The sequence below is a fragment of the Parasphingopyxis sp. genome (assembly GCF_028279465.1).
In the GTDB taxonomy this organism is placed as follows: Bacteria; Pseudomonadota; Alphaproteobacteria; order Sphingomonadales; family Sphingomonadaceae; genus Parasphingopyxis.
Window position 1 is genome coordinate 54,727 of the sequence record NZ_JANQNS010000017.1, and the last position, 54,406, is coordinate 109,132.

The 54,406-nt window shown below is 63.3% G+C and carries 60 protein-coding genes (1 of these 60 cut by a window edge); 24 read left to right on the forward strand and 36 right to left on the reverse strand.

Annotated features, from left to right (window positions below):
- The 4 genes from Q0974_RS13955 to dinB form a co-directional block, all read right to left on the reverse strand.
- Positions 1–1,209, reverse strand: the 5' portion of a protein-coding gene (locus tag Q0974_RS13955; protein ID WP_299328859.1) for an NAD(P)/FAD-dependent oxidoreductase. 333 nt of this gene lie to the left of the window's left edge; only the first 1,209 of its 1,542 coding nucleotides appear in the window; its start codon is at positions 1,207–1,209; its stop codon lies off the left edge, out of view.
- 90 nt (positions 1,210–1,299) lie between these two features.
- Positions 1,300–1,680 (reverse strand): hypothetical protein, encoded by a 381-nt coding sequence (locus Q0974_RS13960; RefSeq protein WP_299328861.1) that lies wholly within the window; start codon positions 1,678–1,680, stop codon positions 1,300–1,302.
- Positions 1,681–1,762: 82 nt separating this feature from the next.
- Entirely contained in the window at positions 1,763–2,626 is an 864-nt protein-coding gene (locus tag Q0974_RS13965) for a MipA/OmpV family protein (protein WP_299328864.1), read from the reverse strand.
- 100 nt (positions 2,627–2,726) lie between these two features.
- Entirely contained in the window at positions 2,727–3,845 is a 1,119-nt protein-coding gene (dinB, locus tag Q0974_RS13970) for a DNA polymerase IV (protein WP_299328867.1), read from the reverse strand.
- Between the two features lie 74 nt (positions 3,846–3,919).
- Here dinB and Q0974_RS13975 point away from each other — a divergent pair, with 74 nt between their 5' ends.
- The 3 genes from Q0974_RS13975 to Q0974_RS13985 all read left to right on the forward strand — a co-directional run bounded on the left by Q0974_RS13975 (position 3,920) and on the right by Q0974_RS13985 (position 7,033).
- Entirely contained in the window at positions 3,920–4,801 is an 882-nt protein-coding gene (locus Q0974_RS13975; RefSeq protein WP_299328870.1) for an AraC family transcriptional regulator, read from the forward strand.
- Between the two features lie 105 nt (positions 4,802–4,906).
- Positions 4,907–5,872 (forward strand): alpha/beta hydrolase, encoded by a 966-nt coding sequence (locus tag Q0974_RS13980; RefSeq protein WP_299328873.1) that lies wholly within the window; start codon positions 4,907–4,909, stop codon positions 5,870–5,872.
- A 48-nt stretch (positions 5,873–5,920) separates the two neighbouring features.
- Positions 5,921–7,033, forward strand: a complete 1,113-nt coding sequence (locus Q0974_RS13985; RefSeq protein ID WP_299328876.1) for an aldo/keto reductase — start codon at positions 5,921–5,923, stop codon at positions 7,031–7,033.
- 6 nt (positions 7,034–7,039) lie between these two features.
- Here Q0974_RS13985 and Q0974_RS13990 read toward each other — a convergent pair whose 3' ends face one another.
- The 5 genes from Q0974_RS13990 to Q0974_RS14010 form a co-directional block, all read right to left on the reverse strand.
- Positions 7,040–8,161 carry a serine hydrolase gene (locus tag Q0974_RS13990; RefSeq protein ID WP_299328878.1) on the reverse strand — a complete coding sequence of 374 codons (1,122 nt, stop codon included), beginning with the start codon at positions 8,159–8,161 and terminating at the stop codon, positions 7,040–7,042.
- Between the two features lie 7 nt (positions 8,162–8,168).
- On the reverse strand, positions 8,169–8,561 hold the full coding sequence (locus Q0974_RS13995) for a DUF2141 domain-containing protein (protein WP_299328881.1): 393 nt from the start codon (positions 8,559–8,561) through the stop codon (positions 8,169–8,171).
- Entirely contained in the window at positions 8,527–9,318 is a 792-nt protein-coding gene (locus Q0974_RS14000; RefSeq protein WP_299328883.1) for a sterol desaturase family protein, read from the reverse strand. Before Q0974_RS14000 ends, Q0974_RS13995 begins: the two co-directional genes overlap by 35 nt.
- 106 nt (positions 9,319–9,424) lie before the next feature.
- Positions 9,425–10,285, reverse strand: a complete 861-nt coding sequence (locus Q0974_RS14005) for an alpha/beta fold hydrolase (protein WP_299328886.1) — start codon at positions 10,283–10,285, stop codon at positions 9,425–9,427.
- 141 nt (positions 10,286–10,426) lie between these two features.
- A complete protein-coding gene (locus tag Q0974_RS14010) occupies positions 10,427–12,022 on the reverse strand; it encodes a hypothetical protein (protein ID WP_299328889.1) in 1,596 nt (531 codons plus the stop codon).
- Between the two features lie 279 nt (positions 12,023–12,301).
- On the opposite strand from Q0974_RS14010, the gene crtY reads away from it, so the two are divergent.
- The 4 genes from crtY to Q0974_RS14030 are packed head-to-tail and all read left to right on the forward strand — an operon-like array spanning position 12,302 to position 16,380.
- Positions 12,302–13,516, forward strand: a complete 1,215-nt coding sequence (gene crtY, locus Q0974_RS14015) for a lycopene beta-cyclase CrtY (RefSeq protein WP_299328892.1) — start codon at positions 12,302–12,304, stop codon at positions 13,514–13,516.
- Positions 13,513–14,994, forward strand: a complete 1,482-nt coding sequence (locus tag Q0974_RS14020; RefSeq protein ID WP_299328895.1) for a phytoene desaturase — start codon at positions 13,513–13,515, stop codon at positions 14,992–14,994. Before crtY ends, Q0974_RS14020 begins: the two co-directional genes overlap by 4 nt.
- Complete coding sequence (locus tag Q0974_RS14025; protein ID WP_299328898.1) at positions 14,991–15,896, forward strand: phytoene/squalene synthase family protein; 906 nt, start codon at positions 14,991–14,993, stop codon at positions 15,894–15,896. Before Q0974_RS14020 ends, Q0974_RS14025 begins: the two co-directional genes overlap by 4 nt.
- A 4-nt stretch (positions 15,897–15,900) precedes the next feature.
- Positions 15,901–16,380 carry a hypothetical protein gene (locus tag Q0974_RS14030; protein WP_299328901.1) on the forward strand — a complete coding sequence of 160 codons (480 nt, stop codon included), beginning with the start codon at positions 15,901–15,903 and terminating at the stop codon, positions 16,378–16,380.
- Positions 16,381–16,382: 2 nt separating this feature from the next.
- On the opposite strand, the gene Q0974_RS14035 is transcribed toward Q0974_RS14030, so the two are convergent.
- The gene (locus tag Q0974_RS14035; RefSeq protein WP_299328905.1) at positions 16,383–16,916 is read right to left on the reverse strand and encodes a sterol desaturase family protein; all 534 of its coding nucleotides are present in this window, start codon (positions 16,914–16,916) and stop codon (positions 16,383–16,385) included.
- Between the two features lie 242 nt (positions 16,917–17,158).
- Here Q0974_RS14035 and sucC point away from each other — a divergent pair, with 242 nt between their 5' ends.
- From sucC to Q0974_RS14055, 4 genes are all read left to right on the forward strand, one after another.
- Positions 17,159–18,352, forward strand: a complete 1,194-nt coding sequence (gene sucC / locus Q0974_RS14040; RefSeq protein WP_299328907.1) for an ADP-forming succinate--CoA ligase subunit beta — start codon at positions 17,159–17,161, stop codon at positions 18,350–18,352.
- Between the two features lie 195 nt (positions 18,353–18,547).
- Entirely contained in the window at positions 18,548–19,294 is a 747-nt protein-coding gene (locus tag Q0974_RS14045; protein WP_299328910.1) for an electron transfer flavoprotein subunit beta/FixA family protein, read from the forward strand.
- The gene (locus Q0974_RS14050; RefSeq protein WP_299328913.1) at positions 19,294–20,223 is read left to right on the forward strand and encodes an electron transfer flavoprotein subunit alpha/FixB family protein; all 930 of its coding nucleotides are present in this window, start codon (positions 19,294–19,296) and stop codon (positions 20,221–20,223) included. Before Q0974_RS14045 ends, Q0974_RS14050 begins: the two co-directional genes overlap by 1 nt.
- Positions 20,224–20,271: 48 nt before the next feature.
- Positions 20,272–21,189, forward strand: coding sequence for an energy transducer TonB (locus tag Q0974_RS14055; protein ID WP_299328915.1), 918 nt, complete (start codon positions 20,272–20,274; stop codon positions 21,187–21,189).
- 11 nt (positions 21,190–21,200) lie between these two features.
- Here the strand turns inward: Q0974_RS14055 and Q0974_RS14060 are convergent, their stop codons facing one another.
- The 6 genes from Q0974_RS14060 to Q0974_RS14085 all read right to left on the reverse strand — a co-directional run bounded on the left by Q0974_RS14060 (position 21,201) and on the right by Q0974_RS14085 (position 26,841).
- Positions 21,201–22,178 carry an oxidoreductase gene (locus Q0974_RS14060; protein WP_299328917.1) on the reverse strand — a complete coding sequence of 326 codons (978 nt, stop codon included), beginning with the start codon at positions 22,176–22,178 and terminating at the stop codon, positions 21,201–21,203.
- A 317-nt stretch (positions 22,179–22,495) separates the two neighbouring features.
- A complete protein-coding gene (locus Q0974_RS14065) occupies positions 22,496–23,053 on the reverse strand; it encodes a CarD family transcriptional regulator (RefSeq protein ID WP_299328920.1) in 558 nt (185 codons plus the stop codon).
- A 256-nt stretch (positions 23,054–23,309) separates the two neighbouring features.
- On the reverse strand, positions 23,310–23,531 hold the full coding sequence (locus tag Q0974_RS14070) for an amphi-Trp domain-containing protein (protein ID WP_299328922.1): 222 nt from the start codon (positions 23,529–23,531) through the stop codon (positions 23,310–23,312).
- 88 nt (positions 23,532–23,619) lie between these two features.
- Complete coding sequence (gene fdxA, locus Q0974_RS14075) at positions 23,620–23,958, reverse strand: ferredoxin FdxA (RefSeq protein WP_299328925.1); 339 nt, start codon at positions 23,956–23,958, stop codon at positions 23,620–23,622.
- A 58-nt stretch (positions 23,959–24,016) separates the two neighbouring features.
- Positions 24,017–24,301, reverse strand: coding sequence for a S4 domain-containing protein (locus Q0974_RS14080; protein ID WP_299328928.1), 285 nt, complete (start codon positions 24,299–24,301; stop codon positions 24,017–24,019).
- The gene (locus Q0974_RS14085) at positions 24,298–26,841 is read right to left on the reverse strand and encodes a helicase-related protein (protein ID WP_299328930.1); all 2,544 of its coding nucleotides are present in this window, start codon (positions 26,839–26,841) and stop codon (positions 24,298–24,300) included. Before Q0974_RS14085 ends, Q0974_RS14080 begins: the two co-directional genes overlap by 4 nt.
- 202 nt (positions 26,842–27,043) lie before the next feature.
- On the opposite strand from Q0974_RS14085, the gene Q0974_RS14090 reads away from it, so the two are divergent.
- Entirely contained in the window at positions 27,044–28,618 is a 1,575-nt protein-coding gene (locus Q0974_RS14090; protein WP_299328932.1) for a M23 family metallopeptidase, read from the forward strand.
- Positions 28,619–28,836: 218 nt separating this feature from the next.
- On the opposite strand, the gene Q0974_RS14095 is transcribed toward Q0974_RS14090, so the two are convergent.
- From Q0974_RS14095 to Q0974_RS14115, 5 genes are all read right to left on the reverse strand, one after another.
- Entirely contained in the window at positions 28,837–30,450 is a 1,614-nt protein-coding gene (locus Q0974_RS14095; protein ID WP_299329018.1) for a DUF87 domain-containing protein, read from the reverse strand.
- Between the two features lie 155 nt (positions 30,451–30,605).
- Entirely contained in the window at positions 30,606–31,388 is a 783-nt protein-coding gene (locus Q0974_RS14100; protein ID WP_299328934.1) for a TIGR02186 family protein, read from the reverse strand.
- On the reverse strand, positions 31,385–32,299 hold the full coding sequence (locus Q0974_RS14105) for a sulfite exporter TauE/SafE family protein (RefSeq protein ID WP_299328937.1): 915 nt from the start codon (positions 32,297–32,299) through the stop codon (positions 31,385–31,387). The genes Q0974_RS14100 and Q0974_RS14105 overlap by 4 nt, the downstream gene beginning before the upstream one ends.
- 76 nt (positions 32,300–32,375) lie before the next feature.
- The gene (locus tag Q0974_RS14110; RefSeq protein WP_299328941.1) at positions 32,376–33,080 is read right to left on the reverse strand and encodes a hypothetical protein; all 705 of its coding nucleotides are present in this window, start codon (positions 33,078–33,080) and stop codon (positions 32,376–32,378) included.
- Positions 33,081–33,427: 347 nt separating this feature from the next.
- Positions 33,428–34,822: a glycosyl transferase family protein gene (locus Q0974_RS14115; protein ID WP_299328944.1), complete on the reverse strand. Its 1,395-nt coding sequence runs from the start codon at positions 34,820–34,822 to the stop codon at positions 33,428–33,430.
- A gap of 132 nt (positions 34,823–34,954) precedes the next feature.
- On the opposite strand from Q0974_RS14115, the gene nhaA reads away from it, so the two are divergent.
- Positions 34,955–36,262, forward strand: coding sequence for a Na+/H+ antiporter NhaA (nhaA, locus tag Q0974_RS14120; RefSeq protein ID WP_299328947.1), 1,308 nt, complete (start codon positions 34,955–34,957; stop codon positions 36,260–36,262).
- A gap of 64 nt (positions 36,263–36,326) precedes the next feature.
- On the forward strand, positions 36,327–37,046 hold the full coding sequence (locus tag Q0974_RS14125) for a head GIN domain-containing protein (RefSeq protein WP_299328949.1): 720 nt from the start codon (positions 36,327–36,329) through the stop codon (positions 37,044–37,046).
- 10 nt (positions 37,047–37,056) lie between these two features.
- On the opposite strand, the gene Q0974_RS14130 is transcribed toward Q0974_RS14125, so the two are convergent.
- The 7 genes from Q0974_RS14130 to Q0974_RS14160 form a co-directional block, all read right to left on the reverse strand.
- Entirely contained in the window at positions 37,057–37,374 is a 318-nt protein-coding gene (locus Q0974_RS14130; protein WP_299328952.1) for a phosphoribosyl-ATP diphosphatase, read from the reverse strand.
- A gap of 31 nt (positions 37,375–37,405) precedes the next feature.
- Positions 37,406–37,597, reverse strand: a complete 192-nt coding sequence (locus Q0974_RS14135; protein WP_299328954.1) for a hypothetical protein — start codon at positions 37,595–37,597, stop codon at positions 37,406–37,408.
- A gap of 123 nt (positions 37,598–37,720) precedes the next feature.
- Complete coding sequence (gene hisF, locus Q0974_RS14140; protein ID WP_299328957.1) at positions 37,721–38,497, reverse strand: imidazole glycerol phosphate synthase subunit HisF; 777 nt, start codon at positions 38,495–38,497, stop codon at positions 37,721–37,723.
- On the reverse strand, positions 38,494–39,225 hold the full coding sequence (gene hisA / locus Q0974_RS14145) for a 1-(5-phosphoribosyl)-5-[(5-phosphoribosylamino)methylideneamino]imidazole-4-carboxamide isomerase (protein WP_299328960.1): 732 nt from the start codon (positions 39,223–39,225) through the stop codon (positions 38,494–38,496). The genes hisF and hisA overlap by 4 nt, the downstream gene beginning before the upstream one ends.
- Complete coding sequence (gene hisH, locus Q0974_RS14150; RefSeq protein ID WP_299328963.1) at positions 39,222–39,842, reverse strand: imidazole glycerol phosphate synthase subunit HisH; 621 nt, start codon at positions 39,840–39,842, stop codon at positions 39,222–39,224. The genes hisA and hisH overlap by 4 nt, the downstream gene beginning before the upstream one ends.
- Entirely contained in the window at positions 39,842–40,432 is a 591-nt protein-coding gene (gene hisB, locus Q0974_RS14155; protein ID WP_299328966.1) for an imidazoleglycerol-phosphate dehydratase HisB, read from the reverse strand. The genes hisH and hisB overlap by 1 nt, the downstream gene beginning before the upstream one ends.
- 62 nt (positions 40,433–40,494) lie before the next feature.
- Positions 40,495–41,301, reverse strand: coding sequence for an amidohydrolase family protein (locus Q0974_RS14160; protein WP_299328968.1), 807 nt, complete (start codon positions 41,299–41,301; stop codon positions 40,495–40,497).
- Positions 41,302–41,409: 108 nt separating this feature from the next.
- On the opposite strand from Q0974_RS14160, the gene Q0974_RS14165 reads away from it, so the two are divergent.
- The 3 genes from Q0974_RS14165 (at position 41,410) to Q0974_RS14175 (ending at position 43,704) form a co-directional block, all read left to right on the forward strand.
- Positions 41,410–41,892, forward strand: coding sequence for a ClpXP protease specificity-enhancing factor SspB (locus Q0974_RS14165; RefSeq protein WP_299328969.1), 483 nt, complete (start codon positions 41,410–41,412; stop codon positions 41,890–41,892).
- A 50-nt stretch (positions 41,893–41,942) separates the two neighbouring features.
- Positions 41,943–43,337 carry a class II fumarate hydratase gene (gene fumC / locus Q0974_RS14170; RefSeq protein ID WP_299328971.1) on the forward strand — a complete coding sequence of 465 codons (1,395 nt, stop codon included), beginning with the start codon at positions 41,943–41,945 and terminating at the stop codon, positions 43,335–43,337.
- Positions 43,338–43,407: 70 nt separating this feature from the next.
- Entirely contained in the window at positions 43,408–43,704 is a 297-nt protein-coding gene (locus Q0974_RS14175; RefSeq protein WP_299328973.1) for a hypothetical protein, read from the forward strand.
- Between the two features lie 30 nt (positions 43,705–43,734).
- Here the strand turns inward: Q0974_RS14175 and Q0974_RS14180 are convergent, their stop codons facing one another.
- Positions 43,735–44,289: a DUF2585 domain-containing protein gene (locus Q0974_RS14180; protein ID WP_299329021.1), complete on the reverse strand. Its 555-nt coding sequence runs from the start codon at positions 44,287–44,289 to the stop codon at positions 43,735–43,737.
- 48 nt (positions 44,290–44,337) lie between these two features.
- Between Q0974_RS14180 and gmk the strand changes: the two genes are divergently transcribed.
- From gmk to Q0974_RS14195, 3 genes are all read left to right on the forward strand, one after another.
- The gene (gene gmk / locus Q0974_RS14185; RefSeq protein WP_299328976.1) at positions 44,338–44,970 is read left to right on the forward strand and encodes a guanylate kinase; all 633 of its coding nucleotides are present in this window, start codon (positions 44,338–44,340) and stop codon (positions 44,968–44,970) included.
- A 68-nt stretch (positions 44,971–45,038) separates the two neighbouring features.
- Positions 45,039–45,623, forward strand: coding sequence for a hypothetical protein (locus Q0974_RS14190; RefSeq protein ID WP_299328979.1), 585 nt, complete (start codon positions 45,039–45,041; stop codon positions 45,621–45,623).
- Between the two features lie 60 nt (positions 45,624–45,683).
- A complete protein-coding gene (locus tag Q0974_RS14195) occupies positions 45,684–46,424 on the forward strand; it encodes a sulfite exporter TauE/SafE family protein (RefSeq protein ID WP_299328981.1) in 741 nt (246 codons plus the stop codon).
- A gap of 15 nt (positions 46,425–46,439) precedes the next feature.
- On the opposite strand, the gene Q0974_RS14200 is transcribed toward Q0974_RS14195, so the two are convergent.
- From Q0974_RS14200 to Q0974_RS14220, 5 genes are all read right to left on the reverse strand, one after another.
- Positions 46,440–47,651 carry a cupin domain-containing protein gene (locus tag Q0974_RS14200; protein WP_299328984.1) on the reverse strand — a complete coding sequence of 404 codons (1,212 nt, stop codon included), beginning with the start codon at positions 47,649–47,651 and terminating at the stop codon, positions 46,440–46,442.
- Between the two features lie 105 nt (positions 47,652–47,756).
- Positions 47,757–48,503, reverse strand: coding sequence for a hypothetical protein (locus Q0974_RS14205; protein WP_299328987.1), 747 nt, complete (start codon positions 48,501–48,503; stop codon positions 47,757–47,759).
- Between the two features lie 154 nt (positions 48,504–48,657).
- Positions 48,658–48,918, reverse strand: a complete 261-nt coding sequence (locus Q0974_RS14210; protein WP_299328990.1) for a hypothetical protein — start codon at positions 48,916–48,918, stop codon at positions 48,658–48,660.
- A gap of 90 nt (positions 48,919–49,008) precedes the next feature.
- The gene (locus Q0974_RS14215) at positions 49,009–49,653 is read right to left on the reverse strand and encodes a hypothetical protein (RefSeq protein ID WP_299328993.1); all 645 of its coding nucleotides are present in this window, start codon (positions 49,651–49,653) and stop codon (positions 49,009–49,011) included.
- 166 nt (positions 49,654–49,819) lie between these two features.
- The gene (locus tag Q0974_RS14220; RefSeq protein WP_299328996.1) at positions 49,820–50,386 is read right to left on the reverse strand and encodes a rhodanese-like domain-containing protein; all 567 of its coding nucleotides are present in this window, start codon (positions 50,384–50,386) and stop codon (positions 49,820–49,822) included.
- Positions 50,387–50,477: 91 nt separating this feature from the next.
- Between Q0974_RS14220 and Q0974_RS14225 the strand changes: the two genes are divergently transcribed.
- The 4 genes from Q0974_RS14225 to Q0974_RS14240 all read left to right on the forward strand — a co-directional run bounded on the left by Q0974_RS14225 (position 50,478) and on the right by Q0974_RS14240 (position 53,009).
- Entirely contained in the window at positions 50,478–50,927 is a 450-nt protein-coding gene (locus Q0974_RS14225) for a cupin domain-containing protein (protein ID WP_299328999.1), read from the forward strand.
- Between the two features lie 527 nt (positions 50,928–51,454).
- Positions 51,455–51,598, forward strand: a complete 144-nt coding sequence (locus Q0974_RS14230) for a DUF2256 domain-containing protein (RefSeq protein ID WP_299329002.1) — start codon at positions 51,455–51,457, stop codon at positions 51,596–51,598.
- Entirely contained in the window at positions 51,595–52,029 is a 435-nt protein-coding gene (locus tag Q0974_RS14235; RefSeq protein WP_299329004.1) for a DUF3429 domain-containing protein, read from the forward strand. Before Q0974_RS14230 ends, Q0974_RS14235 begins: the two co-directional genes overlap by 4 nt.
- Positions 52,026–53,009, forward strand: coding sequence for an FAD-dependent oxidoreductase (locus Q0974_RS14240; RefSeq protein ID WP_299329007.1), 984 nt, complete (start codon positions 52,026–52,028; stop codon positions 53,007–53,009). The genes Q0974_RS14235 and Q0974_RS14240 overlap by 4 nt, the downstream gene beginning before the upstream one ends.
- A 6-nt stretch (positions 53,010–53,015) precedes the next feature.
- Here the strand turns inward: Q0974_RS14240 and Q0974_RS14245 are convergent, their stop codons facing one another.
- Both Q0974_RS14245 and Q0974_RS14250 read right to left on the reverse strand, forming a co-directional pair.
- Positions 53,016–53,633, reverse strand: a complete 618-nt coding sequence (locus tag Q0974_RS14245) for an SgcJ/EcaC family oxidoreductase (protein ID WP_299329010.1) — start codon at positions 53,631–53,633, stop codon at positions 53,016–53,018.
- A 12-nt stretch (positions 53,634–53,645) separates the two neighbouring features.
- Positions 53,646–54,071: a CHRD domain-containing protein gene (locus tag Q0974_RS14250; RefSeq protein WP_299329013.1), complete on the reverse strand. Its 426-nt coding sequence runs from the start codon at positions 54,069–54,071 to the stop codon at positions 53,646–53,648.
- Positions 54,072–54,406 lie beyond the last annotated feature (335 nt).

The following is a 54,406-nucleotide window of genomic DNA, read 5'->3' on the forward strand; positions in this document are numbered from 1 at the left end:
ACTCGCCCGGAAATAGCCGAAGATCCAGACCATGTTGGGCACGCCGGTGAACATCATGCCGCGATAGGTGATCGTTTCGGGCCAGCTCACCGGCGCGCCATCGACGGAGAAGGGGATATCGCCGAGCACCGAGAGGTTGAAGCCTGTTGCGGTGACGATAACATCCGCCTCGATTTCCTCGCCCGAATTCAGCCGCACGCCTTTCTCGGTAAAGCGCTCGATCGTATCGGTGACGATGCTGGCCTTGCCGCTCGCGATCCCTTGGAAAAGGTCGCCATCCGGCACGAAGGCCAGCCGTTGTTGCCAGGGCCGGTATTTGGGGGTGAAATGCGTCTCGATGTCGAAATCTTCGCCCAGAAACTCGCGGACGCCGCCGAGCAGCTCTTCCTTTACGACCTCGGGCTCGGTCTTGCAGCGGCTGGTCGTCTGGAGCTGATCGAACAGGATCTTCTTGCGCACGATCGGGTGGATGATCTCCTCGTCGATCTCGATCTCCCGCAGCGTGTCGGCCAGCTCATTGACGTTGGGTGCGGGCCAGAAATAGGTGGGCGAGCGCTGGAGCAAGGTGACATGTTCGACCTCCCCGGCAATCGCCGGGACGAGCGTTGCCGCCGTCGCGCCCGAGCCGATGACGAGCACGCGCTTGTCCTTGAGTTTGGCGTCTTCGGGCCAGAGCTGCGGATGGATGATCTCGCCGCCGAAATCGTCCATGCCTTCCCATTCGGGCGTGTAGGGATTTTCGTGGCTGTAATAGCCCTGGCACATCCAGAGGAAGTTGGCGGTGAAGCGTTTCTTCTCGCCGCTCGCATTCTCCGTCGCTTCGACCGTCCAGAGATTGTCGGCGCGCGAGAAATGGGCGGCTGTGATCGTGTGGCCGTAGCGGATATGTTTGTCGATTCCGTTCTCCTCGATCACCTCGCCCATATATTTGAGGATCTCCCCGGCGCTCGCGATCGGGGCGGACGTCCAGGGCTTGAAGCGATAGCCGAAGGTATAGAGGTCGCTGTCCGAGCGGATGCCGGGATAGGTGTGGGTGACCCAGGTGCCGCCGAACGTGTCCTTCTTTTCGAGGATAAGAAAGCTCTTGTTCGGGCACTGGTCTTTCAGATGCCAAGCCGCGCCAATGCCCGAAATTCCGGCGCCGACGACCAGCACATCGACATGGGTGGCCGCGTCTGAAATCTCGCTGTTCTGGCCAAGCATATCCATTTCCACTCTCCCGCTATGCTGCACTTTTTGTGCGCAGCATGAAACGCCGCATTGATTTGAGTCAAATGCCGGTTGGTGGTCAGGGAGCGACTATTGTGCCGAACGGGCGCCGAAACCGGCGAGGATGTAGAAAACGGCTGCGCCGATCAGCATCGCGCTTCCGATAAAGGGGCCGACCGCAGCATAGATCAGAGCAGCATCGACGATCAGCAACAGCGCGCATCCGAACAGCAGCAGCCTGAGCGACGCAATACCGGCCCATGCGGCAGCGAGCAGCGCTACGGCAATCGCAATCCAGTGAACGGAGGGAAAAAGCCAGATCGTCGGGATAGCCCGGGCGAAGAAGGACTGGTCCCCGAGCGCATCCGCCCATGCCGTTATCTCTGCATGGCCGAGAAAGTGCAGGGCCGCAGTCGCTGCCAGAACAAGGCTGCCTAAGGCTGTGAGTATAACCGGTTTTGCTCTGCTCATCGCGCCCGCTCCCACCAGAGGCAAAGCCCTTACCGCCCCAGTGCCGTCGCCGCCAGCCCAATCATGGGCCGCACCGGGCAGGCTAGAAGGTGTAGCTGATGCCCAGCCCGCCGAAAAACTGGTCGGCATCGCCGCGGATCGAGGTCACGGGGCTGTCCGCGGCTTCGCCCAACATGCGGGCATAGCTGGCGATGGCGAACAGGCCCCAGCCGCCGTCGAACGGATTGCCGGACAGGTCATAGGCGATATTGGCCGACACGCCGATATCCTGAAAACCCGACGAGGCGGCAAATTGCGGCAGGCCGCTCGCGGCGCTGCCCGCTGCGTCGATGCTGAAATAGGTGTCGTGATAATCGTCATCCGCCCAGTTCGCCGATACGCCGATATTGACGAAGGCCGCGCCGACGACTCGGCGATAGGCGATGGACGGGCTGATCACCGTGCCGCCATGCCCGCCGGCAACGTCGAAGGTGATGTCGGTCTGGAGTGTGATCGCATCGGTGCGGTCGAAGATGCCGGAGATCGCGACGCCTGCCGTGCCGCCCAGCTCGAACGCGATGTCGACATCGCCGAGCGCCTCGACCGGATCGTCATTGATGCCGCCATTACGATCGAAGCGGGCACGGGCGACCGGGCCGAGGATCAGATTGACGTCGCCGGGGCGGGATTCGCGGATCAGGTCGACGGTTAGCCCCGGCCCGCGCGTCGCGAAATCGAAGCCGCTGACCCGACCGCGCAGGCTGGGGAGCGGCAAGACCCGATAATTGTCCGAGCCCTGATAGGTCGGGCCGACCGCAGCTATCACGCCGACGGTGACGAAATCGGCGCGGGGCGGACCTTCGCCCGTGCCTGGCGGCCGCCCACCTTCGCCGGGCTGAGCCAGCGCGGTGCCGCTCCAGGCGAGGCCGATCATGGGCAGGATGAAAGATGCGGGAACCGAACGCATACTGGGCTCCTTGGTTTGGCTGAACTCGAGCTTTCGCAGGATCAACACATATCGCGCCGCCATTGTCCGGCAACATGGCCGAAAGTGTAGCCTGCAACCGCTAAATATCGAGCCCGAGCTGCGCGGGTTGATCCTGTTCGTCGACCGTGTCGCCCGTTTCCCCGAAGCCCGACATGGTGAGCCCGAGCAGACGCACGCCACGTGGGTCAGGGATCAGCGTGTCGAGCAGCTCTGTGCCAATGGCGAGCAGCTCGTTGCGGCTAGCGACCGGATGGTCGAGCGAGCGGGCGCGGGTCGGGGTTTCGAAATCGGCGTAGCGCAGCTTCAGCGTGACCGTCCGGCCGTAGCTTTCCGACTTTTCCGCGCGCTGCCAGACCGTATCGGCGATCTCTTCAAGTTTGGCGACCATCGCGTCGCGATCGTGCAAATCCTCGCCATAGGTGCGTTCGGCGCCGAGGGATTTACGGATGCGGTTGGGCTTGACCTGCCGGTCGTCGATGCCGCGCGCGGCGCGGTAATAGTAATTCGCGCTCTTGCCGAAATGGGCCTGGAGGAATTCTTGGGATTGCGCGCGCAGGTCTGCACCCGTTTCGATGCCGAGCCGCTGCATCCTTTCCGCCGTCTTTGGGCCGACACCATGGAACCGCCGCACGGGGAGGCGGGCGACGAATTTCGGCCCCTGTCTCGGCGTCACCACGCAAATGCCATCGGGCTTGTTCTGATCCGAGGCGATCTTGGCGAGGAATTTATTGTAGGAAACGCCGGCCGAACAGGTGAGGCCTGTTGCATCCTTCACCCGCGTGCGGATTTCCTCGGCGATGGCGGTCGCCGTCGGCAGCTTGCGATAGGCGGTGACGTCGAGATAGGCCTCGTCGAGCGAGAGCGGCTCGACGAGTTCGGTGTAGCTCTTGAAGATACCCCGAATCTGGTTGGAGACGGCGCGATAGATATCGAAGCGCGCGCGCACGAAGATCAGGTCCGGGCAGCGCCGCTTGGCGGTGACCGAAGGCATGGCCGAGCGCACGCCGAACTTGCGCGCCTCATAGGATGCCGCCGCGACGACGCCGCGTCCGCTCGATCCGCCGACCGCGACCGGCTTGCCGCGTAACTCCGGATTATCGCGCTGTTCGACCGACGCGTAAAAGGCATCCATATCGATATGGATGATCTTGCGCGGCGGCGCATCGGCAGGCGCTGTATCGGGCTGCGTTTCGGTCACAGTGCCATTATGCCGCCGATCCGCGAGCACGTCAGCCGATTTAAATCCACCGGCCGCCGCCCCATAAAGGGTGCATGCCGCGCCGCTATCAGGACATTTATCCCTCCGAACCGCTCGTCCGTAGCGAAGATATCGTCCGCCCACGCGCCGCCGACCTGTTGACGCTCGAATTTTTCGAAGCGCCGGCCGCCCGGATGCCGGCCGAAGTGTACGACCAGCATCATATTTTGATCAATCTTAGGAACGAGCCGCAGAGGCTCGAAAATTGGCGGGATGGCGAGCATCGCGATTTCACCTATCGGCGCAACGAGATCGTCGTGACTCCGGCCGGCGTCGAAAGCGGCTGGCTCTGGCATGTCACGTCCAAGGTCATCGTTATTACCATCCTGCCGAACGAACTCGAACGGTTCGCCGAGCGCGAGCTCGGTATGTTGCTGACGGATCGCCAGCTCAAAGACCTGCCGCAATTCGAAGACGCCGACATCACGGCGGCCGCCGAGCTGTTGCTCGACGCCCTGCAGTCGCGCGAATTGGGTTCGGAGGTGATGTATGAATCGCTGGCCCGCGTGTTCACGGTCAAGCTGCTGCAAAGATATGGCGAGGAAGCGGCCGAGGATATCGCTTTTTCCAAAGCCTTTACGGCGCGGCATTATAAGCGTGTGCTCGATTTCATCGCCGACAATTACGGCCGTTCGATTACGATAGAGGATATGGCGCGCGAGGCTGGCCTCAGCGAATCGCATTTCTCGCGGCTCTTCAAGCGCACGATCGGCGACAGTCCCTATCAGTTCCTGATGCGCTACCGGGTCGAGCGCGCCGAAGAGATGGTGGCGGACACGGCGCGGCCGCTCAGCGAAATTGCGCTCGCCTGCGGTTTTTCGGACCAGGCCCATTTCACGCGCCTGTTCAAGCAATTCACCGGCGAAACGCCGAGCCAGCGCCGCAAACGCATCTAGCCGCCGGATCGAGCAGGAATCTTCAAAAATCGCGCAGGGCCCGACAAGCCGCGCACGGACCTGTCTCCTATTTCATCTCCATCAGATCGAAACAGGAGACGCCCGATGAAGAATGTTCTACTCGCCGCCGCTGCCGCCACGACCGCGCTGGTCGCGGCCACTCCCGCCGAGGCCGCGACTTCGGTTCGCGTGATGTTCGAGAGCGGTGGAGAGCGCCTTGTCGGCGATCTCTATCTGCCGGACGATTATGAAGCCGGCGACCGGCTCCCGGCGGTCATCGTGACCGGCGCCTGGACGACGGTGAAGGAGCAGATGCCGCGCCACTATGCGATCGAGATGGCGGACAGGGGCTATGCCGCGCTCGCTTTCGACTTTCGCAACTGGGGCCAGTCCGAAGGCGATCGCCGCTATCTCGAAAGCCCCGAACTTAAGACCGAGGATATTCTCGCCGCCGCCGAATTCCTGACGACGCGTGCCGAAATCGATCCGGCTCGCATCGGTGGGCTCGGCATCTGCGCCAGTGCGGGCTATATGGCTGGCGCCGCCGCGCGTTCGCCCTATATCCGCTCGCTCGCGCTCGTCGCGCCGTGGCTGCACGACCGGGCGCTCGTCGATACGGTCTATGGCGGCGCAGAGGGCGTGAATATGCGGATCAGCCAAAGTCGTGCCGCGGACCAAACCTATCAGCTGTCCGGAAGTCTCAGCCTTGTGCCGGCCGCGGGTGCAGCGGGCAGCGATGCGATTATGCAGGGCGCGCCCTATTATGTCGATCCGGACGCCGGCGCGATCCCCGAATATGACAACCATTTCAATCTCGCGTCCTGGGAACCGTGGCTGACGTTCGATGCGATCGCGATCGCCGACGAATTGGACGAGACGCCGGTGCAGATCGTCCATTCCGAGGCCGCCGCGATCCCCGATGGTGCGCATCGCTTCTTTGATCGGCTCGCCGGTCCCAAGGCCGAGCTTTGGCTCGACGATGTCACCCAGTTCGATTTCTACGATCAGGAGGGTGCGGTGACGCAGGCCAGCGACGCCGTGGCGGACCATTTCGCCGTTACGCTGCGTTAGTTTCGCAGACATCCCCTCCCCGAAATTCAGGATCACAGGAGAATAACAATGGACTATTACACGCTCGGAAATAGCGGCCTCAAAGTCAGTCGCCTCGCGCTCGGCACGATGACCTTCGGCGACGATTGGGGCTGGGGCGCAGACGATGCCGCTTCGCGCCAGATCTTTGACGCCTATGTCGAGGCCGGCGGCAATTTCTTCGACACTGCCGATCTCTATACCGAGGGCAATTCGGAACGGATGCTCGGCCAATATATCAAGGATGCCGGCATCCGCGATCGCGCCGTGATAGCCACGAAATTCAGCTATAATGCTGAATCCGGCAATCCGAATGCCGGCGGCAATGGCCGCAAGAATATCATGCGCGCGGTGGAAGGTTCGCTCGAGCGGCTCGGCACCGACTATATCGATCTTTACATCCTCCACACATGGGATCGCGTAACCCCGGCCGAAGAGGTGATGCGGACGCTCGACGATCTCGTGCGGCAGGGCAAAGTGCGCCATGTCGGGCTGTCCGACGTGCCGGCCTGGTATGCGGCCCGGGCGCAAACGGTCGCCGAGATGCGCGGTTATGAGTCGCTGTCGGCGCTGCAGCTCGAATACAGTCTCGTGGAACGCAATATCGAGGACGAGTTCGTCGATTTCGGCACGCGGCACGGCGCGGGCATCATGGTCTGGAGCCCGCTGGCCTCGGGGCTGCTCTCGGGCAAATATAAGCCGAGCCAGGGCGAGAAGCCCGAAGGCGAGGGCCGCCTTGCGGTAACGGCCGGCTCCGGCAATCCGGCGTTCGAGAAGTTTACCGAGCGCAACTGGAAAATCGTTTCCGAACTGGAGGCGGTCGCTGGCGAGCTCGACCGCTCAATGGCGCAAGTCGCGGTCAACTGGGTCGCGAACCGGCCGGGCGTCGCCAGCGTGCTGGTCGGCGCGACGAAGCTTTCGCAGATCGAGGATAATCTCGGCGCTCTCGACTTCGAGATCCCGGCGGAGTTGCGCCGGCGGCTCGATCAGGTCAGCGTTCGCGATCCGCACTTCCCCTACAGCTTCTTCATTCCCGAGATGCAGGGCATGCTGCAGGGCGGCACAGCGGTGGGCGACAAGCCGCCCCATTATCTGCCGGACCGGACCTTTTCGGCGCAGGGCGCTGGCGTGACCGGCGACTGATCCGGCCTAAGGTGCGATGGCGGGGCTCGCCGTGCAGGGCGGACGGGCCTCGCAATCCGCCAGCAGGGCGGGGAGGATATGCGTGTCGATCAGATCCGCCGTCAGATCGTGCATATCGCGGTCGTTATAGTTGGTGGCGAGGATCGTAACGACGGCGTCGAGTTCCGGGAAGAGCGCGACCTTGTTGCCGCCATTGCCGGACATCATCAGGGCTGAATAATCGCGCTCGGCGTCCGGGGCCTGGAAATTGGCGAACCACCAGAGATAGCCATAGGATTGATCCGGCGTCGCGCGAACGTGCGGGCGAAAGAGGCCGTGGACCCAGTATCGCGAGATTAGTTGGGTGCCGTCATGCATTCCGCCGTCGAGCACGAGCCGGCCGAGCGCGGTGAAATCCCGGACCCGCAGGCTGAGCTGCCCGCCGGTCTGTACGGCGCCTTCAGGTGCACGCCGCCATTCGGGGTCGTCGATGTCGAGCGGGTCGAACAGGCGGCGCTGAACATAGTCTTCGAACGGCTCGCCGACGGCCCGCTCGACGACGCGGCCAAGGAGAAAGACGCCGGCCGTGCAATAGGAGAAGCGGCCTTGTCCGCTCTCTTCGTGGCGGCGGTATTCGGTATCGCCCGGAATATCGAGCGCGAAGCGGGTCCAGTCCCGCGTGTCGTACATGCGCTCCTCATTACCCGGGCTCGCCATCGTCCAGTCGTTGCAATCGAGCGCGGAGGACATGCTCAGCGCGTCATGGAGCGTGATCGCACGTTTTTCGGGGCCGTCATGCGCGATGGGCTCGCGATCCGCGAAGAAGGAGAGCAAAGGCAGGTCGACGCCTGCAATCGCGCCATCGTCGATAGCCATGCCGAGCGCGAGCGCGGTGATCGACTTGCCGGCCGAGCGCGCGTCGATCCGGGATTCCGGTCCGCTGCGCCGATAATAATCCGCGAACAGGATTTCGCCGCCCCGCTCGACCATGATCCCCTCGATCCGGCGATAGTCCCGGTTCTCGATCGCCGCGACCATCGCATCGAGGCCGAGCCGGTCGATTTGGGGAGGTACAGTATCGGCCCAGGCGGGCGCGGATACGAAAAGTGCCGCGCACAGGGCGGCGGTGCGGATCAGCAGCAATCTCATGCGTGCCTTAGAGGAAGTAGCGCATCCGGATGCTCTGGACATCGCCACGCGGGCTCAGCCGGAAACGCGCCGAAGAGAAGCGCGGCGGGCCGAAGGAGAAACGCGGGTTCCGGGAAAAGCCGATGCCCTCGCGCGGGATTCCGGCGAAGCGATCGAGCCGCGAATTGCCATTCTCGTCATGCAGGATGGCGATCGCATAATCGCCCGAGGGCAGGTTGGCGAAGCGCACCGAGCGCGTCTCGGCAACGCGGAAGCTTTCGCGGGTCGCTGCCGGGTCATTCTCGCAATCCGGGAAATGATCGGCATCGCGCGTCACGCAGATGTGGAGCAGGCCGTCATCCGACCGCAAATCCTCCACATTGACTTCAAGCTGGCCGCTCGGGCTGACCCCGCCGAGCATGAGGAAAGCTGCCGCTGCCGCGCCGGCCTTCGCCGTCGAAGCTGCCCAGCCCCGTGTCCGTCCGGCAGAGCCGGTCCCAGAACCGGAAATATAACCCATAATTACACCTATAGTCTGCATGATGCCGCTGATGATGGCTCGCGGTGATGAGCCAGCGACCTGCTACCCCTTTGACTATGAACCTAGGGAAAATCTCCCAACCCATGTGATTTGTCACCCCCATTATCGTCATAATGGCCAAAACAACAGCCAAAGCGACGATATGGATGGGGATCACGAAAATCATGAGCGGAACGAAGATGGCAAGCGTCGCCGCTTCGATCGGATGGAAGCTCATCGCCGCCCAGGCCGTGGGTGGGCGGCTGGCATGGTGAACGGCATGCGCGAGGCGGAAAATGCGCGGCCGGTGCATCCAGCGATGCGTCCAGTAAAACCATGTGTCCTGGGCGAACAGATAGAGGAAAATCGATACCGGCACATACCAGAGCGGATAGGCCGTTATGTCGCTATAGATCAGCGTCCAGCCATGTGTGTTCCAGCCCCAGGCGACGATGCCTGCCGGTACGCCATAGATCGCCGCGCTGAGCAGCGACCAGTAGATTTCCTTGCCGATCTGCGGGCGCAGCGCGCTATATAATCCGGGCCGCACCCGGCCGGTCAGCCAGGCGAAAAAGCCGCTCGCCGCCAGATAGCGCAGGCCTACGATCAGCGTCATGGCGAGCGCGGAGAGCAAGATGGCGGTGAAGCTGCCGGTCATGCGCGCCTGCATAGCGAGACCAACCGCCAGCGTCACCCGGAATAGCGCGATTCGCCTTTTGTGCAAGCGCAACAAGGGGCCACAGAAGATGGTGGCCAGCCAGAGTCTAGGTGGGGCCGCTGGCTGCGCCCAGAAATTCCATCACGAGCGCGTTAAAAGCTTCCGGGCATTCCCGCATTGGCCAATGGCCGCTTTGCAAAACCTCTAGACGCGCGTTCGGCATGATCCGAGCGGCGCGGCGCACGTCCGCCAGCGGCACCAGCGCATCCTGCGCGCCATGGATGAAGAGCGCCGGCGGCTTGGCTTCCGCAAGCCGATCGGTCAGCACTGTGCGTAGCCGTCTCGGTCCGATCTCGGCGCGCTGGAAAGCGGAAAACGCCTCGGCGGTATGTCCGCTGTGCAGGGTTTCCATCACTTCCTCGACTATCCCGTCGCTCACCCGGTCGGGATCGGCAAAAATCGCCGCCACCGCCTTTCGGGTCAGATGGCGGGATCGGCGCAGGATCGCATAGCTGATCGCGTTCACCGGAAGCTGGAGCATCAGATAGCTCAGGAAGTGATAGGGCGTATGTTCTTGCACTCCATAGGTGCCGACGGGAATGAGGCGGCGGACGCGATCCGGCGTGTCCAGCGCGCTGAGCAAAGCGACGCCGCCGCCCATGGAAATGCCGACCATATCCGCGCGGTCGATATCGAGCGTATCCATAAACGCAATTAGCCAGCCGTGCAGGTCCGCAATGCGATATGGCTGTTTGAAACCTGCACTGTCGCCATAGCCGGGCCAGTCGGGCGCAATCACCGTGTGTTGGGTCGCAAGGGCGGGAAAAAGGCATCGCCAGGACAAGGAAGCGCGATCGAGACCGCCGCCATGGAGCAGCAGCACCGGCACCGTGCCAGGCATTTCGCTATACAGGTAGGACACTTGCCGCTGCGCAATCATCGTCTTTCGAGGGGCGGGCAAGCGCATTGCGGGTGCGGTCCTCACTACATATGCGCCGACACTATGGCCGACTGACCGGCTCCCGCGAATATATGGACAGCAACCAGATGCAAACCGGCCGCCCCGCGCGCAGATGCGCGGGGCGGCCGGCGAACGGCTCGGGTCGCTCTAGCCGCTCAATTTCGCGAAGCTGTCCGCGATGATGCGCAGCTGCTTTTCGGCCATCTCGGCGCCGGCCTTGCCGCCTTCTTCGGACAATCCGTCGATCTTTTCGGCAATGGCTTCGAGATCATCGAACCTTTCGGCCTGGATCTCCGCGGCCACGGCCTGCATCGCTCCGCCGAAGATGCTCGTGCCGACCGTCTCGGTCGCAATCGCCTCGAAGCGCGCCGATGCGATCGATTCCCGGTCGAAATCGATATCCTCGCGCAGCCGCAGCGTATCGATCAGCCGTTCCGACAGATGCGGGCGGATGATGTCGAAATACCAGGCGGCGGACTGGCATTGCGGGGCGATCTTGCCGAGCGCGTCGCGGGCATAGATGCCGAACCAGTAGATCAGCTCCGGCCGGAATTTGTGCAGCGTCAATGTATGTTCGAACTGCGAGGGAATGAGCAACGTGATCAGCTGTCCGGCGCGGCGCATCCGGGCTTGTTCGTCCTTCGGCGCGAGCCAGACGGCGACATTGCGGAAAAAGGCCAGAATATCGGCATATTCGACCCCGTCTTCGGCGCGTAGCCCGAACAGGTTGACGTTGAACCAGTGGTGCCAAGTCGCATCGACGACGACCCGGCCCGCGCCGTCGGTCGACGGATCATGTCCGTCCCAGGCGCCGATCAGCCCGAATTCGCGCGGATCGGTGATCTGGTTCCCGCCGAACTTGGTCCGACCGACGACATTACGGCCGCGCGCGACGATCTCGACATCGACATCGCCGGGATATTCGTCGGCAAAGGCCGCATTCGGGATGATGCAATCGCCTTCATGCGCATGATCGGGGAACACCTTGATCACGCCGCGCGGACCGCAGAGCAGCGGATGCGGATATTTGACGCGGTTCCAGGGCCGCCAGAAATGCCACTGCCAGCGATAGCGATAATTGGGATAGACGGGCTGCGGCGTCGCATCGCTCTGCGTGCCGCTATTGACGTTCCCGCCGGGCACCGGGGCCTGCACCGTATCGTTGCGGGTGAGGTTCGCATTGTCCGGCGCGACTTCCATGTTCGCGGGCGGCGCGGGGTTCTGGAACCACCATTTGCGCATGGAACGCACGCGCTTGATCCCGCCGCACAGCCCAAGGCCGAGATCCTCATGATCGCCCATGGCGAGCACGCCGCCGCCGCGGTCCATGAACTCTTCGATTACGCCGACTTCGCCCGGTTGGAGATAGGGCGCGGCCGTGCTCACGCCGAACAGCCAGAGCTCGTCGAAATCGTCGAGCGATCCGGCGGTGAACTCGAAATCGTCATAGCCGGGCGTCACGCCGCTGCTGCCGAAGCGCTGCGCTTTCGTAAATTCGAAACGCGCATAGTCGGGATGGTCGGGATGGTTCTCGTCGAACGCGTCGGCGATCATGATGCCGAGTCCGAAACCGCTGGTTTCGTCATAGCCCGCGCCATCGGTGACGATGAGGATCTTCACCCGGGCCGGGCCCCAGCGCAGATGGCGCAGCGCCGGCCGCTCCAGCGGATGGCGAAATTCGATCGGCAGCCGGGGCAGTTCGATCGGGTCGTTAGGGTTGGGGATGAAATTACGTTCTAGCATGGTCCTTCTCCAATGATCAGATTTGAACACAGCGAACCCATGCGTGCCGCGCACCCGTGCACACGCTTATCGTTGATATTGCGATACTGTCGTTGATCGAGCGTTGGCCTGACGACTCGATGTGCTCCTTATGCCGATTCGGCGCGGCCAGGGATTGGACGAATTCGTCACTAATTTCGCGGCAACCATGATTGCAAAGCCGGTTTTCACGATCCGTCCACGGCCCTGTCCGCAGTAACAGGCTGTTCGCCGCGCAGGAGTTGGGTTAGAGCGCGCGGCATGGGTCACGCGGCGGCCGGGTCCGGCCATAATCTTGACTGCGACATCGCGATTCTCGGCGGCGGACTGGCCGGCGGGCTGATCGCGCTGGCGCTGCATCGCGCCCGGCCGGATATCCGCGTGCGCCTGATCGAGGCGGACGATGTGCTGGGCGGCAACCATGTCTGGTCCTTTTTCGAAGGCGATGTCGATGCCGAGGGCATGGCGCTGATCGAACCGCTGATCACCCATTGCTGGGACGATTATGAAGTGCGCTTTCCCGCGCACAGCCGCACGCTCTCCATGGCCTATCATTCGATCCGGTCCAGCCAGTTCGATACCATGCTGCGCGAGACGCTGCCCGCCGAAGCGATCCGGACGGGCGAGAAGGTCGCATCGGCGACGCACGATCATGTGGTGCTCGAGGGTGGCAAGGAAATCGCCGCCAATGCCGTGATCGATTGCCGGGGTGCCGGCGATCTCGATACGCTGGACGGCGGCTGGCAGAAATTTGTCGGGCTGGAGCTGGAGCTCGCCGAGCCGCACGGCCTCGAACGGCCGATCATCATGGATGCGACGGTCGAACAGATTGACGGCTATCGCTTCGTCTATTCGCTGCCCTTTGGCGAGCGGCGCATCTTCGTTGAGGACACCTATTATAGCGACGGGCCGGAGCTGGACGCCGCGACGGTCGAGCAGCGCACGCTTGACTATGCGGCGGCGCAGGGCTGGAAGGTCGCCGAGATCGTCCATCGCGAAAAAGGCGTATTGCCGGTCGTCTGCAACGGCTCCTTCGGCGAATATTGGCGCTCGACCGGCCCCGTGCCCAAAGCAGGCGTGCGCGCGGGTCTGTTTCACCCCGTCACCGGCTATTCGCTGCCCGAAGCCGTGCGCAGCGCGCTTTTCGTCGCGGGCCATGTCGATCTCGATGGCGAGGCGCTGCACGGTCGGCTCTTTGCGCGCGCGGCGCAGGGTTGGCGCGATGCGAGCTTCTACCGGATGCTGGACAGCATGTTGTTCTACGGCGCGGATACGTCCGACCGGTACAAGATACTCGAGCGCTTTTACCGGCTTCGGCCCGCGCTCATATCGCGCTTCTATGCCGGGCGCAGCACCATGGCCGACAAGCTGCGCATCGTTTCCGGCAAGCCCCCCATCCCCATCAGCCGGGGCATCCGTGCCATCTGGCACGGCAGACAGACACAGAGCAGACAGAGAAAGAGCAGGACGACATGACCAAGGCAGCCGTGATCGGTGCGGGCTTCGGAGGGCTGGCGCTCGCCATCCGCCTCCAGTCCGCCGGGATCGAAACGACTGTGATCGAGGCGCGCGACAAGCCTGGCGGGCGCGCCTATTGTTGGGAGAAGGATGGCTTCGTCTTCGACGGCGGGCCGACCGTCATCACCGATCCCGAATGCCTGACCCAGCTCTGGGAGCTGACCGGCGCGAATATGGGCGACGATGTCGAACTCGAACCGGTCTTTCCCTTTTATCGCCTCAACTGGCCGGACGGCACGAATTTCGATTATTCGAACGACGAGGTGCATCTCACCAAGGAAATCGAGAAGCTCAACCCGGCCGATGTCGAAGGCTATCGCCGCTTCCTCGAATATTCGGCCGGGGTGTATGAGGAAGGCTATCTGAAGCTCGGCGACGTGCCGTTTCTCGATTTCAAATCGATGCTGAAGGCCGCCCCGGCGCTGGCGCTCAAACAGGCCTGGCGATCGGTCTATTCGATGGTCGCGAGTTTTGTGGAGAATGAGAAGCTGCGTGAGGCGCTCTCCTTCCACACATTGCTCGTCGGCGGCAGCCCGATGAAGACGAGTTCGATTTATGCGCTGATCCATAAACTCGAAAAGGATGGCGGCGTGTGGTTCGCAAAAGGGGGGACGAACCGACTGATCGCGGGCATGGTCGCGCATTTCGAGCGGATCGGCGGCACGGTGCGGATCGGCGATCCGGTGGAGACCATCGAGACTAAGGGCGAGCGTGTGACGGGGCTGATATGCAAGAGCGGCTGGCGCGACGATTTCGACGCGGTCGCGAGCAATGCCGATATCGTGCACAGCTATCGCGATCTGTTGACGACCACCAAGCGCGGGGAGCGCGCGACGAAAAGCCTGCTGAAAAAGCGCTATTCGCCCTCGCTTTTCGTCCTACATTTCGGCGTCGAGGGGACATGGCCGGGCATTCCGCATCATATGATCCTGTTCGGCCCGCGCTATGACGGGCTGCTCAAGGATATTTACGATCATGGCGTGCTGGCCGAGGATTTCTCGCTCTATCTGCACCATCCGACGGTCACCGATCCGTCGATGGCGCCCGAGGGTTGTTCGACCTTCTATGCGCTCGCGCCGGTGCCCCATCTCGGCAAATTCCCGGCAGACTGGGATGCTATCGCCGAAGATTATGCCGAGCGGATCATCGACCATATCGATGCACGGCTGATCCCCGGTCTCAAGCAGCGGATCCGCACCAAATTCTGGTACACGCCCAAGGATTTCCAGACCGATCTCAGCGCGCATCAGGGCAGCGCCTTCAGCCTTGAGCCGATCCTGACCCAAAGCGCCTATTTCCGCGTCCATAATCGCGACGATGTGGTGAACAATCTCTATTTCGTCGGCGCGGGCACGCATCCGGGGGCGGGCATTCCGGGTGTTGTCGGCAGCGCGAAGGCGACGGCCGGGCTGATGCTGGAGGATCTTGCGCCGTGACTGCTGACCGCGCGGCTCTGGTCGCGCAGGCGCGCGAGACGATCGGGCGCGGCTCGCAGAGTTTCGCCATGGCGTCCAAGCTGTTCGATCCGGACACGCGCGAGCGGGCATGGCTGCTCTATGCCTGGTGCCGGCGCTGCGACGATCTCGCCGACGGGCAGGCGCTGGGTCACGACATGTCGGTAGTCGCCGACCCGCAGGCTCGGCTTGCCGAAATCCGGAACAAGACGGATCGGGCGCTGGCGGGCGAAGCGACCGGCGATCCCAGTTTCGATGCGCTGGGCGTGGTCGCGCAGGAATGCGAAATTCCCCGCGCACTCATCGATGATCATATCGCGGGCTTCGCGCTCGACGCAGACGGCTGGGTGCCGGAGACCGAGGAAGATCTCTTGCGCTATTGTTATCATGTCGCGGGCGTCGTCGGCATGATGATGGCGATGGTGATGGGCGTACCACCCGAAGACGAAAACACATTGCCGCGCGCCGAGGATCTCGGCCTTGCCTTTCAGCTCGCCAATATTGCGCGCGATATCGGCGAGGATGCGGATAATGGCCGCTGCTATTTGCCGCGCCAATGGCTGGCGGAGACAGGTATCGATCCCGAAAATCTGCGCGATCCCGCGTATCGCCCGGCGCTGGCGGCGCTGGCGAAGCGCCTTGCCGAGCTTGCCGGGCAGTATGAGGATCGCGCGCGTATAGGCACGGCGGCGTTGCCGTTTCGCTCCGCCTGGGCCGTGCTCGCAGCGGCGGGCATTTATGGCGATATCGCGCGCAAGGTCGCGGCGAGGGGCGAGGTGGCGCTCGACGAACGCGTCTTTACGACGCGGCGCGAAAAGCTGGGCTGGCTCTTCAAAAGCTGGCGGCAGGCATTGAATCGCGGGCAATTCGCACCAGTTCGCTAGGCCAATGGAATTCAATGGCCATCTGACAATCGAGCGTCCGGAAATCGTGGGGGCGATCCGGGAGCGGCTGCCCGGCAAACTGGCGGCGGACGGCTTTGCGATCTTCTCGGCCGTACCGCTCCGCGCGCGGCGCAATATGGGCTGGTTCGAACGCTTTCGCACCGAGGTGCGGCGGATCGGCGGGCGGATGGATTTTTCGGTGCGGATGGCGCGGGCCGTGCGCTTCGAGCTGCCATTGGGCGAGGCGGGGCGGATATCCTATACGATCAGCAATCCGCATCATGGCCGCGTGATCGCGCTGCTGCTGCTCGCGGCCACGCTCGCCGCCTATTTCATCGACAGTTTCTTCGCTGGACTGTTCGTCGCCATCATCGGCGGCGGGCTGACCGGCATCGCGCTGCATTACCGGATGCGGCGCAGCGTTGTCCGCTATCTCGGCCTGTTGCCGAGCCAGTACAGCAATCATCGTCTGTCTATGGGTTGAGCCTAAATGCTCTCCGGCTGCCGGTCGCCTTCGCGGAACGTGCCGACCGGCGCGCGGACGCCTTCATGGCCGCGGCGTTTGAGTTCGGCCTTCAAATCCTCGGGCTTGGGCGCCCAGAGAAAGCCGAAGCTGACCGTGCCCTCTTTCGTCTCGACAACATGGTGGAGCCGGTGGGCCTGGATGATGCGCTTCATATAGTTGGATTTCGGCAGATAGCGGTGATTGAGCCGCTTGTGCACGATGACATCGTGAAAGCCGAAATAGATGGCGCCATAGGCGGCGATGCCCGCGCCGATCCAGATCGTGCCTTCCCACCAGCCGAACTGCACCCCGCCGAGCAGCAGGATGATCGAGGGGATAGCGAAGATCAGCGCGTAGAGATCGTTGAGCTCCCAGTTTCCGGTGCGCGGCCGGTGATGGCTCTTGTGCAGGAACCAGCCGAACCCGTGCATCACCCAGCGATGCGCGACATAGGCGACGCCCTCCATGAAGAGGACGGTGCCTAGGAAGAGCAGGATGCCGAGCGACCAGTGCATGGGGGCGATATAGCGATGCCGGATGCGGAGTGCGAGGGGTGTCTAACCAAAACTCGTTTAGGCTGAGCCTGTCGAAGTCCTGCTCTATTCTATAGCCGGTTGAAAAAGAAGGGCAGCCCTTCGACATGCTCAGGGCAATCGGATTTGGGAGTGTTGTCGCCCTTCCCATACCCGCCCGACTATGCTTTAGCGCGTCCCGAACTTTCCGACTCCCATTCTGCTTTCAGGAGCGCTTTGCCGCCATGAACATCCATGAATATCAAGCCAAGGAACTGCTCGCCGAATTCGGCGTCGGCGTGCCGAAGGGCGTGGCCGCGACGACCGTCGAAGAGGCGGTTGCCGGAGCCGAAGATCTGCCCGGGCCGCTCTATGTCGTGAAGGCGCAGATTCACGCTGGCGGTCGCGGCAAGGGCAAGTTCAAGGAACTCGGCCCGGACGCCAAGGGCGGCGTGCGGCTCGCGAAATCCGTCGAGGATGTCCGGCAGGACGCCGGGGAGATGCTCGGCAATACGCTGGTGACCGTGCAGACGGGCGAAGCGGGCAAGGAAGTCAATCGGCTCTACGTGACCGACGGCGTCGATATCAAAGAGGAATATTATCTGGCGCTGCTTGTCGACCGGGCGACGGGCCGGGTCGCGATGGTCGTCTCGACCGAGGGCGGCATGGATATCGAGGCTGTCGCGCATGATACGCCGGAAAAGATCGCGACGATCACCATCGATCCGCTGGCAGGTTTCACCGAAGCTGATGGGCGCAAAGCCGCCGATGCGCTGCAGCTGTCCGGCGATCTCGCCGACGCCTGCGTGAAGCTGACCGCCAATCTCTACGAGGCCTTCACCAAGCTCGATTGCTCGATGCTGGAAATCAACCCGCTCGTCGAAACGGACGATGGCCAGCTGCTCGTGCTCGACACCAAGATGAGCTTCGATTCCAACGCCGAGTTCCGCCATCCGGACTGGGAAGAGCTGCGCGACGAGAGCGAAGAGGATCCGATGGAGCTCGAAGCCTCGAAGCACGATCTCGCCTATATCAAGCTGGACGGCAATATCGGCTGCATGGTGAACGGCGCGGGCCTCGCCATGGCGACGATGGATATCATCAAGCTCAACGGTGCCTTCCCGGCGAATTTTCTGGACGTTGGCGGCGGCGCGTCGAAGGAGAAGGTGACGGCCGCGTTCAAGATCATCCTGTCCGACCCCGCGGTCGAAGGTATTCTCGTCAACATCTTCGGCGGGATCATGCGCTGCGATATTATCGCGGAGGGCATCGTCGCGGCGGCGAAGGAAGTGGAGCTCGACGTGCCGCTGGTTGTTCGTCTGGAGGGGACGAATGTCGCGCAGGGCAAGGATATTCTGGCCGATAGCGGCCTGCCGATAGTGAGCGCCGTCGATCTGGGCGATGCCGCGCGGAAAATTGTGGAGCAGGTGCAGAAGTAAACACATCCGCTCACCCTGAGCCTGTCGAAGGGTTGCTCTTCACTTTTCGGGCGTTGAAGAAAAGTACGGGGCTTCGACAACCTCAGCCCGAGCGGAAGAGAGGGATTAGAGTTGATTTGTTGCAGTGCAACATGCTAGTGACGTTTACGTGAACGTAAAGGGCCGCGACAGACAAGGCCCAGGAGGAATGAAGCGATGAAAATTTTGGTGCCCGTCAAGCGGGTGATCGATTACAACGTCAAACCGCGGGTGAAGGCCGACGGCTCGGGCGTCGATCTGGCGAACGTCAAAATGTCGATGAACCCGTTCGACGAAATCGCCGTCGAAGAGGCGATCCGCCTCAAGGAAGCCGGCAAGGCGGAGGAAATCGTCGCCGTGTCGATCGGCCCGGCCAAGGCGCAGGAAACGCTGCGCACCGCGCTCGCCATGGGCGCCGACCGCGCGATCCTGATCGAGACCGATGACGATGTGGAACCGCTGGCCGTCGCGAAGCTCTTGAAAGCCGTCGCCGACGAAGAACAGCCGGGCCTCGTGATCCTCGGCAAGCAGGCGATCGACGATGACAGCAATCAGACCGGCCAGATGCTCGCGGCATTGCTCGGCTGGGGCCAGGGCACCTTTGCCAACACGGTCGAGGTCGGTGATGGCAGTGTCGATGTGAAGCGCGAGATCGATGGCGGTCTGCAGACGGTGAAGCTCAGTCTCCCCGCGATCGTCACGACCGATTTGCGGTTGAATGAGCCGCGCTATGCCTCGCTCCCCAATATCATGAAGGCGAAGTCCAAGCCGCTCGATACGAAGACACCGGGCGATTATGGCGTCGATACCGCGCCGCGGCTGACGACCTCCAATGTCAGCGAACCGCCTAAGCGCGAAGCCGGCGAGATCCTCGAAGATGTGGATACGCTGGTCGCCAAACTCAAAGAAATGGGAGTCGCGTAATGAAGACGCTCGTATGGGTCGAACATGACAATGCCGAGATGAAGGATGCGACGCTCGCCGCGGTGACGGCGGCGGCCAAGCTCGGCGAAGTGCACGCGCTGGTCGCCGGTTCCGGTTGCCAGGCCGTCGCCGATCAGGCTGCGAAAGTCGCCGGTGTCGCCACCGTGCATCTCGCGGACGATGCCGCTTATGCCAACGCGCTGCCGGAAAATGTCGCGCCGCTGATCGCCGATCTGATGGGCAGTCACGACGCCTTCGTCGCCCCGGCGACCACGACCGGCAAGAATATCGCGCCGCGCGTCGCCGCTTTGCTCGACGTGATGCAGGTCTCCGACATTCTCTCCATCGAAGGCGACAAGACGTTCACGCGCCCAATTTACGCCGGCAACGCGATCGCGACCGTCACCAGCTCGGACGAGAAGCTCGTCATCACGGTGCGCGGCACGGCGTTCGACAAGGCGGCCGCCGAGGGCGGTTCGGCGTCTGTCGAGGCCGTTGGCGGTCCGGGCGATGCGGGGCTTTCGAGCTTCGTTTCCGAAGAGATCGCCGAAAGCGACCGGCCGGAGCTCACCAGCGCCAAGATCATCGTCTCGGGCGGCCGCGCGCTGGGTTCCAGCGAAAAGTTCGAAGAAGTCATCACCCCGCTCGCCGACAAGCTCGGCGCGGGTATCGGGGCTTCGCGCGCCGCGGTCGATGCGGGCTATGTGCCCAACGACTATCAGGTTGGCCAGACCGGCAAGATCGTCGCGCCGGAAGTCTATATCGCGATCGGCATCTCCGGCGCGATCCAGCACCTCGCCGGCATGAAGGATTCGAAAACGATCATCGCGATCAACAAGGATGAAGACGCCCCGATCTTCCAGGTCGCCGATTACGGCATCGTCGCGGATCTCTTCAACGCGGTGCCGGAGCTGACCGAGAAGCTGTAACAGCGGACTGTCTTTGCAACGCAAAATCGGCGGCTTATGCTTTCGGGCATGAGCCGCCTTTTTCTTTGGATTGGTTTTGCCGCTCTCGCCTCATTGTCCGGGGCGCTCCCAGCCTTTGCCCAAGAGCCGCTGCGGCTTGAGGGAGCGTCGCCGTGGAATATCCACTATGCGGACGATAGTTGTCAGTTGGCACGAGTTTTTGGTGAAGGCGAAGATCGCGCGACGCTGGTCATGCGCCAGTATGCGCCAGGCGATAGCTTTAGTTTGATTGTCGCGGGTCGGCCGTTTCGACCAACTCGGACCGATACAGTGGCCTCTGTCCGCTTGGGTTCGGAAATTGCGGTGCAAGAGATGCGGTATCTGCGTGGCACTGTTGGCGAAGATCGGGCTTTGATATTCTTCACTGAAGCTCTGTTACGTCCGCTGACTGATGCCGAGCGGGAGGAATGGACCCGACTGATTGAAGACGAGCAGGGCCATCTCTTCGACCGTCCGGTAGCAACCGACGATGAAATCGCAGCCATCGACTTTATCGAGATTGATACCCGTCTTGGCCCACCTGTAAGGCTGGTTACGGGGTCGATGGCACCGGCTTTTGAGGCGCTGAATGCTTGTACCGAAGAGCTTCTTACGCATTGGGATTGGGGCTTGGATGTAGAACGGCACAGAGGTATTTCGCAGGCGGCTCGACCGCTTGGATCACCGGGTCGATGGGTTACACCTAGCGATTATCCTCGGCCGGCCATACGCAGTGGAGCGCAGGCGATTGTCAATTTTCGACTTTTGGTTGATACCGACGGGCGTGTAGCAGGTTGCCACATTCAACAATCAATCGGTGATGAGGCGTTCGACAGGGCGGTGTGCAGGGCGCTCACTAATCGCGCCGAGTTTTCGCCCGCACTCGATGCCGAAGGCCAGCCAATGGCATCATATTATATGAGCCGCGTCGTATTCACGATACCCTAGCGAGCACTGCGTCAAACCTCCGCCAGCAACCCCTCACTCACCGCCCACAGCCGCTCGGCGCTCTCGTCGCTGCACGCATGCGCGTCGACGCCGCGGTAGCGGGCCATGGGGTTTTCGGGGTCAGTTGGGGCGGCGATGTCGCAATCTTCGCAATAGACACCGGGCTTGCCGTCGAGCTTGGGCGAGGTTGCCGCCCATAGAGTGGTCGAGCAGCCCTGTTCGGGCGTCTTGAAACCGGCCTTGGCGAGTTCGGACGGCGAGCCATCTTCGTTGAGCCAGCCCAAAGCCACCTGTTCCTCGTGCGGTAAATGCCGCTGGAGCGGGGTGAAGATGCCGCCCGGATGGACGGCGAAGGCGAGGCCGCCCGCATCCCGCATCCGCCGGTTCAGGGCATTGGCGAACAGCGCATTGGCGGTCTTTGCCTGCCCATAGGCCTGCCATTTGTCGTACTCGCCGCTCTCGAACTGGATATCGTCCCAGCGGATGTCGGAAATCTTGTGCGCGGTCGAGGAGAGGGCGACGACGCGCGCGCCGGGTGTCTTTTCTATGAGCGGCATCAGGCCGAGCGTCAGCGCGAAATGGCCCATATGGTTGGTGCCGAACTGCGATTCCCAGCCGGGGCCGACGCGGGTCTCCGGGTTCGCCATGATCCCGGCATTGTTGATAAGGAGATCGAGCCGGTCGAGCGCGCGGGTCATCTCGTTGGCGAAGCGGCGCACCGAAGCGAGATCGCCCAGATCCATCGGCGCGCTCGCGACATCGCCGTCGATGCCGCCCAGCGCATCCGCCGCTTTTTCCGGCGAGCGCACGGGCACAACCACCTTCACACCCTTGGCCGCCAGCGCGCGGACCGTCTCCAGCCCGATCCCGCTATAGCCGCCGGTGACGATCGCGGTTTTGCCCGCAAGGTCGATATCGGCGATAACGACTGCGCCGTCTGTCTTGGCTGGAAAACCCGAATCCGTTGGTACCTGGTCTGCAACTGCCATCGGCGAATCTCCTCTCAACCCTTCTCCCTTGATGGGAGTTCGGGGTCGATCATGCCCCCAGCATGATCTGAATAGCATGGGATGCTATTCACCCCGAACTGATATGGAGACTTGCCAGCGTGCTGGCTAGTCGGAGTTGGATGAGGGTGATCTATCCGATGGTCATTTGCCTAACCGAGAGATCACCCTCACCCTCCCACCGGCATGGCCGGTGGGCCCCTCCCTCTCCCATCAAGGGAGAGGGGCTTCAAAGAAGAAGCCCGGCCGAACTACAGGGGCTCGGCCGGGCTTTTCCGCTCTCGCAATGAGATCGTATGTTACTTGGCCGCTTCCTTGGCCGCTTCTTCCTCTTCCTTGATGGCGTTCCAGTGGCTGGCCGCCTTGTTCAGGATGACGAGAAGCTTCTCCAGCGCGGTCGGCTCGTCCGTCTTTTCCATCGCCGCGAGTTCGCGCGCGAGCCGGCTCGAGGCCGCTTCGAAAATCTGGCGCTCCGAATAGCTCTGCTCGGGCTGATCGTCGGCGCGGAACAGGTCGCGCGTCACCTCGGCGATCTGCAAGAGGTCGCCGGAATTGATCTTCGCTTCATATTCCTGGGCGCGGCGCGACCACATGGTGCGCTTGACCTTGGGCCGCCCTTCGAGCGTCTTGAGCGCGTCCTTCAGCGTCTTGTCCGAAGAGAGCTTGCGCATGCCCACGCCTTCGGCCTTGTTGGTCGGCACCCGCAGCGTCATCTTTTCCTTTTCGAAGCGCAGAACATAGAGTTCGAGCTGCATGCCCGCTATCTCTTCATTCTGGAGTTCGATCACGCGGCCGACGCCGTGCTTGGGGTAAACGACATAATCTCCGACTTCGAAGTCCAAAGCCTTGCTCGCCATGTAGATACGACCTTTCTAGACGGTGGGCTGAGCGAATCGTGCAGCATCCCGTTGCGGGGCCATGCCTGCGCGATCGATTTTTCCAGCCTTTTCCGTACGTTAGCCAAATCGCGGGATACAAATGTTCCCGCTTCGAGACATTATGTAACAGATTCGTAAGAAAAAATCCAGTGTTGCGCTGCGGCAATGGGTGCGAGGCCCGCAGAATGCTGCGGCGCGCGGGGCCTCCGAGCGGACGCCGGACGGGCTGTTGGCGTCAGTCTTCGATGGTCCAGCGGAACTGGAATTCCAGCTCCTCCATCCCGTCGCCGCGCTCATGCTCGATCGAGAATTCCGCCCGCGCGGGCACCCGGATACGCTCATTATCGACCTGGATCTCGAACGCCTTGCCTTCTTTCATGCAGGCGACGAGCCGCTCGAGCTTCTCGATGTGCTGGCTGTCGGAATAGCTCTTGGTGACGTCGCGATGTGTGGCCATGATGGTCTCCGGGTCGATGGGTCCGGATATCATGGCCGATAGCTGTTACAGCGATATGTCGAAAAGCGTCCCGCTTCGCGCCCCGCCCTTAATCTCCTTCGCCGGGTTCGGGCGAGAAATATTTCTCATACTTGCCCTCTTCGCCCTTGTGATTGTCGGCATCGTCGGGCGCTTCGCGGCTCTGGGTGATGTTCGGCCACTCTTCGGAGAATTTAGCGTTCAGCTCGAGCCATTTTTCCTGATCCGGTTCGGTGTCCGGCAGGATCGCCTCGGCCGGGCATTCGGGTTCGCACACGCCGCAATCGATGCATTCGGCTGGATGGATGACGAGCATATTCTCGCCTTCGTAGAAACAGTCCACCGGACAGACTTCCACACAGTCCATATATTTGCATTTGATGCAGGCATCGGTGACGACATAGGTCATTGGCGCGGCTCTCCTCACTGGTCGCGTGGATTCTGCTAGCCATGAGATGACGCCCGCGTCAACGCCTGTTGTCGGCGATCCTTTCTACGCGGCGGTAAATCTCTTCTACCAGCTTGGGGGACACGCGGCGTTCGGGCAGGGACATGATCCGGATCACGCGCACGCCGTTCGGCATCGGTACGCTCAGCACATCGCCGACGCGCACCATGGCATGGGCGCGATCGATGCGGCGGCCGTCGCAGCGGATATGGCCTTTCTCGGCGATCTTGCGGGCGAGGCTGCGCGTGCGGGTGAGCCGCGAGAACCAGAGGAACTTGTCGATCCTGAGCCCGTCCGCGCTCATCCGCCGCCTTTACCCAGATCGAGTTCGGCGAGCTTGGCAAAGGCGTTGCCGGGCGCGGGCTTGCGGCGTTTGGGCTTCGGCGCGCGGCGGCCGCGCCACACCCATTGGGCGGGCGCGTCTTCGGTGGCGGGTGCGGCCTGCTGAAACCCCAGGGCCTGCATCAGCCGGGCGAGTGCCGCATCGCTGAGACCGAGCGATGTCGCCAGTGCCGGATCGGGCGCGAAAGGCGCTTTGCCGTTGCGCGCGTCATGCGCCGCCCGGGCGACGCGTTCGGCCATGTCGATCCGAAGCATTTGCCCGGCAAAGCCGCGAAAGCCCGCTTTGCGCCATGCGGCAAGCGTCTTGCCCTTGGGTTCGGGGAGGAGCGTGGCGCCGGCGGGTGGCAGTTCCGGCATGCGCTTACCGTTCGCGACCGACGCCAGCGCCAGCCGCCAGCGCACCGCTTCGGGCTTGAGCAGCTTGGCGTGAAAAATGTCGAGCGCGCCGATCGTGAGGCCGAGCCGTCCGATCCGATGGCGCTGCTGTTTGTCCAGCGCGCCGAGGGGTCCGAGCGCGGTCTTGCGGGGCAGGATGCCGCCCGCCTCGACGAGCGGTGCAAGCAGCGCGCGGATCGCGGGGTCCGTCTTTTCCGCGCCGAGGACGGCGTCGATCTTGCGCAGCGGACCGAGCGCGCGTCCAATAGCCGCGTCCAGCCAAGCACGGAGCCGCTCGATGATCCGCACCTTCTGATCCGCGGTCAGTGCGGCAAGGCTCTTGTCGAGCGCGATCTCCGGCGTGAGCAGGGTTTTGCCGGGCGCAAGCCGCGCGACGATGGCATCATGCCATGCGAGGCGAACCGGCGCGTCCGGCTCCGTGACCAGGGCGAAAGCCATATCGTCATCGGCCGTCAGCGCGGCGGTGCGCTCCGCCCATTCGCCGCCCAGCCGCCGTTCCGCCGCGGCGAGCAGGCGTTTGGTATCGGCATGATTGGTGCCGGGATCGACCGTGAAGCGGAAGCCGGTGATCGTGCCGATCCGTTCATCGTCGACGGTAACCACGCCCTCGGCATCGACCCGCACCGGCAGCGCGTCTTCGCCCTTCGCGCCGATATCGCGCATCAATATGGTCGTACGCCGATCGACGAACCGCTGGGTCAGGCTGTCATGCAGCGCGTCGGAAAGGCGCTGTTCAATCGCGGCGGCGCGACTGGCGCCCTTTTCGGGATCGGCGAGCCAGTCCGCCCGATGCGCGACATAGGCCCAGATGCGGATCGCGGCGAGCCGCCCGGCCAGCGTCTCGACATCGCCGGAGAGGTTTTCGAGCGCACTGACTTCCTGCGCGAACACGGATGAAGGGATATGGCCTTCGCCTTCCGAGAGATGCCGGAACAGCCGCCCGACGAGCCGGGCATGCCCGTCCGCGCCCGTCTTGCGGAAATCGGGCAGGCCGCAGGCGGCCCAAAGCCGTTCGACCATGGCGGGGTCGCCCGTGCGGTCGCGCACCCAGGGTTCTGCGGCCAGCTTCTTCAACACCGCGAGATCGACCGTCTCGGGCGCTGCGCGCAGCACATCGTCTTCGGGGCCGGCTTCGAGATCCGCGATCAGCGTATCGAGCGTATCGAAACGGGGATCGCCGTCGCGCCAATAGAGCTGCCGCAGAGCGGGAAATTCATGCGCCTCGATCCGTTCGATCTCTTCATCGGTGAATTGCGCATGATCCGCGCCTTCGAGTCCCAGTGTCCCGAAGGTGCCGTCGCGCTGATGCCGCCCGGCGCGTCCGGCGATCTGCGCCATTTCATGGATATGCAGCCGTCGGCGGCGGCGCCCGTCGAACTTTCTGAGCGAAGCGAAAGCGACGTGATGGACGTCCATATTGAGCCCCATGCCGATCGCGTCGGTCGCGACCAGATAGTCGACCTCGCCAGCCTGGAACATGGCGACCTGCGCGTTGCGGGTGCGCGGGGAGAGCGCGCCCATCACGACCGCCGCCCCGCCGCGTAACCGGCGCAGCATCTCGGCGACCGCATAGACTTCCTCCGCGCTGAACGCGACGATGGCCGAACGCGGCGGCAGGCGGGAGAGCTTCTTGGGTCCCGCATAGGAGAGCGTCGAAAAGCGCGGGCGCGAAATGATATCGGCATCGGGGACGAGCGCCGCGAGCATCGGCCGCAGACTGTCCGATCCCAGGATCATTGTCTCCTCGCGGCCGCGCATATGGAGCAGGCGATCGGTGAAGACATGGCCACGCTCGGGGTCCGCGCCGAGCTGCGCCTCGTCGATCGCGACAAAAGCTGTGTCGCGTTCGCGCGGTATGGACTCCGCGGTGCAGAGAAACCAGCGGGCCTTGTCGGGAACGATCTTCTCTTCGCCGGTGATCAGCGCGACGCTGTCCGCGCCCTTGGCCGCGACCACTCTATCGTAAACTTCGCGCGCGAGCAGGCGCAGCGGAAAGCCGATCATGCCGCTCGCATGGCCCATCATGCGTTCGACAGCGAGATGCGTCTTGCCGGTATTGGTCGGTCCGAGCACGGCGGCGAGCGGCGCGCGGGCAAAATTGCTCATGAATGCAACATCGGGGATGCGGTGCGCGGGCGCAAGTCGTAAGCGCCGGGAAAGTCGCCGGATTCGGCCCATCGTCGACTGTTAACGGTTCGCCGCATCGGGGATTCGCTCGGTCCTGGCTTAATTTGACTTTAACGCTTTTTAACCACAACGGTCGAACCGGATTACGCCCGGACTAAATCAGGCGATAAGCGGGGTCGGTTTGTATCATCGCAACGAATTCGAAGGCAGTCAGGGAGCCGGCACGGCCGCGCTTTCCTTCGATTCCACCGTGCCGCCGGATGGGCGCGGCGAAACCGGTTCGCGCTTCCGCAAAGTGTTCGGAAAATCCACTGGCGCAGGTCGCTGGCGCGATCTCGATCTGATCGTCGATCTGGGCGCGCAGGTCGGCAGCAAGACCTGGTGGCGCGGCGCGGCGACCTGCGCGGCATTATGCGCAACGACGATGTTTCTCGCACCCAGCGTTGAGGCCATTCCGACAATCGCCGAACCGATGGACGAGGCGCAATGGGACGAAGCCCGTGCCCAGGCGATCACCCCGCTGGCGCTGGGCGGCGATACCGGCCGCCGCATGGCGGCGACCGAAGCGGTAGAGCCGCTGGCGGGAACACCCGAGCGCCCGCGTATCGAGCTGACCGCCACGCTGGGTCGCGGCGACGGGTTGCGCGGCGTTCTGCAGCGCGCCGGCGTTTCGTCCGGCGAAGCGGCCGAGCTTGAGGCAATGATCACGGGCGCCGTGCCCATGTCCGATGTCCGGCCTGGCACGGTCATGTCGATCGTTCTCGGCCGCCGGCCCAACCGAACCGTGCCGCGCCCCGTCGATGAGATTGCCTTTCGTGCGCGCTTCGATCTGAAACTCGAAGTCGCGCGCGTCGATGGCGCACTGCGGCTCAACGAAATTCCGATCGCGGTGGACGATACGCCGCTGCGTATCCGTGGTAGGGTCGGCGCGAGCCTCTATCGTTCGGCGCGCGCCGCCGGCGCCCCGCCCGCCGCCATCCAGGAATATCTGCGCGCGATTGGCACGCGGCTGTCGGTCAATCGCGATGTCGGCGCCGATGCGGTATTCGACATCATCGTCGAGCATCGCCGCGCCGAAACCGGCGAAACCGAAATTGGCCGGCTGATCTATGCCGGCCTCGAACGCGGCGAACGTGAGACGCAGCTCCTGCGCTGGTCGGTCGATGGCGAGGATCAATGGTTCGAAGCCTCGGGCGTCGGCCAGCGAACCGGCCAGATGCTGATGCCGGTCAACGGACGGCTGAGCTCGGGCTTCGGCATGCGCCGCCATCCGATCCTCGGCTATCGCCGCATGCATACGGGCATCGACATCGCCGCGCCGACCGGCACGCCGATCCGCGCGGCGGCATCGGGCACCGTCAACTATTCGGGGCGCCGCGGCGGCTATGGCAATTATGTCCGGATCAATCATGGCAGCGGCATTCAGACCGCCTATGGCCATATGAGCCGGATCCTTGCGCGCAATGGCACGCGGGTCAGCCAGGGCCAGATCATCGGCTATGTCGGCTCGACCGGCATGTCGACCGGCCCGCATCTTCATTATGAGCTGATCCGCAACGGCCGGAAGGTCGATCCGCGCTCCGTCAGCTTCACGCGCCAGGCGCGGATTACCGGCGACGAGCTGCGCCGCTTCCGCGCGACGCTGGCCAACCTGCTCGAAGTCGAGCCCGGCGCAGCATTGGCGCGGCGCGAAGACCGCGAGGAGCCGGAAGTTGCGTCACGCGCAAATCGGCGGCCGGAACGCTCGCGGAGCTAGTACGCGCCAATTACAAATTTGTGTTTCAAGGAGTCTTTTTGTCAGACTCAACCTATCGGTTGAGCGCGGCACCGGCCCGCACCCCCTCCCGACCTCCCACAGGGTAAACTCATTGGGAGGTCGGGAGGGGGTGCGGGCCGGTGCCGCGACGTTGCGCAGCAACGTTCTGACAAATGAATCCCGGTGTCGCGATTTTCCGCTAGAAAAATTCTGAGAGATTATCTTCCCTGGCTACGCCAGCGCTTGATCGTCCGTTTCACGATGCCCTCTTCGTCCCCGACATGCGTCCAGAGTTCGGAGAAGACCGGGTCGCTCGATGCCGGGCGTTTTTCTTCTTCGAGATTGTCGAAGGCGATGCGGATCGGCACGGAAACGCCTTCGCCGCAGACGATGCATTCGCGGTTCCTGAGCGCCGGTATCACATCGAGAAAGCCGCGCGCGCCTTCGGGCATGGCCGAGCGGACATGGGCCTGGTCGCGATCATTGTTGAGGCGCATCGAGAGAATCGTGCCGCATTGCGATAGCACGCCCTCGGCAAGGTCCGACGGACGCTGCGTCACAAGCCCGAGCGATACGCCATATTTACGGCCTTCCTTGGCGATCCGGCTCAGAATTTCGCCGACCGCAGACTCCGCTTCGAGATGACCGGCCGGAATATAGCGATGGGCCTCTTCGCAGACGAGCAGGATTGGGCGCTGCGCTTCGTTGCGCGACCAGATCGCATAATCGAACACCATGCGCGACAGCACGGAGACGACGACCGAGCAGATGTCCGACGGAACGCCGGACACATCGACGATGGAGATCGGCTTGCCGTTGCCCGGCAGACGGAAAATTTTGGAGATGAACTCGGCCATCGTATCGGCGACCAGCATGCCGGAAAACATGAAGCTGTAACGCGGATCGGCCTTCAGCTCCTCGAGCTTGCTCTTGAGGCGCATATAGGGCGCGGTATCGTTCGCGGAATCGAGATGGCCCATCTCGGCGACGATGAAAGACAGCAAGTCGGACAGCAGATAGGGCACCGGACTGTCGACCGTGAGCTGCGGAATTTCATCCGCCAGACGGCTCTTGCCGCGCGCCTTGAGCAGGCATTTGGCGAGGATATCGCGGTCGCGCTGCTTGTCCGCACCCGAGGTGGTGACCAGCACTTCGCAATGTTCTTCAAAGTTCATGAGCCAATAGGGCAGCTGGATATTGTTGACGTCGAAAATCTCGCCCGCGCCCTTGAACGCGGCGCTATATTCGCCGTGCGGATCGACCATGACGATATGGGCTTCCGGCGCGAGTTCGCAGATCCGATGCAGGATCAGCGCAACGCTCGTCGATTTGCCGGTGCCGGTGGAGCCGAGCACGGCGAAATGTTTGCCGAGCATGGCGTCGATATAGAGCGCGCCGCGGATATCCTTGGTTGGATAGACATTGCCAATCTCGATATGCGGCCGGCTTTCGGTGGCGAACATCTGCCGCATATCGGCGTCTGACACTGCCATGACGGGCGATCCCGGAATCGGGAAGCGCGTAACGCCGCGGCGGAAGCCTTTGACCCGGCTCGTTCCTTCGACGACGATGCCCTCGCCGAGAAAATCGATATGGGCATCGACAAATTTCTCGTCGTTCGGGTTGGCAGCGAGCGTGCGGATATTGGCGACGAGCCAGCTATTGCCGACACGGATCTTGACCTGACTGCCAACCTGTCCGGCCATGGCGAGCGTCGGATCAGGGTCCGAGCGGACCTGGTTGAGCAAGGCGGCGTCGACGGCGATTCGCGAGCCGGAGCCCGCAATCTCGGTCACACGCCCGATGACGAGCCCTTTATCGCGGGCGACCATTCCGCCGTCCAGCGATGCCGTTTGCGTGTCTTCATCCTCCGCAACCGGCCGGAAAACCCCCATTTCGTCCATTTTTGCTCTCACAGTCCGTGATACATCGACTGTTCGGCCTAGGGAAAAAGGGTAAACATTCCGCTTACCGTCTCGCGGCGTGTTCAGAGGCGGCGGAAGATCAATCCCGCTATCCAGCCCAGTATCAGCGATACCAGCACCGCCGCCAGGCCATAGAGAAAACCGTTTTCGGCCGCCGCGGTGGCGACGAACCGTTCGAAACCCGACTTGTCGATCCGGATTTCACGGACCTCGCCGGCCAGCACGCGTCCGTCCTGAATGAGGAAGGTCTCGGCCGTGTAATCGCCGACGGGGACCCGGGCCGGGATCGAGATGCGGGCATTGTAGAGCACGCCCTCGGTGATCTCGACCGCCTCGACCTGTTCGACATAGAGGCCGTTGCGCGCGCGCAGATCGACAAGTCCTTCGTCAAAACGCGCGGCTTCTTCGGGCGGGTTGGCGCTGGCCGGCGACAGTTGCAAACTGTCGATGCCAAGCTCGTAAATCGCGGCGGTGCGTTCGTCGACGATGTCGTCGATCGGTCGCGCGCTCGCCAGCGCGTAGAAAGCGGGTGCGGACCGGAAACGCGCTTGCGCGGCGTTCATCCAGATACCCATGCGCTGCTGCTTTTCGCGGACGAGGATCGACTGTTCGGGGCCCTTGAGTACGACGACGATATCGACCGGATCTTCGGGCACCTGGCCGCCTGGATAGAGGATAGCGCCATAGACCATCAGCTCCGCGCCGGTGAAGCTGTAGATGATCTCGATCTGCTCCTGGTCGACGGCGGGCACGAGCCGGGGGCGCGCCTGACCCATCAGCATCGGCACGGCGACCAGCAGGAGGATCAGGGGCGCTATGCGCGGGAAGAAGCCGGACCGTTTCATGTGATCTGAATCGAATAGATTTCGTCGGGGCGCCAGCCGAGCCCGAGCGCCATGCGCACGGCAACGATGATAACGAGCGCCGCGAGGAAAAGCCGCAGCCATTCGGGATTGACCCGGGTCGAGAGCCGCGTGCCGACCTGCGCCCCGATAACGCTGCCAAGCAGCAGCAAAGTCGCCAACACGATATCGACGGCCTGCGTCGTCAACGCATGGACCATTGTCGTCGCTGCCGCGATGAAGACGATCTGGTAGAGCGATGTGCCGACCACCACGCGGGTCGACATGCCGAGCAGATAAATCATAGCCGGCACGAGAATGAAGCCGCCGCCGATGCCGAGCATCACGGTCAAGGTGCCGACGGCGAAGCCGACGCCGAGCGGCGCCAGCGGCGAGATATAGAGACCCGAACCGTAGAAGCGCCACCGCCCCGGCAGCGCGGCGACCAACGGATGATGCCGGCGCGCGGGCGGCTTGATCGGAATGCCGGTGCGCCGCGCCCGGATGACGATCCAGGCTTCGCGGATCATCAATATGCCGATCCCGGTCAGCAGGATGATGTAGAGTATGCCGACCACGAGATCGATTTGCCCGGCGATCTGCAATTGCTGAAAGGTCAGACCGCCGAAGATCGTGCCCAAAATGCCGCCGACAATCAGCACACCACCCATCCGGAAATCGACGCCCTTGCTGCGGGCATGGGCGGCCGCGCCGGAGACGCTTGTTCCGGTGATCTGGGTGGTCGCCGAGGCGACGGCTACAGCCGGGGAGATACCCGAAAAGATAAGCAATGGCGTCGTCAGAAAACCGCCGCCCACGCCGAACATGCCCGACAATATGCCGACCGCGCCCCCGAGCAGGATAATGAGGAAGGCATTGACCGAGATTTCAGCGATCGGGAGATAAATATCCATGCCGGTTCTGGCCTACCGATTTTGGCGGGAGAGCGGAAGGTGCCGTGTTCGCGATGAACGCCATTTGACGAGGCGTCTAGAAATCGGCGCCGAGGGTGATTGCCGGTCCGGAATCCGGCGCGGCGGACCCGGCGACGCGCTGCCGCCAGCCCAGCGAGAGACGTGCCCCGCCATCGCCCATGGGCAACCGGATGCTGGCTTCCGGCCCGATATCGACGCGCGAGACGCCAGGTTGCGCGCCGGCCCAGATGCCTGCGCCCAGCGATAGCGTTCTGCGATCATCGATCGCGATCGGGTGCGATACGACCAGCGCGGCATCGCCATAGAGATCGCGGCTGTTTGCGCCGACGACGCCCGCTTGCGCATAGCCATCGAGTTCGAAACCGAAGGGCAGGGGCGCACGGCTGACGCCGCCCACCATGCCGAGCGACCAGGCGTTCCGGCCGCCCGCGTCGAGCGCGATGCGGCGCTCCGCGATCAACGCGACCGGAATATCTTCGGTGGGCCGGAGGGAAAACCCGATGGCCGCTTCGCCACCCTCGCCGCGCTCGATCGGCCGCGAGAGCCGGGCGGTCGCCGCCATATCCAGACCGGCCAGGCGCAGCAGGCGATAGCGGGCGCGCAATCCCATCTGGCTGCCGCCCAGCTCGCCATCGCCGGACAGCGCGCCAAAGCCGTCACCGGATCGCCACTGGACCCAGGCGGACAGGCTGAAGCGTCGGCGGGCGCTTTGCTGGGCTGGTAAAGAAATGCCGGAAGAAGGCGGCCCTGCACTGGCCATCTGCGACTGCCTTCTGGTTGCCGGCGCATCAGCGGACGGGGCCTCGGATGGTTCGGGGAGGAGGTATGTCGATGACACACCCGAAAAAGTCGGCCGTGCAATCGTTACAGAGTCAGATTGCCGGGATAGGCTGTCGCTCGCACCCGTTTCCGCCGTCCGATCCACCGATCGAGGTGCGGCCGAGGATGTATTGTCCGCATGCGGCAGCGCCGAGGCTCTTGGAGGAGATGGCGGCATATCCTCTAAGGTCGGCGATGGCGTCTCGACCGTCTCCCAGAATAGGATTCGCAGCCCGACCCACAGCGTCAGAATGGCGGCGACGAAGCGGACCGGCGGCGTAAAGCGGCTCATGGCGATCCGCTGGTGTCGGGAAAGATATGGCGGGTCTTGTCCCAAACCGGCCTGTGGCCGCGGCGCGCGAGAATATAACGCGTCATGGCGCGCCGCGCGGATATCATGGCGATGATATTCGATACGATCGCCCGCGGGATGGCGATCACGCCTTCGCGCAGACCATAGGTGCGGCCGGTAAAATAGGCGCGCATGGCCAGACGCCAGAGCAGCAGTCCCGCATTTACGCTCAGCATGGTGGAGAGCAACGGCGACAGGGCCGGCAATGGCCGGCCGGTAGCGAGATGCACAATGAGAAGCGAACACCAAAGAATGGCCGCGAAATAGGCGGATAGGAGAATGAGCGCGGTGAGGATCGCGCTGCGATCGCGCAGCCGCATCCAGAAATCCGCGAGTCCGCCATGCCAGCCGAGCCTATCCCAACCGTAGAGCGCGATACCGGTAATCCAGCGCGTTTTCTGGCGCACCGCCGCACCGAGCGTCGCAGGAAAATGGGCATGGACGGCAATCAGTTCGCCGGTTTCACCGTCGCGGCACCGCGCGAAGGTCCCGCGTTTTCCGTTTTCCGCCAGCGACAGGCCGAGCTCATAATCCTCGGTCAGGCTATCCGCGTCGAACGGTAGGCCATTGCGGGCCTCGGCGAGTATGCCGAGCGCATCCCGCGCAATGGCGCAGCCGACACCGGCCGATGGAACGCCGGCGCCAATACTGTCGCGGATCACCAAATCCTTGCCATGCGCTTCGGCAAATTCGTCGCAATAGTGACCAGCGACCCAGGGCGATTTGGGGTGCGGTAAAGGTACGACCGGAATCTGGACGAGGTCGTGATCGTCGATCAGCCGGTCGAACAGCATGATCTCGGCCGGGTGCACGACATCCTCGGCATCGTGGAGGATGACCGATTTGAACCGTCTGCCGGTGCGCCGTTCTTCGTCTTCGAGCGCCAGCCAGAGCCGGTTGAGGCAATCGGCTTTCGTCGTGGGGCCGGGATCGGGACAAATCACGCGCAAGATAGTCTCGGTTACGGCGGCCACAGCGTCGATTGCATCCATTGTCTTCCGGTCGTTCGGATAGCAGCCGATGAAAAGGCGATAGTCCTGCCCGGCAAATCGCCGGATCGTGGTTTCGAGCATGGCGCCGATGACATTGGCTTCGTCCCACGCAGGAACGAAAACGGCGTGCGCGCCGGGCGCGGACGAAGGCGGCATATCTTGCAGAACAGGTTCCGCCGCATCGGACGTGCCGACCATCCGCCGGATCGCGCGGCGGAGCCAGAGCATGTCGATGGCGAGCGTATCGAGCGCGCCGATAAGGAAGCCGCAGGCGGCGAACAATGCGAGCTCCCGAAAGGCGAGCGCAATGAACTCCAGAATTGTCTCTGTCCCCGGCATCCGCCCCCCTAAACGCCTGACCGACAAGCGTCTTTTCGGCCTATATGGGAAAAGCGGGGTGGACAAAAGGACAGCCTGTTTTCATCGCCCGGCTTTCCGATTAGAGCGTGGCGCAGATTAGAGGGAATCATCATGGCTGAACGCTTGGGCGTCCGATCGGCGCTGCGCGGATTTCTGAACAGCGAAGCGGCGGGCGGCATCGTGTTGATGGTGGCCGCCGTGCTCGCGATGCTCGTCGCCAACAGCACCTTCTATGAGAGCTATCACCACATATTGAACGACAATATGGGGCCGATCCTCAGCCCCGAGCTGACCAGCAAGCTCGGGCCGATGACGCTCCATCTGTGGATCAATGACGGGCTGATGGCGATCTTCTTCTTCCTCGTCGGACTGGAGATCAAACGCGAGTTTGTCGACGGGCGATTGTCGACCTGGGACAAGCGCCGCCTGCCCATCATCGCGGCGGCGGCCGGCATGGTCGTGCCCGCAGTCATCTTCCTGTTTTTCACGCGCGACTATCCGGAGCTATCCAATGGCTGGGCAATACCGGCCGCGACCGACATCGCCTTTGCGATCGGCGTGCTCGCCCTGCTCGGCAAGCGTGCGCCGACGTCGCTCAAACTGTTTCTCGTGACGGTCGCAATTGTCGACGATATGGGCGCGGTCGCGATCATCGCGCTTGTCTACACGCCTTCGCTTTCGACGATCTGGCTGTTCGCCTCGGCAATGGTTTTGGGCGTCATGTATTATCTCAATGCGACCGGCGTGAAACGGCTGCTGCCCTATGTGATTTTCTCGGTGCTGCTCTGGTATTGCGTGCTGATGTCGGGCGTCCATGCGACGATCGCCGGCGTGCTGGCGGCGATGATGATCCCGATCACCCAGACGCCCGGCGCGCCGGATTCTGCGGAAAGCCCGCTCCACCGGATGGAACATGCGGTCGCGCCGTGGAGCGCCTTTTTCATCGTCCCGATTTTCGGCTTCGCCAATGCCGGTGTGAATCTCGAGGGCATGGGCACCGAACAGATTCTCGCGCCGTTGCCGCTCGGGATCGCGCTCGGCCTGTTCGCCGGCAAGCAGCTCGGCATTTTCGGCAGTGTCTGGCTGGCCGTGAAATTCGGCGTCGCCGGAAAGCTGCGCGGCGCCACCTGGCTGCAGATTTACGGCACGTCCATGCTCTGTGGCATCGGCTTCACGATGAGTCTGTTCATCGGCGGCCTCGCTTTTCCGGGCAATCAGCTCTTGATCGAGGAAGCGAAGATCGGCGTGTTGCTCGGTTCGGCCATGTCGGGCCTGATCGGCTTCCTGCTGCTGCGCTTCGCGCCGCTGCATGAGAAGCATGACGAGATCGAAGCCGACGAGGCCGGCGAAATCGCCCGTGACGGCGATGTCGAAAATGTCTGCGAGGATGTCCCGGAAAAGCCGGCTGCGAGTTCCTGAACGCCAAGGGCTTGCAAATCGCGCTGCCCGACTGTATTATTACGACAATACAGCAAGGAGAATCATGGTGCGGACGCTATTCATTTCGCTTTCGGCACTGGCGCTTGCCGCCTGCGGCGGCCTGGTCGATATCGGCGGCAATGGCCTCGCCAATGGCCAGCCCCTAGACGAACTGGAGCTTGAGGAATTCGACGCCGTCTCGCTGCGCGGGTCCGACAATGTCGAGATCGCGCTGGGTGAGGCGTTCGATATCCGGATCGAGGGCGATCCGGAGATTGTTGATCTGATCGAATTTGAAATTCGCGGCGGAACGCTGCGGATCGGGCGCAGGAGCGATCGCAGCATCAATATCGGCAGCGATCGCGCGACCGTCTTCGTGACGCTGCCGGTGCTGAACGGCGCTTCGGTTGCAGGGTCCGGCGATATGCGCATCACGCGCGCCGTATCCGACAGGTTCGAGCTTTCGATTGCCGGTTCGGGCAGCATCGACATTGCCGCGCTCGAAGCCGAGCGCGCCGAATTCGATATCGCCGGATCGGGCGACCTGGAGGCCGCCGGTACTGTGTCTGATCTCGAGATCGGGATCGCGGGATCGGGCGATATCGACGCCCCGGAACTCCAGGTTCAGCGGGCGGAGATCGATATTGCCGGGTCCGGCAATGTCGACATTACAGCGTCCGAACGGGTCGATGGCAATCTGATCGGATCGGGTGATGTGCGCGTGCGCGGCGAGGCCGAATGCCAATCCAATTCGATCGGCTCCGGCGATATGCGCTGCGGCTAAGGTCTGATCCTCAGGATTTGCGGCTGGCTCTCTCGTCCAGTCCCGACATCCCCTCGCGGCGTTCCAGCTCGGTGAGAACATCGGCCAGCGGTACATCGCGTTCGGCGAGCAGGATCAGCAGATGAAACAGCGCGTCGGCCGCTTCGGCGGCCAGCGCATCATCGTCTTCGGCCAGAGCGGCGACGATCGTCTCGACCGATTCCTCGCCGAATTTCTGCGCGATCTTTTTGCGGCCCTTGCCGAAGAGCTTCGCGACATAGGATTTGCTGGGATTGCCGTCCTTGCGATCATGGATGATCCGTTCGAGGCGAGTCAGCGTGTGGGCCATGTCTCGGGTCTGCGCGGGTGCACCCGCCGCGTCAACCGGCGTCCTCGGAGTCTTTCTGTTTCCGCCGCTTGCTGATCTGCCGCCCGACGAGCAGACCGGTGAGCCCGAGCGCGAAGAGCATGATATCGCCGGGCGCATCGACGCTGACTGCGGACGCAATGGCGGGCGTCGCGCCAATCGCGATGGCGGCCAAGAACGCTGCGAAGACTCGCGCGAAGGACATCTAGGCTCCCGAAACCGTAAACTCAGTATGAACCACGCAAGAATTCGGCCAATTTCGGGACAATAGCCATGTTGCGGTGCCGTCATGGTTAATGCCGGGCTGACGGTTATGGTTAGTGTAAAGTTACCCGACGCTTTTGTGCGCTCTGACCGGAATATTCGCGGCCGCCAGCGCCGCGCGGGCTTCGGCGATACTGTACGTGCCGAAATGGAAGATCGAAGCGGCGAGCACGGCGTCGGCATGGCCGTCCCGCACGCCTTCGACGAGATGGTCGAGCGTGCCGACACCGCCCGACGCGACCACGGGCACCGATACGCTGTCCGCGATCGTCCGCGTCAGCGCCAGATCATAACCGTACTTCGTGCCGTCGCGATCCATCGACGTAACAAGCAATTCACCCGCGCCCAACTCGGCCAGTCTTTGGGCGTGCGCTACGGCATCGATGCCGGTCCCGCGCCGCCCGCCATGGGTGAATATCTCCCACCCCCCCTTGCCGGTGGCGCGCGCGTCGATCGAGCCGACCACGCATTGGCTGCCGAACCGTTCGGCCATCTCGCGCACCAGTTCGGGCCGGGCGACCGCCGCGCTGTTGACGGCGACCTTGTCGGCACCGGCCAACAACAGCCGACGCGCATCATCGGGCGTGCGAACGCCGCCGCCCACGGTGAACGGCATGAAACAGACGGCCGCCGTGCGCTCGACGATATGGAGCAGCGTGTCGCGCTCCTCATGGCTCGCCGTGATATCGAGAAAACAAAGCTCGTCGGCCTCGGCGGCATCATAGACGCGCGCCTGTTCGACCGGATCGCCGGCATCGGCGAGATCGACAAAATTGACGCCTTTGACGACGCGGCCATTGGCGACGTCGAGACAGGGGATGATGCGCTTGCGGAGAGTCATTGATCGGCAATCGCCAGCGCCGTTGCGAGATTCAGCGTGCCGTCATAGAGTGCGCGGCCGGTGATCACGCCCTCTATTCCCGCATCGGCGTGAATGGTGAGCGCGTGTATATCGGCGATGCCCTTAACGCCGCCCGAGGCGATGACGGGGATATCGGTCGCTTTCGCCAGGTCGACCGTCGCTTCGATATTGCAGCCCTTGAGCAATCCATCCCGCCCGACATCGGTGAAGAGCAGGGCGGCGACACCCGCATCCTCGAACCGCCGCGCCATATCGATGACGCTGACTTCTGAGGTTTCGGCCCAGCCTTGGGTCGCAACGAATCCGCCCTTGGCGTCCACGGCGACGACAATGCCGCCCGGAAAATCGCGCGCGACTTGCTTGACGAAATCGGGATCGGTCAGCGCGGCCGTGCCGATCACGATCCGCGCGACGCCAAGATCGAACCAGCGCTCGACATCGGCGCGGTTCCGGATACCGCCGCCGAGCTGCACATGGCCGGGGAAGCTTTCGACGATGGATTCCACGGCTTCGGTATTTCTCGCTTCGCCGGCAAAGGCCCCGTCGAGATCGACGACATGGACATGTCCGGCCCCGGCTTCGGCGAATAGCCGCGCCTGGTCGGCCGGGTCGTCACCATAGACGGTAGCGCGATCCATATCGCCCTCGGCAAGCCGTACGACTTGGCTCGCTTTCAGGTCGATGGCGGGAAAGACGATCAGGCTCATGGTTTCCAGTCCAGAAAGCGCGCGAGGAAATCGAGGCCGTAGCGCTGCGACTTTTCCGGATGGAACTGCACGCCGATCATTGTGTCCCGACCGATCGCCGCGGTTACCGGGCCGCCATGATCGGTCATCGCATAGCCGTCCGCCGGATCGGCGAGCGCGACCTGATAGCCGTGCAGGAAATAGGCCTCGCCCGGTTCTATAAGTGGCGGTGCGCCTTGGGGTGTCACGTCATTCCAGCCCATATGCGGGATTTTGAGGCGGGGATCGTCGCTGGCGAGCGGTTTCACGGTACCGCCGAGCCAGCCCAGTCCGTCATGTATGCCATGTTCCTCACCGCGCTCTGCCATCAGCTGCATGCCGACGCAGATGCCGAGAAAGGGGCGCGCCTTTTCCACGGCGGCTATGTGCAGGGCTTCGACCATGCCGGAAAGTGCGGACAGGCCATTCATGCAGGCTGCAAAGGCGCCGACGCCCGGCAGCACGATCCGGTCGGCGGCTTCCACGGCTTCGGCTTCCGCCGTAACGTCGATCGCGTCCGCGCCTGCGGCCATCAGCGCATTATGCACTGATCGCAAATTTCCCGCGCCATAATCGATCAGCGCGATGCGCTCCGTCATCAGCCGAGCGTGCCCTTGGTCGAGGGGATCGCGCCGCCCTTGCGCGGATCGATCTCGCCCGCGTCGCGCAGCGCGCGCGCCAGTCCCTTGAAGAGGCTCTCGCAGATATGATGGTTATTCTCGCCATAGAGCGTTTCGATGTGCAGCGTGATGCCGGCGCTCTGCGCGAAGCTGTGGAACCAGTGCTGGATCAGCTCGGTATCCATCTCACCGAGCCGTTCCTGACTGAAGCCCGATTTCCAGACCAGAAACGGCCGCCCCGAAATATCCAGCGCGACGCGCGAGAGCGTTTCGTCCATCGGCGAATAGGCCGAGCCGTAGCGGCGGATGCCGGCCTTGTCGCCGAGTGCCTTCGCCACGGCCTCGCCGAGCGCGAGCGCGCTGTCCTCGGTCGTATGATGCTGGTCGACATGCAGGTCACCATCGACCTTGAGGTCGATATCGATCAGCGAATGGCGCGAAAGCTGCTCGATCATATGGTCGAGAAAGCCGATGCCGGTCGAAACCGTATAGGCGCCCGTCCCGTCGAGATTGATCTCGACGGCGATATCGGTCTCGCCGGTCTTGCGTGTGATCGTCGCGCTGCGCATGGCGGGCGATATAGCGCAAAGTTACGGTCAGGCAATCATTGCCGTACCGTGCGGCCGTTCCCTCAAAGGCCGAAGACGCGGATGGCGTTGCCAGAGAGGAAAAGCTCCCGCGTTTCCTCATCAAGGCCGAGATCGTCCAGACCATCCAGCGCCTGGGCGGGCATGATCATCGGATAGTTGGTGCCGAACAGTATCTTGCGGCGGCCATGGCGTCGCATGAATTGGATCAGCGCATCAGGGTAGCGTTTCACCGTATAGGCCGATGTGTCGATATAGACATTTTCATGCTTGGTCGCGACGGCGATCGCTTCGTCCGTCCAGGGATAGCCGATATGCCCCGCGACGATGACGAGCTCGGGGAAATCGAGCGCGACCTGATCGAGATAGATGGGGCGGCCGACTTCGCTCGGCATGAGCGGGCCAGTGTGGCCGATCTGCGTGCAAAAGGGCACACCGAGATCGCAACAGGCCGTGTACACCGGGTAGAAGAGCCGGTCGGTCGGCGGTTTTTCGCACAACCAGGGCAGTATGCGGATCGCCTTGAAGCCGAGTTGCTCCACGCAGCGGCGAATCTCCCGCACGGCGGCCATCGGCTGCGATATGTCGACCGATCCGACGCCGATCAGCCGGTCCGGAAATTCCGCGACGAAGCTTGCGACCTCGTCGTTCGAAATGAGATCCCGATGCGGCGCCTGCCAGGCGCTGATCAGCGATCTGTCGATGCCGCCTGTGTCCATGGCGGCGATCGTCGCCGCGATGGGCAGTGGTTCCGTTGGCGCCTCGGTCTTCGTCCAGCGCCGGAGCGAGTCGAAAATCGGATCCTGGCTGTGCCGGAGTGTCGGGTGCTGGGCCCATGCATCGATGATCATGCCGCGCACACTATCGCTCGGGGCGCAAAGCGCAATCGGCGCGAGTTTTGCCGTGATCCGTCAATCTGATGGCTTGACCCTTGCCGCCGACGGGTTCACCAAACCGGCATGAGCGACGAGACGCCAGACAGCCTGATTCCCTATGACGAAATCGTGCAGGAAGCGCTGCGCGCGGTCGTCGGACGGGTGCTGAGCGAAGTCGGCGAGGCAGGCGATCTGCCCGGCGAGCATCATTTCTACATCACCTTCAAGACCAAGGCGCCGGGCGTCGATATCCCCGGTCACTTGCTCGAGCGTTTTCCGGACGAGATGACGATCGTGCTGCAGAAGCGCTTCTGGGAGCTGACCGTCGACGAGGAGGGGTTCTCGGTAGGGCTCAGCTTCAACCAGGTGCCCTCGACGCTGGTTGTGCCCTTTGCGGCGATCACGGGTTTCGTCGATCCGGCCGTCAATTTCGCGCTGCAGTTCCAGGCGCAGGGCGACGACAGCGCACCGGGCGAGCATGACCATGCCGAAAACGATCCACCGGCGACCGAGCCGGTCGAGGACGGGTCCAACGTCGTTGCGGTCGATTTCAAACGCAAAAAATAGAGGCCGCGCCTCCCGTAAAGTTCCGGCCTGACAACAGGGACCTATATTCCATGACCAGCGAAACCCGCACCGAAACCGACTCTATCGGCCCGATCGAGGTGCCCGCCGACGCCTATTGGGGCGCCCAGACGCAGCGATCCTTGCAGAATTTTCCTTTCGCGCCGCATGAGCGGATGCCGATCGGCATCGTCCATGCGCAGGCGGCGGTGAAACAGGCCGCGGCACGGGTCAACAAGACGCACGGGCTCGACGCAAAAATCGCCGATGCGATCGAGGCCGCGGCGACGGCGATCCGCGAGGGCAAGCATGACGGCGAATTTCCGCTGACGATTTTTCAGACCGGCAGCGGCACGCAAACCAATATGAACGTCAACGAGGTGATCGCGGGAATCGCCAACGAGGCGCTCGCCGGCACGCGTGGCGGCAAAGAGCCCGTGCATCCGAACGATCATGTGAACATGTCGCAAAGCTCGAACGACAGCTTTCCGACGGCGCTGCATGTGTCGACGGCGCTGGCGACGCGGGATGCGCTGCTGCCCGCGCTCGATGTGCTGATCGCTTCGCTCACCGCGAAAGCCGAGGCCTGGGACCATATCGTGAAGATCGGGCGGACGCATACGCAGGACGCAACGCCGTTGACGCTCGGCCAGGAATTTTCCGGCTATGCGGCGCAGCTTATCAGCTGCAAGGCGCGGATCGAAGGTGCGCTCGCTGGCAATATCGCGAAGCTCGCGATCGGCGGCACGGCCGTCGGCACCGGGCTCAATGCGCCTGAAGGCTGGGCGACGGATATGGCCGAAGCGATTTCCGATATCACCGGCTTCGCCTTCGAAAGCGCGCCCAACAAGTTCGAGCAGCTCGCCGCCAAGGATGGGCTCGTCTTCTTCTCGGGCGCGCTTAGTACGCTTGCCGTGGCGCTGACCAAGATCGCCAACGATATCCGTTTCCTCGGATCCGGGCCGCGCTCGGGCCTCGGCGAACTCTCGCTCCCGGCGAACGAGCCCGGCAGCTCGATCATGCCCGGCAAGGTGAACCCCACCCAGTGCGAAAGCCTGACCATGGTCGCAGGCCAAGTGATCGGCAATCATCAGGCGGTGACGGTCGGCGGCATGCAGGGGCATTTCGAGCTCAACGTCTTCATGCCGCTGATTGGCGCGAATGCGCTGCGATCGATCGATCTGCTCGCGACCGGTATGACGAGCTTCGCCGAACGCTGTGTCGACGGCATCGAAGCCAATGAAGAGCAGATCGCCGAACTGGTCGGCCGCTCGCTGATGCTGGTCACCGCGCTCGCGCCCGAGATCGGCTATGACAATGCCGCGGCCATCGCCAAACATGCGCATAAGAAGGGCATGACGCTTAAGGAAGCCGGCCTCGATCTTGGCTTGGTCGACGAAGAGACGTTCGACCGGGTTGTGCGTCCGGAAAAGATGATTGGCCGTTAGGGCCGGTCATGGGCAGCGATTGTAAGACGGGCGGAGCGATAGTCGTACCTGTGCTATTGGAGAATCGATCATGAGCCTGATCAGAAGCATGATTGGCGGGGCCATGGGCGAGACGGCGCGCCGCCGGACGGCCGGGCGTGGATTGCTTGGCTTCGGTGTCGGCCTCATCGCCGCGCGCATCGCTACGCGTTCGCTGCCCGGCGCGGCGCTGGTCGGCGGCGGGCTGCTCGCCAAATATCTGTGGGACAAGAAACGCGAACGCGACGCGGCGGAAACCGGCGGCCTCGACGCGCACGATGCCGAAATGGCCATGGCGCGCGCCGAGGGCGAGACCGATATCGCCGCGCCCGATTCGCCCGAGGCTTAGAAGCCGCCTTGCTGACCCGTTAGACGGTATCTACAGCGCCGCCTGCCATTCGCGAATGGCGTCCACCGGCCAGATCAACATGAGCACATTGAGCGTCAGATTGTCGCGGATCATCCAGAGCGTGAACAGTTCGAAAGCGATGGCGATAATAACCGTGGGCCACAGTCCGATGCGCCGCGCGATCAGAAAGCCGAGCGCCATCCAGCCGATATCGGCGACGGAGTTGATGATCGCATCGCCCGAATAGCCAAACGCGGCTGTCGCCTCGCGATAGCGGTTAATGATGATCGGCGAGTTTTCGAGTATCTCCCATGCCGCCTCGATCGCGACGGCCAGACAGAACCACAGGCCGACCGGGCGGCGTCGCAGGAGTAACCAGCCGAGGCCACAAAAGAGGAAGCCGTGGATGATATGGCTCGGCGTATACCAGTCGGCGATATGCTGGCTGTTGTCGGGGCCATGCACGGTCCCGACCCAGAGCTTGATCTCGCCGCATTCGCAGATCGGATTGCGGCCCATCCAGTAGAGGATGGCAGCGGCGATGATTGTGATCGCTGCAGCGATAATCCAGTAGCGGCGCGCGATCTTGCCCTCCCATCTTGACCTCGCGGCGCGCTTGCGCGAACCGACGTCATGGCCGATCCGATCCAGCTTGAGCGCCGCGGGCTGCTCTATGTGCTCTCATCGCCGAGCGGGGCGGGCAAGTCCACCATCGCGCGGATGCTGCTCGCGGGCGATGATGAGATTTCGCTGTCGGTATCGGCAACGACCCGCCCGATCCGCGAGGGCGAGGTGGACGGCCAACATTATCATTTTGTCGATAATGACGCGTTCGACCGGCTCGTGGCGGATGAGGCTTTCCTCGAATGGGCGCATGTGTTCGACCGCCGTTACGGCACGCTCAAGGCCGAGGTGAACAAATCGCTCGATAGCGGCCGGGATGTGCTGCTCGATATCGATTGGCAGGGGACGCAACAGCTGAAGCAGGTCGATCCCGATATTGTCCGCGTCTTCGTTCTGCCGCCGTCTATGGCGGAACTCGAGCGCCGGTTGCGCGGACGGGGCACGGACAGCGATGACGTGATTGCCGGGCGGATGGAACGAGCGGCGGCAGAGATCAGCCATTGGGCCGAATATGATTATGTGCTGATCAACGACGATGCCGATCGGTGCGCGGGGCGGGCCCGCGCGATCCTGCAGGCCGAGCGGCTGCGCCGAAACCGACGGACCGGCCTTGTCGATTTCGTGCGGGGGCTGACGGGGTAACTGCCGCCCGGGCTTTTCAATGCCGCCGATGACGCTTAGCCTCCCGCGGATATTCAGGGGAGGGTTCCATGATCAAAGTCATTCCCGGCGCGATTCTCGCGGCCGTCGCCATGTTTATCATCGGGTTTATTGCCTATGGCCTGCTGGGTTCGATCCCGGTCAGCGATGTCGGCGACAGGGAGGCGGCCGCCATTCAGAGTGTGCTCGCCGAAAATATGGACAATGAGGCGGCGCGCACCGTGCTCGTGCCGTCGGGCTCCGGCGAAGTGCAGCAGCGCATGTATCTCGATGGTCCGATCGCCATGATCCATTACAATCCGAGCGGGTTCGAAATTGGCGCAGGATCGACCATGCTGACCGGCTTCATCCATATGCTGGTCACGGCGCTGATCCTCGGCGCGGCGCTCTATACCCTGTCCGGCCATGTCCGCGATCCGGGCGCGCGGATTTCGATCGTCGCCCTGTTCGGCCTCGCGGCCTCCTTCTTCATGAATCTGGCCGACCCGATCTGGTGGCATCATGACTGGCTCTATCATGGCTATGTCTTTGTCATCGATGCGATAAGCTTTGTCGTGGGCGGCGCGATTATTGCGCGCTGGTTCCTGCCGAAACATATCGCGAGCGACGACCGGTTCGGAGCGGAAGAAAATTAGGCTTAGCACTTGCGTGCAAGGCAATTGCCTGATGCCACGCGATAGCCCTATCAGCGCACCATGCTGACGGTCGCGCTCCCGATCATCGCCTTTTTCACGGCGCTTCTATCGGGCATTTTCGGCATGGCGGGCGGGATGGTGCTGATGGGCGCGCTCGTCCTGCTGCTGCCGGTCAGCGCGGCCTTTGTCACGCACGGGATCATCCAGATCGTTTCGAATGGCTGGCGCACCTGGCTCAATCGCGCTGATATCGTCTGGTCGATTATCGGCTGGTATGCGTTCGCGTCGCTGGCGACGGGCATCGCTTTTTTCGCCCTGCTGATCGAATGGCAGCCGGACCGCACCTTGGTATTCATTGCTCTGGGGCTGGTGGGGCTCTCGGTCTGGATGCCGGCGAAGCGTTTTGCGCTCGATGCGCAGCGGCCGCCACACGCCTTTGCCTCGGGCGTGCTCGTAACGGGCACGAACCTCGTCGCGGGCGTCGCCGGCCCGCTGCTCGATATATTCTTCGTGCGCACGACGCTGACCCGGCACCAGATCGTCGCGACCAAGGCGCTGACCCAGGTCTTCGCGCATCTCGCCAAGATTCTGATTTATGGCGCGCTGCTTGTCATGACGGCGTGCGGGGCAACACTGCCATGGCTCGCCATCCTGCTCGCCATTCCGCTGACATTGCTCGGCACGCGCGTCGGCAAGGCCGTGCTCGATCGTATGTCGGATGCAAGTTTTCTCGGCTGGACGCGCTGGATCGTCAGCCTGATCGGGCTGGTCTATCTGGTGCGCGGGTTAATCGCGGTGTGAGTGGGTGCGAAAACCCTAAACCGGCTGGATAAGTCCGCGCGACATCAGGCGCCGGATCAGGTCGGCCGCATCGGCCTCCGCGATGCCCTCGAGATCAGACCGCGCGAAGGGATCGCCGCTCATAGCCCGGTCGAACGCCGCGCGCTTCGCGCCGACAAATTCGCTCGACCCGCCCCGGGCCACGACCGCGAACTCGCCGCTCTCCTCATCCTCGACGATACGATAAAGCGCATTCGGATCGGCCCGATAGCGTTGATCGTCCGCAATCGGATTGGAGGCGTGCCGGACGATACCGGCCATGTCGGGCGTCCGCGATTTCAGATAGTCTTCGGCGATGATGTCGAGTGGCTCGTCCAGCTCGGCCTTTTCGGCGAGTTCGGCGATGAAGGCGCGGAACAGTTCGCGCGCCGGCCCGCGGTCGAAATCGCGATTGGCATAGCCGGCCGGCAAGGCGCGCCGCAGCCCGTCGGTTTCCAGCGCCGCTTTGGAGATCGATTCGAGCACAAGGTCGGCCCAGGTCTTCGTGACCAGGCCGAGCGTGATATGGAGCGAGGCTTCTTCGTCATGCGCATCGGCATCGTGCATCATGCCGCGCGGGATATAGACGGCATCGCCGGCGCGCAGCACGAATTCGTCGGTCGGATCGCCGACTTCGTGCACGCCGGGCTCGAACCCTTCGCCGCGAAACGGCTTGCCGACCGGTTCGTCATAAATGCGCCAGCTCTTGGCCCCCGACACTTGCAGCACGAATACGTCGTGATTGTCGTAATGGGTGCGGAAGCCCTTGGCGCCCGGCGGCGTCAGATAGATGTTCGTCTGGACCGAAGCGCTGAACACCGGTTCGAGCGCGCGGACGAAATCGCCGAGCGGCTTGTGATAGCTGTGCAGGTGCGGCGCGATGATCGTCGCCTTGTCCTGATAGAGGCGGAGCAGTGCGCTGCGGTCGATCTGGTCGTTGGCGAGCGTGAAGGCGTCACGGGTGATCTGCGGTTCGGCGCGCGTCGCATCAATCTGCCCCTCGAACAGCTGGTTGTTGGCGATAAAGGCATCGAGCACATCGACTGAGACGAGATCGACATAGCGATCGGGTTCGTCGCGCGCGATCAGGTGGACGCTTTCTTCGAAGATATCGGTGAAGAATGCACCGGGGTCGACCGGATCGAGCACGCGCGACAGCGCATCGCGGGATATCTCGGACAGGCCGGGCGTGGGATCATATTTATGCATGGCGTCTTCCAATTATTCGGCGGTGCAGAATCGGCAATCCGTTCGGCACACCGGCTTCGACAATTACTCTCTTTGGCAGGGTGTACGGCCGTGCGCGCAGCTCGGCTAGTTGCCGCGCCCTTGCCCTGCGGGGTCCGCGCTCGCGCCGGTGTCGCTGTCGGTGATACCGCGTACGCTGCCCGGGCCGCCCCGCCCGCCATTTAGAGGGTCGGCGTTCGCGCCGGTATCGCTATCGGTTATGCCGGTTCTGGCGCGGCGGCCTTGGCCGACCGGGTCTGCGTTGGTGCCGCTATCGGTATCGGTCATACCGCTTCCGCCGCCACTCCCGCCGCGGCCCTGTCCGGCCGGATCGGCATTGGCGCCGGTATCGCTGTCGGTGATGCCGCTGCGGTTGCCGCTTCCGCCCCGGCCATTGCCTGCTGGGTCGGCGCTGGCACCAGTATCGCTGTCCGTGATGCCGCTGCGGTTTCCGCTCCCGCCGCGGCCTTGTCCCGCAGGATCGGCGTTCGGCCCGCCATCGCTGTCGGTGATCCCGCTCCCGCGATTGCTCGGGCCGCCGCGGCCATTGCCGGCCGGATCGGCATTGGCGCCGCTGTCGCTGTCGGTCAGGCCGCTTTCGGTCGTCGATGCGCCGCCATTCTCCGGCGACGATCCGGCCGAGCCGGTTTCGCCCGCGCCGGCACCGTCTTCTGGCGCAAGATCGTCCGACGGGTCGGTGCCGCTTGCTTCGCCATCCTCGCTGCCGCCCAGGCCAAGCTGATCGCAGGCACCGGTTACGACACCCATAGCGCCGAGACTGGCGGTTGCGCCGACACGGCTCAAAAAGGATCGGCGATTCAGTTTCGAAGACATTGCGGTTTCCCCTCAGATAAATCCATACAGGCTGCGCATATTATTATGGCGGCATTCACTGCGTGTGAACACCGCCAATCGCGGGGAGCCGAATCCCCTGCGAAGATCGCCCGGCATCGGCGCGGCGGGCCGCATGCCGATGCCGGGCCGTCTTCTAGTCGCTGTCGGTGCAGCCCCGGCCGCGTCCGCCCGGATCGGCCCGGCCGCCCGCGTCGTTGTCGCTGCAGTTGCGGCCATTACCGGCGCGGTCGCTGCCGCCCCGGCCACGACCGACCGGATCGGAATTCCGGCCCGTATCGTTGTCGGTGACCTGCGCACGCGCGGCGGTCGTGCCGGTCACGATGCCGAGTGCACCGATGCTGGCCGTCGCGCCAACACGGCGCAAAAAGGAACGGCGATCTAACTTCTTACTCATGGTCTTCCCCCTTACATACCACACAATGTGGCTCTTCGGTTCGTCGTTAGCGCTTGCAACGGCACACCATAGTGCCGTTTTCGAAGCCCACTAACGATCACTTCCCCGGCCGTAGCCCGCGCTGTCGCGAGTCGACCCGGAATCTGCGTCTGTAATACCCGTGCGGTAGCCGCGCCGCGGTCCCCGGCCATTGCCGCCCGGATCGGCCATGCTGCCACTATCGGCATCCGTATAGCCGGAGCGACCGCCGCACCGGCGTCCGCGCCCACCCGGATCGGCATTGCGGCCGCCATCGCTATCGGTGCAGCCGGAGCTGCCACGGCCGTTGCCCGCCGGATCGGCGTAGCTGCCGGTGTCACTGTCGGTGATACCCGTGCGTCTGCCGCCGCGTCCGTTGCCGGCGGGATCGGCATAGCTGCCGGTATCGCTATCGGTAATGCCGGTGCGTCCGCCGCCGCGTCCGTTGCCGGCTGGGTCCGCATAGCTGCCCGTGTCGCTGTCCGTGATGCCGCTGCGTCCGCGTCCACCGCCGACAGGATCGGCGTAGCGGCCGGAGTCGCTGTCGGTCACGCCGGTGCGGCGCCCGCGGCCTACGGGGTCAGCATAGCGCCCGGTATCGCTGTCAGTAACCTGAAACGCCCGGGCCGGCGTTCCGGCAACCACGCCAAATGCGCCTACGCTAGCCGCTGCGCCAACGCGTCGCAGGAACGATCTACGATCGAGTTTCTTGCTCATGTGCCACTTCCCCCACACAAAATTACTCGCGGCCCGATTGCGCTGTAACCATCCTTCCGAAACCTGTCAAAGACCATTCCCTTAATGCTAATCGCTCGCATTTGCGTTAGATTGCCGATGGTTATGACGGCAGCGAAATGACTCGGCCGCGGCGGTCTGCCGCTTGCTAGAGTTCCGCATTGGAAAAGGCATTGGCCGCATCCGGCGGCTGGGCGGACACCCATCGTAACCGGGGATCGGCCAGGTCGACGGCCTCGCCAAGTTCATAGACATTCGGATAGCCATAACCGTGCAGATTGATCATCGTCTGGATATTGAGCGCCAGCGAGACGGCCTTGCGGACGACGGGCGCGATGTCGTTGACGAAATTATTGTTGCAATAGATGAGGATCGTCCGGTTCGTATCCGGACCGATGGTGGCCGCCAGGCTCTGCGCCGTGAAATCGGGAAGCGGTAGATTAACCGCGCCTTCGATATGGCCATGCGCGAACGCCTCGGCGGACCGCGCGTCGAGCAGCAGGACATCGGGCCGATCGGCCATCTGCCGGAAGATTGCGAGATCGATCAACCGTTCGGCGCGCGATATCTGCACCGCACCGGCCAGCTCGACAAAGGCCGGAAAATCGATCTGCGGGTTGCTCGACGGTTCGATCGCAACGGGCTGGTCGGCGGCGTGCGCGGCCGGACCGCCGATTATCGCCAATAGTGCTAGAGCGGGAATGATGGCGCGCATGAACACTGCCCCCTTTGGCAAGGACGCGCGACCCGGCTAAGTCCATGACTCATCCAAGATGAGCCAGCGCTGAACGGGCCCGGAGATCGCTATGGCACTGAACGACATTGCGCGCGCAATATGCGAAGCCTTGCGGCTGGAACCGCATCCCGAGGGCGGCTGGTATCGCGAGACCTGGCGCGCACCTGAAGATAGCGGCGCGCGGTCGGCGGGAACGGCTATCCATTTCCTGCTGGGTGCAGATGAGCGCTCGCATTGGCACACGGTCGATGCGGCCGAGATTTGGTGTTGGCATGCCGGCGATCCTTTGATGTTGGAGCTTGCAGACGAACGGGAAAGCGATCGCCGGACCGTCACTTTGGGTGCGGACGTTCTGGCCGGTCATGTGCCGCAAGCGATCGTTCCAGCGCATCATTGGCAGGCGGCGCGTTCGGTAGGCGGCAGCGCCGGCTATTCGCTGGTCAGTTGTATCGTCGTCCCTGGATTCGATTTTGCCGGCTTCACGCTCGCGCCGCCGGACTGGAATCCGGGACAATCATAAGCGATTCGCGCGAAATTGCTGCGCAGCATGGCTGCAGCAAGGCATAGAGCGCATAAATTTCATATTATGAATCAGTGGTATACAGAGTTATCCCCGATATCCTCCTAATTCGATGTCATTTTTCGCTTGGCGCGACTCGGGAACGCGTGACACTTTCAATTCGTCGGAAGGGAAAGCGACGGAAGGCAACGACCGAAGCGAGAACGGAAGACCGCAAAACCGGAAAGACTGTGGACCGCGAGCGAAACAGTGTGGAAGGCAGAGCGAGCTGTTTGGAGAATTTTCGCACCGTCATCGTGCAAGCGAAGACACAGCGACAAATAGGAAGAACAGCTAAGGACAGGAAAGACATCTTCGGATATCGGAACTGTCCGCCGTGCCTGAGCGCGGACTGGAAAGCCTTCGGGCGATCCAACCCCGGCGCTCGGCGCAGTGGGGGCTGATCTTCGGATCAGCCCCCATTTTCATTTGGGCGTGACCGCAAGAACAGCTTTCCCGGATACCGGCTGCGGGCTACCGATCGCCTCGTGAATAAACGCACTCTCGACAGCAAGATCTGCGCGACATGCGGACGGCCTTTTGCCTGGCGCAAGAAATGGCGCGCGGTTTGGGACGAGGTGAAATACTGCTCCGAACGTTGCCGCCGGAACCGGAAGGCCGCACGCAAATGAACAACCGTATGCTGGCGATGCTCGCTTATGCCGGAACGCTGCCCTTTGTCGGGAGCGCGGCGCTCACCATATTCGGCATCGACACTGTGCCCACGCTCGGCTCCGGTCCGCAGATCGCGGCCGCCTGGGCGCTGACGATCGCGTCTTTCATCGCGGGCGTCCATTGGGGGCAATATCTGTCGAACGGCGCACGGGCCGGCATCATGCTCGCCATCGTCAGCAACGCGATCGCGATACTCGGCTGGCTTGCCTTTCTGGCGCTGCCGCTGCGCTTCGCTCTGCTCGCCTTCGCGGCGCTGTTCGCGATCCTGCTCCTCATCGACCGACGCTTGCACGAGGCCGGATTTATCGGGCCTGGCTATTGGCGCACCCGACTCGGTGTCACGCTTGTTGTGGTCGCCGCGCTGCTGGTGACGGCGGTGTTCGCGTGACGCGGGTTGCGATAATCGGTGTGGGGCTTGCCGGACTGACGCTGGCGCATGCTTTGCGCGACCGGGCGGCGGTCGCGCTGTTCGAAAAGGCGCGCGGTGTCGGCGGGCGGATGGCGACGCGCTATGCCGATCCGTGGCAGTTCGATCATGGCGCGCAATTCTTCACCGCGCAGACCGAAGCGTTTCGCCGCTTCCTGCAGCCCGCTATCGAAGCGGGCGCGGTCGCCCGTTGGGACGCGCGCTTCGCCGAGTTCGACGGACCGGATCAGGCTGCGCACTGGCAATGGGGCGCGGAGCGGCCGCACTATGTCGGCGCGCCGAAGATGAACGCGCTGGCCAAATATCTCGCGGACGGCCTCGATATCCGCCTCGCGACACGGATCGGTTCGGTCGAACCTGCCGGCAATGCCTGGGCGCTTGCTGACGAAGCGGGCGCCGATCTCGGCCGGTTCGACTGGTGCGTGTCGACTGCGCCCGCGCCGCAGACTCTGTCTCTGCTGCCCGAGAGCTTTGCCCACCGTACTGCCATTGCCGATGCGCCGATGCGCGCCTGTTTCGCGCTGATGCTCGGCTTCGACGATCCGCTGCCCTTCGATTGGGACGCGGCGCATGTCGGCAATGCCGATATCAGCTGGATGTCGGTCAACAGCGCCAAGCCGGGGCGAGACACCGCGCCATCATTGCTCGTCCATTCGACCAACGCCTGGGCCGATGCGCATCTCGACGACGATCCCGAGGCCGTCACCGCATATCTGATCGTCGAGGCGAGCCGCGTCACGGGTCACGATCTCGGCGCCGCCCCGCATATCGCGCTCCACCGCTGGCGCTATGCGAACCTGCCGAAACGCAGCGGCGCGCCCGCGCTGATCGATCCCGCCAACCGCCTCGCGGCCTGTGGGGACTGGTGCATCCATGGCCGGGTCGAAGCGGCCTTTACCAGCGCCACCGCGCTTGCCGGCGCACTCGCCCCGCTGCTCTAGCCGGTGTTACTCGGCTCGCGCCGGGCGCATCTCCGCCGTTACATCGGGCGCGCGATTGTCCATGTCGCGCCACAGCCGCCATTCGCCGTCCGCGCCGCGCTGGAAGGTCAGCCAGCTGCGCCCCATCGCCTCGATCGGCTCGGCGCCTTCGCCGGGCGGCTGGATCGTCATCCAGAAGGGCGCGATCAGATCGGCCCGGTCGCCATCGATTGCCAGTTCCTCCTCGAGAAAATCGATGGTGCTGCGCCAGCCCGCCGCGTAACTCGCGCGGAACGGCGCGAGGATCGCTTCGGGCCCGTCGCGGCGCGGCTGGCCGGCCGTCATCAGTATTGCGTCGGGCGTATAGAGATCGACCATCGCATCGAAATCGCCGGCCTCGTACAGCGCCTGCCAGCGCGCCGTATGCGCGCGCACTGCGGAGAGATCGCGCTGATACTGGCAGGCCGCTTCATATTCCGCGGTGCCGATATCGGGGCCATGGCCCTGATCGTCGAACACGCCGGGGCAGCCATCCCGCTCCGCCTGCGCCCGATAGTCGTCGGCCCAGCCATAATCCTCGGCCGAAGCCGGCGCGGCGATCATCGCCGCCGCCAGCGCCGCCGCGCCTATTGCCCCTGTTCGCATCGCCGTGTCTCCCTATTGTTCGAGCTGCCCGCGCACCGCGCCCGCCGGGAAGGGCTCGTTATGCACGTTGACATAGAAGCCGCCCGGATTGTTGCGGATCTCGCGGCGCAGCGCCGGTTCGATCTCCATGCAGCCATCCGCGCCGCCTGCCGCATCCGGCGTGCCGAGCGTCACGACCACCGGCCCGGCTTCGTCCGCCGCGCCGCGATGAATATGCGCGGCCGTCGCCGGATCGATATCGTCGATCGAGAGCGCATAGCAAAGCTGCTCCTGCTCCTCGTCCCAGTCGAAGGTCGCAATGCCGACGCCGTCCGGATCGCCCGGTCCGGGCACTTCGGCCGCGCCGGTCAGATCGGCGGAGTAGGATTCCTGCGCAAGGGCCGGTCCGGCCAGCCCGAGGGCGCACGCCGCGCCCAACGTGAAGACAGCATGTTTCATAGACACTCTCCCAGACAATTCGAGGCGGCCGCCCCGCGCCGCCGCCCGGTCATGCGGGAGATATACTGTATTTCGCAGCGAAAGGGGAAACGGATTTTGCCGGGCGTTTTCGTTAGAATTTTCCTATCGGTGAATCGGATTTTATTGTCAGACTCGACCTGTCGGTCGAGCGCCGCACCAGCCCGCACCCCCTCCCGACCTCCCAACTAGGGTACACTCAATGGGAGGTCGGGAGGGGGTGCGGGCTGGTGCGGCGCCCGACCGACAGGGCGGGTCTGACAATAAAATCCGATTCACCGATAGGAAAATTCTAACGAAAACGCCCGGCAAAATCC

Excerpts from the sequence above, each read along its gene's own strand:
- Q0974_RS13960 (WP_299328861.1), bottom strand. The coding sequence starts at position 1,680 with ATGAGCAGAGCAAAACCGGTTATACTCACAGCCTTAGGCAGCCTTGTT.
- Q0974_RS13965 (WP_299328864.1), bottom strand. The coding sequence starts at position 2,626 with ATGCGTTCGGTTCCCGCATCTTTCATCCTGCCCATGATCGGCCTCGCC.
- Q0974_RS13975 (WP_299328870.1), top strand. The coding sequence starts at position 3,920 with ATGCCGCGCCGCTATCAGGACATTTATCCCTCCGAACCGCTCGTCCGT.
- Q0974_RS13980 (WP_299328873.1), top strand. The coding sequence starts at position 4,907 with ATGAAGAATGTTCTACTCGCCGCCGCTGCCGCCACGACCGCGCTGGTC.
- Q0974_RS13985 (WP_299328876.1), top strand. The coding sequence starts at position 5,921 with ATGGACTATTACACGCTCGGAAATAGCGGCCTCAAAGTCAGTCGCCTC.
- Q0974_RS13990 (WP_299328878.1), bottom strand. The coding sequence starts at position 8,161 with ATGAGATTGCTGCTGATCCGCACCGCCGCCCTGTGCGCGGCACTTTTC.
- Q0974_RS13995 (WP_299328881.1), bottom strand. The coding sequence starts at position 8,561 with ATGCTCGGCGGGGTCAGCCCGAGCGGCCAGCTTGAAGTCAATGTGGAG.
- Q0974_RS14000 (WP_299328883.1), bottom strand. The coding sequence starts at position 9,318 with ATGACCGGCAGCTTCACCGCCATCTTGCTCTCCGCGCTCGCCATGACG.
- Q0974_RS14005 (WP_299328886.1), bottom strand. The coding sequence starts at position 10,285 with ATGCGCTTGCCCGCCCCTCGAAAGACGATGATTGCGCAGCGGCAAGTG.
- Q0974_RS14010 (WP_299328889.1), bottom strand. The coding sequence starts at position 12,022 with ATGCTAGAACGTAATTTCATCCCCAACCCTAACGACCCGATCGAACTG.
- crtY (WP_299328892.1), top strand. The coding sequence starts at position 12,302 with ATGGGTCACGCGGCGGCCGGGTCCGGCCATAATCTTGACTGCGACATC.
- Q0974_RS14020 (WP_299328895.1), top strand. The coding sequence starts at position 13,513 with ATGACCAAGGCAGCCGTGATCGGTGCGGGCTTCGGAGGGCTGGCGCTC.
- Q0974_RS14030 (WP_299328901.1), top strand. The coding sequence starts at position 15,901 with ATGGAATTCAATGGCCATCTGACAATCGAGCGTCCGGAAATCGTGGGG.
- Q0974_RS14035 (WP_299328905.1), bottom strand. The coding sequence starts at position 16,916 with ATGCACTGGTCGCTCGGCATCCTGCTCTTCCTAGGCACCGTCCTCTTC.
- sucC (WP_299328907.1), top strand. The coding sequence starts at position 17,159 with ATGAACATCCATGAATATCAAGCCAAGGAACTGCTCGCCGAATTCGGC.
- Q0974_RS14045 (WP_299328910.1), top strand. The coding sequence starts at position 18,548 with ATGAAAATTTTGGTGCCCGTCAAGCGGGTGATCGATTACAACGTCAAA.
- Q0974_RS14050 (WP_299328913.1), top strand. The coding sequence starts at position 19,294 with ATGAAGACGCTCGTATGGGTCGAACATGACAATGCCGAGATGAAGGAT.
- Q0974_RS14055 (WP_299328915.1), top strand. The coding sequence starts at position 20,272 with ATGAGCCGCCTTTTTCTTTGGATTGGTTTTGCCGCTCTCGCCTCATTG.
- Q0974_RS14060 (WP_299328917.1), bottom strand. The coding sequence starts at position 22,178 with ATGGCAGTTGCAGACCAGGTACCAACGGATTCGGGTTTTCCAGCCAAG.
- Q0974_RS14065 (WP_299328920.1), bottom strand. The coding sequence starts at position 23,053 with ATGGCGAGCAAGGCTTTGGACTTCGAAGTCGGAGATTATGTCGTTTAC.
- Q0974_RS14070 (WP_299328922.1), bottom strand. The coding sequence starts at position 23,531 with ATGGCCACACATCGCGACGTCACCAAGAGCTATTCCGACAGCCAGCAC.
- fdxA (WP_299328925.1), bottom strand. The coding sequence starts at position 23,958 with ATGACCTATGTCGTCACCGATGCCTGCATCAAATGCAAATATATGGAC.
- Q0974_RS14080 (WP_299328928.1), bottom strand. The coding sequence starts at position 24,301 with ATGAGCGCGGACGGGCTCAGGATCGACAAGTTCCTCTGGTTCTCGCGG.
- Q0974_RS14085 (WP_299328930.1), bottom strand. The coding sequence starts at position 26,841 with ATGAGCAATTTTGCCCGCGCGCCGCTCGCCGCCGTGCTCGGACCGACC.
- Q0974_RS14095 (WP_299329018.1), bottom strand. The coding sequence starts at position 30,450 with ATGGTCGCCCGCGATAAAGGGCTCGTCATCGGGCGTGTGACCGAGATT.
- Q0974_RS14100 (WP_299328934.1), bottom strand. The coding sequence starts at position 31,388 with ATGAAACGGTCCGGCTTCTTCCCGCGCATAGCGCCCCTGATCCTCCTG.
- Q0974_RS14105 (WP_299328937.1), bottom strand. The coding sequence starts at position 32,299 with ATGGATATTTATCTCCCGATCGCTGAAATCTCGGTCAATGCCTTCCTC.
- Q0974_RS14110 (WP_299328941.1), bottom strand. The coding sequence starts at position 33,080 with ATGGCCAGTGCAGGGCCGCCTTCTTCCGGCATTTCTTTACCAGCCCAG.
- Q0974_RS14115 (WP_299328944.1), bottom strand. The coding sequence starts at position 34,822 with ATGCCGGGGACAGAGACAATTCTGGAGTTCATTGCGCTCGCCTTTCGG.
- nhaA (WP_299328947.1), top strand. The coding sequence starts at position 34,955 with ATGGCTGAACGCTTGGGCGTCCGATCGGCGCTGCGCGGATTTCTGAAC.
- Q0974_RS14125 (WP_299328949.1), top strand. The coding sequence starts at position 36,327 with ATGGTGCGGACGCTATTCATTTCGCTTTCGGCACTGGCGCTTGCCGCC.
- Q0974_RS14130 (WP_299328952.1), bottom strand. The coding sequence starts at position 37,374 with ATGGCCCACACGCTGACTCGCCTCGAACGGATCATCCATGATCGCAAG.
- Q0974_RS14135 (WP_299328954.1), bottom strand. The coding sequence starts at position 37,597 with ATGTCCTTCGCGCGAGTCTTCGCAGCGTTCTTGGCCGCCATCGCGATT.
- hisF (WP_299328957.1), bottom strand. The coding sequence starts at position 38,497 with ATGACTCTCCGCAAGCGCATCATCCCCTGTCTCGACGTCGCCAATGGC.
- hisA (WP_299328960.1), bottom strand. The coding sequence starts at position 39,225 with ATGAGCCTGATCGTCTTTCCCGCCATCGACCTGAAAGCGAGCCAAGTC.
- hisH (WP_299328963.1), bottom strand. The coding sequence starts at position 39,842 with ATGACGGAGCGCATCGCGCTGATCGATTATGGCGCGGGAAATTTGCGA.
- hisB (WP_299328966.1), bottom strand. The coding sequence starts at position 40,432 with ATGCGCAGCGCGACGATCACACGCAAGACCGGCGAGACCGATATCGCC.
- Q0974_RS14160 (WP_299328968.1), bottom strand. The coding sequence starts at position 41,301 with ATGATCATCGATGCATGGGCCCAGCACCCGACACTCCGGCACAGCCAG.
- Q0974_RS14165 (WP_299328969.1), top strand. The coding sequence starts at position 41,410 with ATGAGCGACGAGACGCCAGACAGCCTGATTCCCTATGACGAAATCGTG.
- fumC (WP_299328971.1), top strand. The coding sequence starts at position 41,943 with ATGACCAGCGAAACCCGCACCGAAACCGACTCTATCGGCCCGATCGAG.
- Q0974_RS14175 (WP_299328973.1), top strand. The coding sequence starts at position 43,408 with ATGAGCCTGATCAGAAGCATGATTGGCGGGGCCATGGGCGAGACGGCG.
- gmk (WP_299328976.1), top strand. The coding sequence starts at position 44,338 with ATGGCCGATCCGATCCAGCTTGAGCGCCGCGGGCTGCTCTATGTGCTC.
- Q0974_RS14190 (WP_299328979.1), top strand. The coding sequence starts at position 45,039 with ATGATCAAAGTCATTCCCGGCGCGATTCTCGCGGCCGTCGCCATGTTT.
- Q0974_RS14195 (WP_299328981.1), top strand. The coding sequence starts at position 45,684 with ATGCTGACGGTCGCGCTCCCGATCATCGCCTTTTTCACGGCGCTTCTA.
- Q0974_RS14200 (WP_299328984.1), bottom strand. The coding sequence starts at position 47,651 with ATGCATAAATATGATCCCACGCCCGGCCTGTCCGAGATATCCCGCGAT.
- Q0974_RS14205 (WP_299328987.1), bottom strand. The coding sequence starts at position 48,503 with ATGTCTTCGAAACTGAATCGCCGATCCTTTTTGAGCCGTGTCGGCGCA.
- Q0974_RS14210 (WP_299328990.1), bottom strand. The coding sequence starts at position 48,918 with ATGAGTAAGAAGTTAGATCGCCGTTCCTTTTTGCGCCGTGTTGGCGCG.
- Q0974_RS14215 (WP_299328993.1), bottom strand. The coding sequence starts at position 49,653 with ATGAGCAAGAAACTCGATCGTAGATCGTTCCTGCGACGCGTTGGCGCA.
- Q0974_RS14220 (WP_299328996.1), bottom strand. The coding sequence starts at position 50,386 with ATGCGCGCCATCATTCCCGCTCTAGCACTATTGGCGATAATCGGCGGT.
- Q0974_RS14225 (WP_299328999.1), top strand. The coding sequence starts at position 50,478 with ATGGCACTGAACGACATTGCGCGCGCAATATGCGAAGCCTTGCGGCTG.
- Q0974_RS14235 (WP_299329004.1), top strand. The coding sequence starts at position 51,595 with ATGAACAACCGTATGCTGGCGATGCTCGCTTATGCCGGAACGCTGCCC.
- Q0974_RS14245 (WP_299329010.1), bottom strand. The coding sequence starts at position 53,633 with ATGCGAACAGGGGCAATAGGCGCGGCGGCGCTGGCGGCGGCGATGATC.
- Q0974_RS14250 (WP_299329013.1), bottom strand. The coding sequence starts at position 54,071 with ATGAAACATGCTGTCTTCACGTTGGGCGCGGCGTGCGCCCTCGGGCTG.